Origin of the sequence: Nonomuraea diastatica (assembly GCF_004349015.1) — a bacterium.
In the GTDB taxonomy this organism is placed as follows: Bacteria; Actinomycetota; Actinomycetes; order Streptosporangiales; family Streptosporangiaceae; genus Nonomuraea; species Nonomuraea diastatica.
Genome location: NZ_SMKP01000056.1, coordinates 1 through 53,605, shown reverse-complemented (window position 1 = coordinate 53,605; position 53,605 = coordinate 1). Strand labels below are relative to the sequence as shown.

At 69.1% G+C, this 53,605-nt stretch carries 53 protein-coding genes and 2 riboswitches; of the genes, 15 read left to right on the top strand and 38 right to left on the bottom strand.

All coding sequences use genetic code 11. The annotated features are described in order from the left end of the window. The first annotated feature begins 307 nt into the window (after positions 1-307). Positions 308-469 carry a hypothetical protein gene (locus E1294_RS52830; RefSeq protein ID WP_165959714.1) on the top strand — a complete coding sequence of 54 codons (162 nt, stop codon included), beginning with the start codon at positions 308-310 and terminating at the stop codon, positions 467-469. A gap of 158 nt (positions 470-627) precedes the next feature. Here E1294_RS52830 and E1294_RS20770 read toward each other — a convergent pair whose 3' ends face one another. From E1294_RS20770 to E1294_RS20740, 7 genes are all read right to left on the bottom strand, one after another. Next, a complete protein-coding gene (locus E1294_RS20770) occupies positions 628-909 on the bottom strand; it encodes a metal-sensitive transcriptional regulator (protein WP_132334374.1) in 282 nt (93 codons plus the stop codon). A gap of 48 nt (positions 910-957) precedes the next feature. Then, positions 958-2,025, bottom strand: a complete 1,068-nt coding sequence (locus tag E1294_RS20765; protein WP_132510523.1) for a glycosyltransferase — start codon at positions 2,023-2,025, stop codon at positions 958-960. After that, entirely contained in the window at positions 2,022-2,852 is an 831-nt protein-coding gene (locus E1294_RS20760; protein WP_132510537.1) for a hypothetical protein, read from the bottom strand. The genes E1294_RS20765 and E1294_RS20760 overlap by 4 nt, the downstream gene beginning before the upstream one ends. 149 nt (positions 2,853-3,001) lie before the next feature. Further along, positions 3,002-5,128, bottom strand: coding sequence for a (Fe-S)-binding protein (locus E1294_RS20755; protein ID WP_132510521.1), 2,127 nt, complete (start codon positions 5,126-5,128; stop codon positions 3,002-3,004). Positions 5,129-5,266: 138 nt separating this feature from the next. Further along, positions 5,267-5,875, bottom strand: coding sequence for a TetR/AcrR family transcriptional regulator (locus E1294_RS20750; protein ID WP_132510519.1), 609 nt, complete (start codon positions 5,873-5,875; stop codon positions 5,267-5,269). Next, complete coding sequence (locus E1294_RS20745) at positions 5,872-6,645, bottom strand: class I SAM-dependent methyltransferase (protein ID WP_246083149.1); 774 nt, start codon at positions 6,643-6,645, stop codon at positions 5,872-5,874. The genes E1294_RS20750 and E1294_RS20745 overlap by 4 nt, the downstream gene beginning before the upstream one ends. Next, positions 6,642-7,451 (bottom strand): sugar phosphate isomerase/epimerase family protein, encoded by an 810-nt coding sequence (locus E1294_RS20740; RefSeq protein WP_132510517.1) that lies wholly within the window; start codon positions 7,449-7,451, stop codon positions 6,642-6,644. The genes E1294_RS20745 and E1294_RS20740 overlap by 4 nt, the downstream gene beginning before the upstream one ends. Positions 7,452-7,575: 124 nt before the next feature. Here E1294_RS20740 and E1294_RS20735 point away from each other — a divergent pair, with 124 nt between their 5' ends. The 5 genes from E1294_RS20735 (at position 7,576) to disA (ending at position 11,606) form a co-directional block, all read left to right on the top strand. Continuing rightward, on the top strand, positions 7,576-8,274 hold the full coding sequence (locus E1294_RS20735; protein WP_132510515.1) for a class I SAM-dependent methyltransferase: 699 nt from the start codon (positions 7,576-7,578) through the stop codon (positions 8,272-8,274). 41 nt (positions 8,275-8,315) lie between these two features. Further along, complete coding sequence (locus E1294_RS20730) at positions 8,316-8,684, top strand: MerR family transcriptional regulator (RefSeq protein WP_132510513.1); 369 nt, start codon at positions 8,316-8,318, stop codon at positions 8,682-8,684. Between the two features lie 2 nt (positions 8,685-8,686). After that, positions 8,687-8,992, top strand: a complete 306-nt coding sequence (trxA, locus tag E1294_RS20725; protein ID WP_132510511.1) for a thioredoxin — start codon at positions 8,687-8,689, stop codon at positions 8,990-8,992. 96 nt (positions 8,993-9,088) lie between these two features. Next, complete coding sequence (gene radA, locus E1294_RS20720) at positions 9,089-10,492, top strand: DNA repair protein RadA (RefSeq protein WP_132510509.1); 1,404 nt, start codon at positions 9,089-9,091, stop codon at positions 10,490-10,492. A 16-nt stretch (positions 10,493-10,508) separates the two neighbouring features. Then, positions 10,509-11,606 (top strand): DNA integrity scanning diadenylate cyclase DisA, encoded by a 1,098-nt coding sequence (gene disA / locus E1294_RS20715; RefSeq protein WP_342775064.1) that lies wholly within the window; start codon positions 10,509-10,511, stop codon positions 11,604-11,606. A gap of 55 nt (positions 11,607-11,661) precedes the next feature. Here disA and E1294_RS20710 read toward each other — a convergent pair whose 3' ends face one another. After that, positions 11,662-12,324 (bottom strand): hypothetical protein, encoded by a 663-nt coding sequence (locus tag E1294_RS20710; protein WP_246083147.1) that lies wholly within the window; start codon positions 12,322-12,324, stop codon positions 11,662-11,664. Positions 12,325-12,683: 359 nt separating this feature from the next. Here E1294_RS20710 and E1294_RS20705 point away from each other — a divergent pair, with 359 nt between their 5' ends. After that, positions 12,684-13,559 carry an HhH-GPD family protein gene (locus E1294_RS20705; protein ID WP_281284463.1) on the top strand — a complete coding sequence of 292 codons (876 nt, stop codon included), beginning with the start codon at positions 12,684-12,686 and terminating at the stop codon, positions 13,557-13,559. A 26-nt stretch (positions 13,560-13,585) separates the two neighbouring features. Here the strand turns inward: E1294_RS20705 and E1294_RS20700 are convergent, their stop codons facing one another. Then, complete coding sequence (locus E1294_RS20700; protein WP_132510501.1) at positions 13,586-14,002, bottom strand: cupin domain-containing protein; 417 nt, start codon at positions 14,000-14,002, stop codon at positions 13,586-13,588. Between the two features lie 14 nt (positions 14,003-14,016). Beyond that, the gene (locus tag E1294_RS20695) at positions 14,017-14,394 is read right to left on the bottom strand and encodes a cupin domain-containing protein (RefSeq protein ID WP_132510499.1); all 378 of its coding nucleotides are present in this window, start codon (positions 14,392-14,394) and stop codon (positions 14,017-14,019) included. A gap of 60 nt (positions 14,395-14,454) precedes the next feature. Here E1294_RS20695 and E1294_RS20690 point away from each other — a divergent pair, with 60 nt between their 5' ends. Further along, the gene (locus tag E1294_RS20690; protein ID WP_181958530.1) at positions 14,455-14,925 is read left to right on the top strand and encodes a MarR family winged helix-turn-helix transcriptional regulator; all 471 of its coding nucleotides are present in this window, start codon (positions 14,455-14,457) and stop codon (positions 14,923-14,925) included. Positions 14,926-15,245: 320 nt separating this feature from the next. On the opposite strand, the gene E1294_RS20685 is transcribed toward E1294_RS20690, so the two are convergent. The 6 genes from E1294_RS20685 to E1294_RS20660 form a co-directional block, all read right to left on the bottom strand. Next, positions 15,246-16,187 carry a TIM barrel protein gene (locus E1294_RS20685; protein WP_132510497.1) on the bottom strand — a complete coding sequence of 314 codons (942 nt, stop codon included), beginning with the start codon at positions 16,185-16,187 and terminating at the stop codon, positions 15,246-15,248. 465 nt (positions 16,188-16,652) lie between these two features. Then, positions 16,653-19,154: an ATP-dependent Clp protease ATP-binding subunit gene (locus E1294_RS20680; RefSeq protein ID WP_132510495.1), complete on the bottom strand. Its 2,502-nt coding sequence runs from the start codon at positions 19,152-19,154 to the stop codon at positions 16,653-16,655. Positions 19,155-20,342: 1,188 nt separating this feature from the next. Continuing rightward, a complete protein-coding gene (locus tag E1294_RS20675; protein WP_132332025.1) occupies positions 20,343-20,675 on the bottom strand; it encodes a histone-like nucleoid-structuring protein Lsr2 in 333 nt (110 codons plus the stop codon). Between the two features lie 515 nt (positions 20,676-21,190). Continuing rightward, complete coding sequence (locus tag E1294_RS20670; protein WP_132510493.1) at positions 21,191-21,679, bottom strand: RDD family protein; 489 nt, start codon at positions 21,677-21,679, stop codon at positions 21,191-21,193. A 109-nt stretch (positions 21,680-21,788) separates the two neighbouring features. Continuing rightward, on the bottom strand, positions 21,789-23,303 hold the full coding sequence (locus tag E1294_RS20665; protein ID WP_132510491.1) for an RDD family protein: 1,515 nt from the start codon (positions 23,301-23,303) through the stop codon (positions 21,789-21,791). Between the two features lie 85 nt (positions 23,304-23,388). Next, positions 23,389-23,958 (bottom strand): amino-acid N-acetyltransferase, encoded by a 570-nt coding sequence (locus E1294_RS20660; protein ID WP_181958529.1) that lies wholly within the window; start codon positions 23,956-23,958, stop codon positions 23,389-23,391. Positions 23,959-24,226: 268 nt separating this feature from the next. Then, positions 24,227-24,368, top strand: a riboswitch (cyclic di-AMP (ydaO/yuaA leader). Positions 24,369-24,374: 6 nt separating this feature from the next. Between E1294_RS20660 and E1294_RS57255 the strand changes: the two genes are divergently transcribed. Further along, positions 24,375-25,418: a C40 family peptidase gene (locus tag E1294_RS57255; RefSeq protein ID WP_132510529.1), complete on the top strand. Its 1,044-nt coding sequence runs from the start codon at positions 24,375-24,377 to the stop codon at positions 25,416-25,418. 35 nt (positions 25,419-25,453) lie between these two features. On the opposite strand, the gene E1294_RS20650 is transcribed toward E1294_RS57255, so the two are convergent. The 7 genes from E1294_RS20650 to E1294_RS20620 all read right to left on the bottom strand — a co-directional run bounded on the left by E1294_RS20650 (position 25,454) and on the right by E1294_RS20620 (position 33,698). Next, on the bottom strand, positions 25,454-25,666 hold the full coding sequence (locus E1294_RS20650) for a LuxR C-terminal-related transcriptional regulator (RefSeq protein ID WP_132510489.1): 213 nt from the start codon (positions 25,664-25,666) through the stop codon (positions 25,454-25,456). 595 nt (positions 25,667-26,261) lie between these two features. Beyond that, positions 26,262-27,743, bottom strand: a complete 1,482-nt coding sequence (gene lysX / locus E1294_RS20645) for a bifunctional lysylphosphatidylglycerol synthetase/lysine--tRNA ligase LysX (protein ID WP_132510487.1) — start codon at positions 27,741-27,743, stop codon at positions 26,262-26,264. A gap of 49 nt (positions 27,744-27,792) precedes the next feature. Next, complete coding sequence (locus E1294_RS20640; RefSeq protein WP_132510485.1) at positions 27,793-28,575, bottom strand: type III pantothenate kinase; 783 nt, start codon at positions 28,573-28,575, stop codon at positions 27,793-27,795. A gap of 3 nt (positions 28,576-28,578) precedes the next feature. After that, the gene (locus E1294_RS20635; protein WP_132510483.1) at positions 28,579-31,122 is read right to left on the bottom strand and encodes an L-aspartate oxidase; all 2,544 of its coding nucleotides are present in this window, start codon (positions 31,120-31,122) and stop codon (positions 28,579-28,581) included. Positions 31,123-31,205: 83 nt separating this feature from the next. After that, positions 31,206-32,042 carry a pantoate--beta-alanine ligase gene (gene panC / locus E1294_RS20630; RefSeq protein ID WP_132510481.1) on the bottom strand — a complete coding sequence of 279 codons (837 nt, stop codon included), beginning with the start codon at positions 32,040-32,042 and terminating at the stop codon, positions 31,206-31,208. A 136-nt stretch (positions 32,043-32,178) separates the two neighbouring features. Further along, positions 32,179-33,069, bottom strand: a complete 891-nt coding sequence (locus tag E1294_RS20625) for a Rossmann-like and DUF2520 domain-containing protein (protein ID WP_132510479.1) — start codon at positions 33,067-33,069, stop codon at positions 32,179-32,181. Between the two features lie 401 nt (positions 33,070-33,470). Continuing rightward, positions 33,471-33,698, bottom strand: a complete 228-nt coding sequence (locus tag E1294_RS20620; RefSeq protein ID WP_132510477.1) for a chaplin family protein — start codon at positions 33,696-33,698, stop codon at positions 33,471-33,473. A 179-nt stretch (positions 33,699-33,877) separates the two neighbouring features. On the opposite strand from E1294_RS20620, the gene E1294_RS20615 reads away from it, so the two are divergent. Next, positions 33,878-34,840, top strand: coding sequence for an SAM-dependent methyltransferase (locus tag E1294_RS20615; protein WP_132510475.1), 963 nt, complete (start codon positions 33,878-33,880; stop codon positions 34,838-34,840). Here E1294_RS20615 and E1294_RS20610 read toward each other — a convergent pair. Beyond that, positions 34,824-36,017, bottom strand: a complete 1,194-nt coding sequence (locus E1294_RS20610; RefSeq protein WP_132510473.1) for a cytochrome P450 — start codon at positions 36,015-36,017, stop codon at positions 34,824-34,826. The genes E1294_RS20615 and E1294_RS20610 overlap by 17 nt on opposite strands. Next, positions 36,017-36,802 (bottom strand): TerC family protein, encoded by a 786-nt coding sequence (locus tag E1294_RS20605; RefSeq protein ID WP_132510471.1) that lies wholly within the window; start codon positions 36,800-36,802, stop codon positions 36,017-36,019. The genes E1294_RS20610 and E1294_RS20605 overlap by 1 nt, the downstream gene beginning before the upstream one ends. A 114-nt stretch (positions 36,803-36,916) precedes the next feature. Continuing rightward, positions 36,917-37,032, top strand: a riboswitch (SAM riboswitch). A 44-nt stretch (positions 37,033-37,076) separates the two neighbouring features. Here E1294_RS20605 and E1294_RS20600 point away from each other — a divergent pair. Further along, positions 37,077-38,378 carry an aminotransferase class V-fold PLP-dependent enzyme gene (locus tag E1294_RS20600; RefSeq protein ID WP_132510469.1) on the top strand — a complete coding sequence of 434 codons (1,302 nt, stop codon included), beginning with the start codon at positions 37,077-37,079 and terminating at the stop codon, positions 38,376-38,378. Positions 38,379-38,380: 2 nt separating this feature from the next. On the opposite strand, the gene E1294_RS54140 is transcribed toward E1294_RS20600, so the two are convergent. Next, entirely contained in the window at positions 38,381-39,058 is a 678-nt protein-coding gene (locus E1294_RS54140) for a DoxX family protein (protein WP_181958528.1), read from the bottom strand. 124 nt (positions 39,059-39,182) lie between these two features. Between E1294_RS54140 and E1294_RS20590 the strand changes: the two genes are divergently transcribed. From E1294_RS20590 to E1294_RS20580, 3 genes are read left to right on the top strand one after another with little or no spacing between them, the layout of a single operon-like run. After that, positions 39,183-40,328, top strand: coding sequence for an NADH-quinone oxidoreductase subunit D (locus tag E1294_RS20590; protein ID WP_132510467.1), 1,146 nt, complete (start codon positions 39,183-39,185; stop codon positions 40,326-40,328). After that, positions 40,325-41,452 carry an acyltransferase family protein gene (locus E1294_RS20585; RefSeq protein WP_220447839.1) on the top strand — a complete coding sequence of 376 codons (1,128 nt, stop codon included), beginning with the start codon at positions 40,325-40,327 and terminating at the stop codon, positions 41,450-41,452. The genes E1294_RS20590 and E1294_RS20585 overlap by 4 nt, the downstream gene beginning before the upstream one ends. After that, complete coding sequence (locus E1294_RS20580) at positions 41,445-41,630, top strand: hypothetical protein (protein WP_132510465.1); 186 nt, start codon at positions 41,445-41,447, stop codon at positions 41,628-41,630. The genes E1294_RS20585 and E1294_RS20580 overlap by 8 nt, the downstream gene beginning before the upstream one ends. Here the strand turns inward: E1294_RS20580 and E1294_RS20575 are convergent. The 11 genes from E1294_RS20575 to dacB all read right to left on the bottom strand — a co-directional run bounded on the left by E1294_RS20575 (position 41,627) and on the right by dacB (position 51,617). Next, the gene (locus E1294_RS20575; RefSeq protein ID WP_132510463.1) at positions 41,627-42,082 is read right to left on the bottom strand and encodes a DUF3180 domain-containing protein; all 456 of its coding nucleotides are present in this window, start codon (positions 42,080-42,082) and stop codon (positions 41,627-41,629) included. The two genes, E1294_RS20580 and E1294_RS20575, sit on opposite strands and share 4 nt — an antisense overlap. Beyond that, positions 42,079-42,582 carry a 2-amino-4-hydroxy-6-hydroxymethyldihydropteridine diphosphokinase gene (gene folK / locus E1294_RS20570; RefSeq protein ID WP_132510462.1) on the bottom strand — a complete coding sequence of 168 codons (504 nt, stop codon included), beginning with the start codon at positions 42,580-42,582 and terminating at the stop codon, positions 42,079-42,081. Before folK ends, E1294_RS20575 begins: the two co-directional genes overlap by 4 nt. Beyond that, the gene (gene folB, locus E1294_RS20565; RefSeq protein ID WP_132510460.1) at positions 42,579-42,944 is read right to left on the bottom strand and encodes a dihydroneopterin aldolase; all 366 of its coding nucleotides are present in this window, start codon (positions 42,942-42,944) and stop codon (positions 42,579-42,581) included. The genes folK and folB overlap by 4 nt, the downstream gene beginning before the upstream one ends. Further along, positions 42,934-43,380 (bottom strand): nuclear transport factor 2 family protein, encoded by a 447-nt coding sequence (locus E1294_RS20560; RefSeq protein WP_132510458.1) that lies wholly within the window; start codon positions 43,378-43,380, stop codon positions 42,934-42,936. The genes folB and E1294_RS20560 overlap by 11 nt, the downstream gene beginning before the upstream one ends. Then, positions 43,377-44,234 (bottom strand): dihydropteroate synthase, encoded by an 858-nt coding sequence (gene folP / locus E1294_RS20555; protein ID WP_132510456.1) that lies wholly within the window; start codon positions 44,232-44,234, stop codon positions 43,377-43,379. The genes E1294_RS20560 and folP overlap by 4 nt, the downstream gene beginning before the upstream one ends. Before the next feature lie 58 nt (positions 44,235-44,292). Beyond that, entirely contained in the window at positions 44,293-44,871 is a 579-nt protein-coding gene (folE, locus tag E1294_RS20550) for a GTP cyclohydrolase I FolE (protein ID WP_132510454.1), read from the bottom strand. Continuing rightward, positions 44,868-46,862 (bottom strand): ATP-dependent zinc metalloprotease FtsH, encoded by a 1,995-nt coding sequence (gene ftsH / locus E1294_RS20545; RefSeq protein ID WP_132510452.1) that lies wholly within the window; start codon positions 46,860-46,862, stop codon positions 44,868-44,870. The genes folE and ftsH overlap by 4 nt, the downstream gene beginning before the upstream one ends. A gap of 249 nt (positions 46,863-47,111) precedes the next feature. After that, positions 47,112-47,663, bottom strand: a complete 552-nt coding sequence (gene hpt / locus E1294_RS20540; RefSeq protein WP_132510450.1) for a hypoxanthine phosphoribosyltransferase — start codon at positions 47,661-47,663, stop codon at positions 47,112-47,114. Positions 47,664-47,673: 10 nt separating this feature from the next. Then, complete coding sequence (tilS, locus tag E1294_RS20535) at positions 47,674-48,666, bottom strand: tRNA lysidine(34) synthetase TilS (RefSeq protein ID WP_132510448.1); 993 nt, start codon at positions 48,664-48,666, stop codon at positions 47,674-47,676. Between the two features lie 391 nt (positions 48,667-49,057). Then, positions 49,058-50,134 carry a zinc-dependent metalloprotease gene (locus E1294_RS20530; RefSeq protein WP_181958527.1) on the bottom strand — a complete coding sequence of 359 codons (1,077 nt, stop codon included), beginning with the start codon at positions 50,132-50,134 and terminating at the stop codon, positions 49,058-49,060. Positions 50,135-50,216: 82 nt separating this feature from the next. Continuing rightward, complete coding sequence (gene dacB / locus E1294_RS20525; RefSeq protein ID WP_246083146.1) at positions 50,217-51,617, bottom strand: D-alanyl-D-alanine carboxypeptidase/D-alanyl-D-alanine endopeptidase; 1,401 nt, start codon at positions 51,615-51,617, stop codon at positions 50,217-50,219. A gap of 186 nt (positions 51,618-51,803) precedes the next feature. Between dacB and E1294_RS20520 the strand changes: the two genes are divergently transcribed. Next, positions 51,804-52,301 carry an inorganic diphosphatase gene (locus tag E1294_RS20520; protein ID WP_132510444.1) on the top strand — a complete coding sequence of 166 codons (498 nt, stop codon included), beginning with the start codon at positions 51,804-51,806 and terminating at the stop codon, positions 52,299-52,301. Between the two features lie 3 nt (positions 52,302-52,304). Here the strand turns inward: E1294_RS20520 and E1294_RS20515 are convergent, their stop codons facing one another. Next, complete coding sequence (locus tag E1294_RS20515; RefSeq protein WP_132510442.1) at positions 52,305-53,414, bottom strand: C40 family peptidase; 1,110 nt, start codon at positions 53,412-53,414, stop codon at positions 52,305-52,307. Positions 53,415-53,605 lie beyond the last annotated feature (191 nt).

Below are 53,605 nucleotides of genomic sequence, written 5' to 3'. Positions count from 1 at the left end.
GGGCCAAGGTGCCGGAGCGGGGGCTGGCGGGGCAGGCGGCACTCGTGCGTAAGATCATTCACGAACGCGACGATCGTCACACAGGTCACACGTAAAGCACTAATACCGATATTTCACCCTAACTCCGCCTATATCGTTCTAACACTGGAGTGACAGGAAATTCGCTGAATTGTGATCTCTCCTTGGGGAAATGATCCTCCCGGGGCCCGCGACGCGGAAAGGAATGACCCCGATGGGCCATGTCGCCTGAAGGGTCTTCGCCGTAACCTCGAAGAGGGTGTGGGCTGCGGAAGGAAAGGACGACGCGGTGGGGCACAACGACCTGGACTCTCGGGTCCACGACCGTGTCGCGTTGGACGAGATTGCGCTCTACGCCGAGGTGCTCACCGCCGTGGCAGTCAGTGAACGGCGGCTGACCTTGGACGAACTCGACGACGCGCTCGGATTGCGGACTTCAGCGAGTCACTAGTAAAGATCAGTAAATTCTGGCCCCGGGAACCGGGTTCCTGACTCCAATGAGTCGGGGACGAAGGTTTCCGGGGTTTCACATAACTAGTCATCCCGCCACCCCGGTCTCCTACGTACGGACGATGTCTCATTATGTACGGACTAGCCTCCGTCCGTCCCCTACGAACGGACCAGGCGGGCGATCGCCGCCGAGGCCTCCTTCACCTTCGCCTCGGCCTCAGGGCCACCATTGTTGATCGCGTCGGCCACGCAGTGCGAGATGTGCTCCTCCAGCAGCCCCAGCGCCACCGCCTGCAGCGCCCGGGTGGCCGCGGAGACCTGGGTGAGGACGTCGATGCAGTAGGCATCGTCGTCCACCATGCGCTGCAGGCCCCGGATCTGCCCCTCGATCCGCCTGAGTCGTGTCAGATAGGCCTGCTTGTCTCCGCTGTACCCATGCATGCTTCTACGGTACCCGTAACCCGTATCGGCGGGCCGTGCCGGAAGACCTCACCGAAGGCCGGCGATCAGTTTCTCCCACTGGTCGGCGACCTCGTCGGCCGCATGGCGCACAGCGGTGTCGAGCGCCCCCGCGGCGAGGGAGCGCCGCCTGCGCTCGTCGTCGATCAGCGCCAGCAGCGCCACCGCGAACGGTTGCGGGTCGGCCTCGACGTCGGGCACCAGCACCCCGTTGTAGCCCGTCGCGACGAACTCCTTCGCCCCCCTGGCCCCTTCGAGCGCCACCACGGGCACCCCGCAGCCCATGGCCTCCAGCACCGTCATGCCGAGGTCTTCGCCCCGCGAGGCGCTGGCCACGATCGACGCCTTGGCGAACTCGCCGGCCAGATCGGGCGTCGTGCCCATGAAGTAGACGTGGTTGTGCAGGTCGAGCTCGCTGACGAGCGAGCGCAGCCGCCGCTCCTCGGGGCCGCCGCCGTAGAGCCGCAGCGCCCAGTCGGGCCGCTTGTCCACGATGACGGCGAACGCCCTGATCAGCCGGTCGTACGCCTTGACCGCCACCAGGCGCCCGCCGGCCGCGACGATCCTGTTGTCCATCCGTGAGCGCGGCCACGGCCCCGCGGGCAGCGCGTCCAGCAGGGCGTGCACAGGCGGCCCGCCGGCGAGGAGCCTGGCCCATTCCTCCTGGGCGGAGTCCGTGGCCGTCACGACGGCGTTCAGGCGCGGGTAGAAGCGTTTGACGGGACCCGGCACGGCCGGCCGGCCCCATTCCCTGGCGATCTTGAGGATCTCGCGCGGCGCGTGCCTGGCCGCCTGGACGCTGAGCCCCGGCCTGGTGGTGATCAGCACGTCGGTCTTGAGGTTGCGCAGCACCCGCCAGAGCGCCACCTCGGTGCGCACCTGCCCGTGCGGCAACAGGTGCCTGACCCCCGGCCTGGCGTCGATCACGCTGCGCATGGACACGCCGGGGTCGACGGGGAAGAACGGTTTCTCCTTATGCCGCCTGACGCTGATCACCTCGACGTCGTGGCGCTCGGCGAGGGCGGTGGCGAGATTGAGCGTGGCGCGCACGTCGCCGCGCATGCCGTAGGCGGACGTGAGGACCAGGCTGACCTTCATCCGCCCACCTCGATGCGCAGCTCGTCGTCGGAGGTGTAGCAGGGTCTGATCGGTACGCCGTCGACCGTGGCTGACGGATAGTGCAGCCGGCGTCGTTTGCCGTCGACGTCGTCGAGCCGCGCGCCCAGCTTCATCGGTGTGGCCACACCCTCAACCTGGAGCGCCGGCTCCCAGATGCCGAAGACCGCGGAGCCCGCGAAGCCTGCGGGGGTCGCGTCCTCGTCGAGGTCGGCCGCCAGGACGTCGACGAGCGAGACGGCCGCGTGGAAACGTACGCCCTGCACGGTGGCCGTGGCCGACACCCGGGCGCTCGTCTGCCGGCGATCGAGGGTCAGCATGGCCTCGTGGCGGCAGTCGTCATCCTCCAGCCCGGTGTAGGCCAGCAGGCCCATCACCTCGAAGCGGCCCTCCCTGAACCAGATGGCCCGCACCTCGGCCACGGGCTCCGCTTCGGAGATCTTCAGCGCCAGGTAGCCGTTGCGGGTGCGGTAGGAGCGGTAGGCGAGGGTGCGCCTGCACAGCGCGTACGCGTCGAGGTGGTCGAGTGAGAAGCCGGGATCGACGCTGCGGAGCCTGACCCGCTTGCCGTCGCGGCGCAGATAGGCGTCCCAGCGTCCGGCGCTGAGCTCCAGCGGCGCGAGCGAGACCGCGAGCGTGGCCTCGCGTGCCCGCGCGCCTGGCGTGCCGAGCAGCACGTCGCGTTCGACCCCCGTGGTGCGGTGCCTCAACACCAGTTCGGTGCCGTCTTTCAGTGGTTCGTCGATGGCGAGCCGGAGGGAGAGAACGTCGGCCAGAGTGACTTCGGCGTCCGTCACCACGACGCCCATCACGAGCCCCCTCCCCGTCGAATAGAGCCATGCGACGTTGAGGTTACCGTGATTTTCCCGTTATGTGGATGCCAGATTTGCTGTTCCTCACCCCTATTGACGTGCGAAACTCCTCCACAAGGGCTGTGGAGGAGTCCGACATGGGGTGGTCAGGAAGCACCCTTGACCGATTTGATCAACAGCTGCGCCACGTCCACCACTTCGAGCGACTCCTTGGCCTCACCACTGTTCTTCTTCTCGCTGATGGCGTCGCCGAGCATCACCATGCAGAACGGGCAGGCGGTCGAGACGGTGTCGGGATCGGTGGTCAGAGCCTCGTCGACGCGCTCGGTGTTGATGCGCTTGCCGATGCGCTCCTCCATCCACATGCGGGCGCCGCCGGCTCCGCAGCAGAAGCCGCGGTCCTTGTGGCGGTGCATCTCCTGGGTCTTGACGCCCGGCACCTTCGCCATGATGTCACGGGGCTGGGAATAGACCTTGTTGTGGCGGCCGAGGAAGCAGGGGTCGTGATAGGTGATCTTCTCCTCGATCGGCGTGACCGGGGTGAGCAGGCCCTCGTCCACCAGCTTCGCCAGCAACTGCGTGTGGTGCACGACTTCGTACGTGCCGCCCAGTTGCGGATATTCGTTGGCCAGGGTGTTGAAGCAGTGGGGACAGGTCGCCACGATCTTCTTCACGCCCGCGTCGTTGAGCGTCTCGATGTTCTGCTGGGCGAGCATGTTGAACAGATATTCCATGCCGAGGCGCCGGGCGGGGTCGCCGGTGCACGCCTCCATCGGGCCGAGCACCGCGAACTTCACGCCCGCGATGTGCAGCAGCTCCGCCACGGCCCTGGTGGTCTTCTTAGCCCGGTCTTCGAGCGCGCCCGCGCAGCCCACCCAGAACAGATATTCGGCGTCGGCGGGCATCTTGTCCTCGACCACCTCGATCTCGATGGGTTGCCCGTCCACGGAGGTGAGCTCTTCGATCCAGTCGGCCCGCTTCATCTCGGACATGCCCCACGGGTTGCCCTTGTTCTCCAGGTTCTTCACCATCACTCCCGCCTCGGACGGGAACGACGACTCCACCATCACCTGGTAGCGGCGCATGTCGAGGATGTGGTCGATGTGCTCGATGTCCACGGGGCACTGCTCGACGCAGGCGCCGCAGTTGGTGCACGACCAGAGCACGTCGGGATGGATCACGCCCTCCTCGCCCACCAGCGGCTTCTCCAGCAGCGCGAGCACGTCGGTGTCGCTGTGGTCGGGCTGCCCGGCGGAGGCGGCCATCAGGTAGGGGGCCGCCTTGAAGGCGTGGTCGCGCTGGTCGAGGATCAGCATCTTCGGCGACAGCGGCTTGTCGGTGTTCCAGGCCGGGCACTGCGACTGGCAACGGCCGCACTCCGTGCAGGAGTAGAAGTCGAGGAAACCCTTCCACGTGGTGTCGGCGATCTTGCCGCGGCCGAGCCGCTCGGGGTCGAGGTCCTCGTCCTCGAAGTCGACCGGCTTGCCGTCGACGCGCATCTCGACCGCCGCGCCCATGCCGTCGGGGCGGCGGGAGAAGAGCACGTTGAGCGGCGCGGTGAAGATGTGCAGGTGCTTGGAGTTCACCACGATGACCAGGAACACCAGCATGAAGCCGATGTGCAGGAGCAGCGCGATCTCCTCCAGCAGGGTGCTCCCCGGCAGCACGTCGCCGAGCGCGAGCGAGACGAACGCCCCCGAGGTGTAGGGGAGGTTGCCGTTGGCGGCTGCCGCGCCGCGGGCCAGGAAGAGCGTCCAGATGATGTTGAAGATCATGAACAGGACGAGCCACGCGCCGCCGAGGTGGGAGCCGGAGAAGCGGGAGTCGCGGCCGAGCGCCTTGGGAGAGTTCCTGACCCTGATGACCGCGAAGGCGACCAGGCCGAGCAGGCAGGCCACCGCAATGAAGTCCTGCACGAAGCCGAGCACGCCCCAGGTGCCGATGAGCGGGATGTGGAAGTCGGGCGTGCCGGTGATCGCCCCCTGGATGATCGCGCCATACGCCTCGACGTAGACGGTCAGCAGGATGAAGAACGCCCACATGACGAAGAAGTGCGCGACGCCCGACGCGGTCCACTTGAGCAGCTTCTTCTGCCCGAACACCTCGACGAGCTGCGCCTTGACCTCGTCGGCCACGTGTGTCCTGGCGTATTCGACGCGCTCGGGCGCAGGCGGGCCCACGGTCGCGAGCTTGTACAGGAACAGCACCCGGCGGCCGGCGACGGCCACCGCCAGGACGGTCATGACAAGCCCGATGATGGCTACCCAGAGCACGGGGTCCTCCCACAGACGACGTTGGCTGTCAGCGTACGGTCACCCGCTTCACAGCCCTCCACTGCGATCCTACTGCCGGGTAACTTTGCCGGGGTACGCGACATACCCTATGGTCACCGCCGTCGACAGAACAATGCTCTATTCTGTGAAGTACCTCTGGATCGTCGGCGCGAGCAGCTCGACGAGCTCGTCATGACCGGCGCTCGCCAGCGGCTCCAGCTTGATCACATAGCGCCCCATGATCACGCCGAACATCTGGGCGAACGCCGCCTCGATCCGCAGATGCGGCACCCGCAGCCGGTCGGCCACCTGGAAGAGCAGCGCGTTCGAGATGAACTCACGGAACATCACGACCGCACGGTCGTTGGTCATGGCCGAGCGAATGAGCGCCACCATCGGCTCGCGGGTCTCCGGCTCGGCGGTGACCTCAAGGATCATCCGGACGAGCCGCTCGCCGATCTCCTCGCGCGGGCCGGCGACCAGCACGGGGACGACGATCTCCGGGGTGATCGGCAACTGCATGGCCGCCGCGAACATGCCCTCCTTGGTGTCGAAATAGTGGTGCACCAGAGCGGGGTCGACCTTCGCCTCCCTGGCGATGCCGCGCACGGTCGCCTTGTCGAACCCCTTCTCCGCGAACACCTTCCTCGCCGCCGCCAGGATCTCGCCCCGCGTGTCGGCCGAACCCGGCCTGCGTCCAGGACGGCGTCTGGCCGTCGACTCCTCCGAGGCCTTACCTCGCGTCACCGGCCCACCGCCAGGTAGACCCGCATCGGCACGGACAGCACACCCTCGGGGAACACCTCGCGCAACTCGGCCCGCTGCCTCTCGACCAGCTCATCGGCCCGCCGCGGCGACAGCGCCGCCATATAGGAGTGGGAGCGCAGGCCGAGCAGGAAGTCCTCGATGCCGACCAGCCTCGTCCACGGGATCCACCGCTCCTCGATCACCTCGAAGGCCGAGGCGATGGGCGGCGCCGACCACCGCTCGACCGCCGGCCCCCAATAGGCCGGCACCTCCTCCGCCAGCCGGGCTTCGTACGCGGCCAGCCACTCGGCCTGCGCGGCGTGGGCGAAGTTCCAGCAGCCCGCGATCGTGCCCCCGGGCCGCAGCACCCGTCTCGCCTCGGCGATCGACGCCACCGGGTCGAGCCAGTGCCACGACTGGGCGAACGTGACCAGGTCGGCCACGCCGTCGGCCAGCGGCAGGGTGTTGCCGTCGGCCAGCAGGGCCGTGACAGGCGCACCCTCCTCGCCGCTCGTCCGCGACACCAGCCTGGTCAGCATCCCGGCACCCGGGTCGATCGCGATGACGTGCGCGCCACGCGCTCTGAGCGCCCGCGTCATGATGCCGGTGCCCGCGCCCACGTCGACCGTGGTGGCGCCGTCGAGATCGACGCCGGACACCTCCATGAGCGCGCGGTAGAGCTCGTCGGGGTAGCCAGGCCTGCCCGCGTCGTACGCGTCGGCCACCCGGTCGAACACCCGGCCCAGATCCTTGATCGGCCCTGTGTTCACGTGGAAGCCGCCAGGTGCAGCCGGGCGAAGGCCAGCGCCTCGGCGAGATCGTCGATGCGCTCGGTGCGGCTGGCCGCCTTGCGGGTGTTGATCTCGAGCACGACCAGCCCCGAATAGCCGTTGCCCGCCAGGCGTTCGAGGATCTGCGCGCACGGTTGGTTGCCCCTGCCCGGCACCAGGTGCTCGTCCTTGTTGGTCATCCCGAGGCCGTCGGCCAGGTGCAGGTGGGCGAGCCGGTCGCCGAGCTTGACGGCCATCTCCATGGCGTCGGAGCCCGACACGGCCGTGTGCGACAGGTCGAGCGTGACCTGGGGGAAGGCGTAGTCGATCGGATTCCAGTCGGGAGAGTAGGGGACGACGTCGTTGCCCCTGGCGCGCAGCGGGAACATGTTCTCCACCGCGAAGGTGACGTCGGTCTCCTCGCGCATCCTGGCCAGGCCGTTCTCGAAGTCGCGCGCGTAGTCGCGCTGCCATCGGAACGGCGGATGGACGACGACCGTCGAGGCGCCCAGGCGTTCGGCCGCCTTCTGCGCCTTGACCAGCTTGGCCCAGGGATCGCGCCCCCACACCCGCTGCGTGACCAGCAGGCAGGGGGCGTGGATGGCCAGGACGGGCACCTCGTAGTGCTCGGAGAGCCGCTCGATCACGTCGATGTCCTGGCTCACGGGGTCGGCGCCGACCATGACCTCAACGCCGTCGTAACCCAGGCGCGCGGCCAGCTCGAACGCGTCTGGAGTGCGTTCCGGATATACCGAAGCAGTGGACAATGCGATCTTCGCATTGGGCACGCGGATGACATCAGCCACGTTGCCAGCCTAAGCTGGTCACGCCGATCTGGCGCGTGAGCCCAAGAGGCGAGCCCGCGACGGGCCACGTCCGGCGGTCGCGAAAGCGCCTCTGGCACGTTGCGCATGCGCCTAGCGTTGGACCATGCCACGGATAGCGAAAGGCGCGATCCCGAGCCCGAACATCTGGAACGCGCCGCAGGTCTACGAGCTGGAGAACCGCGCCGTCGACCCCGAGGGCGCGGCCGACGCGGCGATGCGCGAGCTGCGCCCCTGGGACGGCGCGACCGTGCTCGACATCGGCTGCGGCACCGGCTACCACCTGCCGGTCCTGGCCGCGGCGGCGTCCGGCGTCATCGGCGTCGAGCCGCATGGAGACCTGGCCGCGCTGGCCCGCCGCCGCTGCGCCGGCCTCCCCAACGTGGCCGTGCACGCCGCCGCCGCCCAGGACCTGCCACTGCCCGACGCGAGCGTCGACGTGGCGATGGCGCGCTGGGCGTACTTCTTCGGCCCCGGCTGCGAGCCGGGGCTGCGCGAGTTGTCCCGGGTGGTACGCCGCGGCGGCGCGGCCTTCGTGCTCGACCTCGACGCGACGCGCGGGTCGTTCGGCCGCTGGTTCTCGCACACCGTACCCGCCTACTCGCCCCGCGACGTCGAGGCGTTCTGGGTCCGGCACGGCTGGCAACGGCGACCGCTCGACCTCAGGATGGCCTTCGAGCGGCGGGCGGACCTGGAGGCGGTGCTGCGCATCGAGTTCGCACCCGGCGTGGCCGAGCAGGCCATCGCCGAGACCCCGGGCCTGGAGATTCCCTATCCGAACGTGCTGCGCTGGCGCCACTTCTAGGACTTGACCTTGACATCGGCGTCAATGTTTACCGTGGTCGTATGCGCATCGGAGAGCTGGCGGAACGCACAGGAGTGAGCCCGCGCTCGCTCCGCTACTACGAGAAGCACGGCCTGCTCAGCGCCCGTCGCGCGGCCAACGGCTACCGCGACTACGGCGAGGAGGACGTCAGGCTGGTCTCCGAGATCAGGGCACTGCTCAGCGTGGGCTTCACGCTGGAGGACACCCGGCCGTTCCTCGACTGCCTGCGTCGCGGGCACAGCTCGGGCGGCTCGTGCGCCGAGTCGGTCGAGGTCTACGAGCGCAAGCTCAAGGAGATCGACGAGGAGATCCGCGCCCTGCTCGCCCGCCGTGCCGAGGTGGCCGCCCAGCTCGCGCAGTCCTGTCCGGGTTGCTTCGTGAAGGGGTAAAGATGATCACAGTGACCACCGACAATTACGAAGAGCAGGTGCTCAAGAACGACAAGCCGGTCCTGGTGGAGTTCTGGGCCGATTGGTGCGGGCCGTGCCGGATGGTGGGCCCCGTACTGGAGCAGATCGAGGCCGAGCACGGGCTGACGATCGGCAAGCTCGACACCGACGCGCACCCCGAGATCATGGCCCGTTACGGCGTGATGGCGGTGCCGACGATGGTGTTGTTCGAGAACGGCGAGCCGGTCAAGCAGATCGTGGGTGCCAAGCCGAAGCGCATGCTGGTCGCGGAGCTGGGCCTGGCGTGAACCGTACGGCGTCCCGCACCCTTCGTGGTGGGCGCGCGGCAGGACGCCGCCGCCGGGGCTCGAAGATTGTCGGCCCCTGCCGCTAGCCTGCTCCGCATGGCCAAGACTGCCTCGAAACCCGGATACCGCTGTGCCGAGTGCGGCTGGCGCACCACGAAGTGGGTCGGCCGGTGCGGCGAGTGCCAGGCGTGGGGCACGGTCGACGAAGAGGGCGCCCGCGGCGTCAGCGTCGTCCAGGCCGGCGCCACCACCGCGCCCGCCCTGCCGATCGGCCAGGTCAAGGCCGAGGTGGCGGCGGCCCGCACGACCGGCGTCGCCGAGCTCGACCGGGTGCTCGGCGGCGGCCTCGTGCCGGGCGCGGTCGTGCTGCTGGCCGGTGAGCCGGGCATCGGCAAGTCCACGCTCCTGCTGGAGGCCGCGGCCCGCATCGCCGAGCGCGAGACGGTCCTCTACGTGACGGGCGAGGAGTCGGCCGCCCAGGTGCGCCTGCGCGCCGACCGCATCGGCGCCATCCAGGATCGCCTCTACCTCGCCGCGGAGACGGAGCTGTCGGCCCTGGTCGCCCACGTGGACAAGGTCCAGCCCACCATGCTGGTGGTCGACTCGGTGCAGACCGTGGGCTCCGCGCAGGCCACCGGCGTGCCCGGCGGGGTCACGCAGGTCCGCGAGGTGGCGGCCAATCTCGTGCGCCTGGCCAAGGAACGCAACATGGCCACGGTGCTCGTCGGCCACGTCACCAAGGAGGGCTCGATCGCCGGCCCGCGCACGCTGGAGCACCTGGTCGACGTCGTGCTCAACTTCGAGGGCGACCGCCACTCCAGGCTCCGCATGGTGCGTGCGATCAAAAACCGGTTCGGCCCCACCGACGAGGTCGGCTGCTTCGACCTGCACGAGCGGGGCATCGAGGGCATCACCGACCCGAGCGGCCTGTTCGTCTCCAGGCGCAGCGAGCCCGTGCCCGGCACCTGCGTCGCCGTCACGGTCGAGGGCACCCGCCCGCTCCCCGCCGAGGTGCAGGCCCTGGTCGCCCGCACCGACGCCCAGCAGCCCAGGCGCACGTCGTCAGGGCTCGACACCTACCGCGTGCAGATGATCCTCGCCGTGCTCGAGCGCCGGCTCAACGCCCGCCTGGGCGGGTGTGACGTGTTCACGGCCACCGTGGGGGGCATCAAGCTGGCCGACCCCGCCGTCGACCTGTCGATCATGCTCGCCGTCGCCAGCGCCGCGGGAGACAAGCCGCTGCCGGCCGGCCTCGTGGCACTCGGCGAGGTGGGCCTGGCGGGCGAGTTGCGTCCGGTCAAAGACGTCCGCAGGCGGCTGTCCGAGGCGGCCAGGATGGGATTCAAGCGCGCCCTCGTGCCCGCCGGATCCCTCGAAGAGGGCGGCCGCCGGCGTAACGGGCAGCGTGCTCTGGTGCCTGTGGGGCCTGTGGCGTTCGCACCCGGTTTCGAGGTCGTCCAGGCGGAGAACGTCTGGGACGCACTCACACACGTCACATAGCGCGGCTAAGCTGGGCGTGACCGATCGACACGGGGGTCAGGTGGATAGGAGTCTTGACGACCGTCGTCGCGAAGCCCTGGCAGCTGTGGCCCCAGGCACTCCGCTGCGCGACGGCCTGGAGCGGATCCTGCGCGGGCAGACCGGCGGGCTGATCGTGCTCGGCTACAACCGGGTCGTCGAAGAGGTCTGCAGCGGCGGGTTCGAGCTCGACGTCGACTTCTCGGCCACCAGGCTGCGCGAGCTGGCCAAGATGGACGGCGCCATCGTCGTGAGCGACCACAAGATCGTGCGTGCCGCCGTCCACCTCGTGCCCGACCCCGCCATCCCCACCGACGAGTCCGGCACCCGCCACCGCACCGCCCAGCGCGTCGCCCGGCAGACCGGCCTGCCCATCATCGCCATCAGCAAGTCGATGCGCATCATCGCCCTCTACCTCGACGGCATCCGCTACGTCCTGGAGGAGTCGGCGGCCATCCTGTCCAAGGCCAACCAGGCCCTGGCCACCCTCGAACGATACAAACACCGCCTCGACGAGGTCTCCGGCACCTTGTCGGCCCTGGAGATCGAAGACCTGGTCACGGTCCGCGACGTCGCCGCCGTTGCCCAGCGGCTCGAGATGGTCCGGCGCATCTCCGACGAGATCAAGGGCTACGTCGTCGAGCTGGGCACCGACGGCCGGCTGCTGTCCCTGCAGCTCGACGAGCTCGTGGCCGGTGTCGACTCCGAGCGGGAGCTGGTCATCCGCGACTATCTCCCGGCGCCCGCCGGCCGCCGCCAGCGCCGACTGATCGAGGCCCTGCACGACCTCGACAAGCTGTCGGGCAACGAGCTGCTCGACCTCTCGGTGGTCGCCCAGGTGCTCGGTCACAACGGCACCGACATGCTCGAAACCCCGGTGAGCCCCAGGGGTTTCCGCCTGCTCGCCAAGGTGCCCCGCCTGCCGGCCACCGTGGTCGACCGCCTGGTCAACCACTTCGGCGGGTTGCAGAAGCTCCTGGCCGCCAGCATCGACGACCTGCAGGCGGTGGGCGGCGTCGGGGAGTCGAGGGCGCGCAGCGTACGCGAGGGCCTGTCCCGCCTCGCCGAGTCCTCCATCCTCGAACGTTACGTCTGACCGTCGGCCACGCGGGCGTGGGCCGGGAGGGCTCAGCGACGCATGGCAGGCGCTCCTAGCGGAGGTGGAAGATCCCCTTGCTGCTGCGGAGCTTGCCCATGCGCACGGTGGCCACGTACGTGCCCGGCAGCGCGGCCGCCGGTGTGGCCTTGCAGTCGGCGTTGGAGCGGCGGCGGTCCCATTCCAGCGACCGCACGTAAGGCACCCCCCGCTGGAGCTGCTCGACCTCCGTGCCCGCCCCGCTGACACAGTCGGCGTTCGACCAGATCCGGTCCGCTCCCGAGGTGATGCGGATCTCCATGGCGCGCGGCCCCACGTCGGCCGTGCACATCACGGGCCCGGTGTTGACCAGCGTGACCAGGAAGGTGGGCCGGGCGTCGCCCGCGTAGATCTGCTCCTTGCCGCTCTGGAGGCTGAGCACCAGATCTTCCTCGACGCAGGGCTGGCCTGGCTTCCTCTGCCCGGCGGTGGGGCTCGGCGTGGCGGTGGCGGTCGGAGTCGGCGACGGGCTGGCCGTGCCCAGAGCCAGCGTACGCAGCCCGGCGAGCAGCGGATCAGCGCTGGGCGTGGGGCTCGATGACGACTGCGCGCTGGACGTACGGCCCGGTCCGCTGCCACCGCTCGAGCACGCCCACGCCACCACGGCCACCACGACGAGAACCGCCACCAGCACGCTCATCCGACGCCGCCAGTAGACGTCACCGCCGTCGCCGCGCATCGAATCCGGGTCCATCGGGTTCGCGCGGTGCTCCCCACCTGCTTCACCAGGTGGAGGACCCCGCGCTCCCTCCCTTCCGATCTGGTCGGTTCCTGTGGTCGTTGCCTTGCTGGTCGTGAGAGTCGGAGGTGGGTGTGCGCAGGTCGGTCGCTCACTTCCCCGTTGCGCCCCACCAGCGAGCGGGCCGCCGCGCTCGAGCAGTGTGTGAGGGCTCGTCCTTCGCCAGGCCGCGGAAGCGGCTCAGCGAGAGGCCTCTCCCTTCAGGGAGCGGAGGAGCCACAACGCTCAGCATGGTAATTGTCCAGCCACGAAGAGTGACGACACGCCGAAGCCTGCGAACTCGGCATACGCTTGACCGCGTGGTTGAGCCGAACCTCCTGCACGCCCCCGTTCTCGACTGGTACGCCGACAACGCCCGAGACCTCCCCTGGCGTGCCGCCGACGCGACGCCGTGGGGCGTGCTCGTCAGCGAGATCATGCTCCAGCAGACCCCGGTCGCCCGTGTCCTGCCCGTCTGGCACGAGTGGATGGACCGCTGGCCCACCCCCAAGGCACTGGCCGCCGAGCAACCCGGCGAAGCCGTACGCCATTGGGGCCGGCTCGGCTATCCGCGCCGGGCGCTGCGGCTCCACGCGTGCGCCAGGGCCGTCGCCGGGGAACACGGCGGCGAGGTGCCGTCCGACCACACGACCCTGCTGTCCCTGCCCGGCATCGGCGAATACACCGCCGCCGCGGTCGCCAGCTTCGCGTACGGCGGCCGCCATGCCGTCCTCGACACCAACGTCCGCAGGGTGTTCGCGCGTGCGGTGCGCGCCGTGCAATATCCGCCCACGGCCACCTCCGCGGCGGAGCGGCGGCTGGCGGAGTCACTTCTGCCCGAGCTGGACGCGCCCCGCTGGGGCGTGGCGGTGATGGAGCTCGGCGCGCTGGTCTGCACGGCCCGCACCCCGCGCTGCGCCGACTGCCCGATCACCCACCTGTGCGCCTGGCGGCTGGCCGGCAAGCCGCCGCACGACGGTCCCGCGCGCAAGGGCCAGACGTACGCGGGCACCGACCGCCAGTGCCGCGGCCGCCTTCTCGACGTGCTCAGGTCCGCCCACGGGCCGGTCCCCAAGGCGGCCCTCGACGCCGTGTGGGACGACGCGGTCCAGCGCGAACGCGCCCTGGACGGCCTGGTCGCCGACGGCCTCGCCGAACCCCTCGACGACGGCACCTACCGCCTCCCCCACTCCTGACCGCCCCGGGCCACCGGGACGTGTTGTTACCGAGCCCAGGGCGGGACGGTGCGTTCCGTGCCCTTGGGGGCCAGGTCGCAGGCGTCCGGCGCCGACACGCCGCCGGGGTTGTAGACGTGGGCGCCGGAAGGCGCGGCGACGATCGAGACGAACCCGCGCTCGGGGTCGGCGGTCATCTGCCTGCTCGCGCCGGCGGGCAGCACCATGGTGTCCCCTACGCCGACCTCGAACCGCTCGTCTCCGAGCGCGACGACGGCCGAGCCGTCGAGCCACGTCCACACCAGCTCGGCGTCGAACGCGTGCACCGGTCCCACCATTCCGGGGCGGGCGTCCACCCGCCACACGGCCTGCTCCGCCCCTCCCTGCGACGGCGAGGCGAGTGTGGTCATGACGCCGTTGGGCGTCTCGATCCTGCGGGATTCCGCGGACAGGACGATGGTCATGGGAAGCACCCTCCTCAAACGATCCACGGCGGGACGCCGTAGTCGGCGCCGATCTCGGCCAGAGCCCTGGCGCCCGCCGGGGCCGTCACGACGGCGGTGTAGCCGTTGCCGGGGTCGGCGAGCACGCGCCTCACCGTGTGCGCGGGGAAGACGACGGTGTCGCCCGCCGCGGCCTCGAACCGGTCACCGCCCAGTTCGACGACGGCCGCTCCGGCCGTCCAGGTCCACACCTGTTCGCTGTCGAAGTCATGCACGGGCCCGTGCACGCCCGGCTTGGCGTCCACCCGCCACAGGGCTCGCGAGGCCCCTCCCTGCGCCGGCGAGGCGAACGTCGTCATGACCCCGCCAGGGGTCTCCGACCGCCGCGCCTCGGCGCTACGAATGACAGTCACGTCCTGAAGCTCCTAAGATAGGCAACTACGTTGTCCATATAGTCAATCAGGTTGTCTATCATGTCAAGCGACGCCCCCGGCTTCGAACTTCCGCTCCGCCTGCTGCTCGCCTTCAGGATGTTGATCGACGAACTGCACGCCGAGCTGGCCCGCCAAGGCCACCCGGACCTGCGGCCCATGCACGGGTTCGTCATGCAGGCGATCGGCCCGCGCGGCACCACCGCCGTCGAGCTGGGCCGCGTGCTCGGCGTCTCCAAACAGGCCGCGGGCAAGACCATCGACACCCTCGAACGCGTCGGCTACGTCGAACGCACCACGGATCCCCACGACACCCGGCGCAAGATCGCCCGGCTCACGCCGTACGCGATGGACGCGCTGAACCGCTCGGCCCGCATCTTCGACGACCTCCGCGCCCGCTGGGCGCACGAGCTCGGCGAGGACCGGCTGCACGCCCTCGAAGCCGACCTGCGGAAGGTCACCCCGGACGGCCTCTGGCGCCTGGACATCCCCGGCTGGTTCGGCTCCCTCTGACCGGCCACCCCTCCAGGCCGGACGCAATCCACCCCACCTGTCCGGCCCGGGCACGACCCGCCATCCACGGGTGGGTGCGGCGTCAGGGTCTGACCCGACCTCCACCACCCCGGGCCTGCGGCCCGGCTACCCCCTCGAACGCGCCCCGTCCGCCCGAACGCGGGCCGGGCTCGCCCTCAGGCACGGCCCTCGACCAGCTTCGCTCCACGACGCGGGCGCTCGACAAGGTCCACCCCGCGGCGCGGGCCGTCAACCAGGTTCACCCCCGCGGAGCGGGGGGTCGGCCAGGTTCGCTCCGCGGCGCGGGCGCTCGCAGCTCCCTAGGCGGCCAGTTGCAGACCCAGGCTGGTGAGGTTCGTACGGGCCCAGGCCAGCTCGTCGGCGAGCAGCGACACCAGCGCCCCAGGCCCCTTGGCCCGCCCGGGCACCATCAGGTTGTGCGTCTCCACCTCGATGTGCGCGCTCCCGCTGACCGCCCCCGACAACATCGCCGTCAGCGTGTCGTGCAGCACGGCGCCCGTACTGCTCGGCGTCTCCCCCGTGTGGCTGTGCACGTGCCCCAGCTTGACCACCGGCGCACCGGCCTCGGCCAGCCCCTTGAGCGCCACGCCGGGCTCCTCGGCGCCGCCGGCCAGGTGGCAGGCGTCCAGGCACACGCCCAGGTGCTCGGAGTCGATGCCGCACACCCGCTCCAGCGCCTGCTCGGTCGTCTCCAGCACGCACCCGGGCCACGGCTCGAACCCGACCCTGATCGTCTTGCCGGTCACGCTGTAGATGCCGCGCAACTCGCGCGCCAGCCGTTCGAGCCGGCGCGTGGCGATGGAGTGCAGATCGGCGGGCCAGTCGCGGCGCCACCCGATCGGGATCGTCGAGATGCTGCCGAACCGTACGTCCTCGGGGAGCAGGAACGCCAGGATCTTGGCCAGCGCCATCGTGTAGCGGTAGCGCTCGGGCTTGGCCCAGTCGGGACCGGGCACCTCCTGGTTGCGTCCGCCGGCGCCGTTGAGGCTCACGACCTCCAGGCCGCGCTCCTCCAGCGAGCGGCGCAGGCGTACGAGCTCGATGCGGTCGGCCGTGAGGTGGTCGGCGACGGCCGGCGACAACCACAGCCCGATGCCCATCCGTTCGACCCCCAGCCGCTTGCGCACGGGCACGGCGTAGCGAGTCAGGTGGGCGATCAGGTTCTCCAGATCCTCAGCGGGGTGGACGCCTGCGTTGTAGGCGAGGTGAACGAGCGTTCCGTCATCGTGACGCAGGCGCATCGGTTTCCTCCAGGCTTGCGTTGTGTCTTCCCGTCGCCCGCCTTGGACGTGCGAACCCTGTGAGCATGCCTGCCGACGGGTGGCGAGCGCGTCCGCCCTGAGTTGACTTCGTCCTACTCCCGAGGGAGCAGTCACCATCAAGGCGAAGCTCTACACAGTGTAGTACTACTTCGCGTGGCGAAACACCCGGACTCATGAAGATTGGGCAACGACCGCGGATCTTACGGGGCACGTCACGCTAGAGGTGCGGTCTGTCACACCGGGCCGGATGGACGATCTCGAGACCCTTCCCAGGCTCCGGATGGTTCATCGTGCCACTGAGCGGCAACCACCCGGGCCAGGGCAGGGTTGAGCGGCGCCACCCCGGCAAGCCCTTAGACGGCGCCTCAGCGCCGACGACGGGCGCCCACGCGAAAGCCCCCGCGTGGAGCGTCATCCACGCGGGGGCTTTCGGAGAACCGGACGTCAGCGCTGGATCGGCGCTGCGATCGCGGCAGCCGAGTCGGGCACCTTCGATGCGGACTCGCCCTTGAAGACGAACGTGGCGTCGTCGCCCTCGCCTTCGGTGGTCACCTTGACGACCTGCCCCGGACGGAGCTCGCCGTAAAGGATCTTCTCCGACAGGGAGTCTTCCAGCTCGCGCTGGATCGTACGCCGTAGCGGACGGGCGCCCATGACCGGGTCGTAGCCGCGGTCGGCCAGCAGCTGCTTGGCCTCGGGCGAGACGTCGAGCCCCATGTCGCGGTCCTTCAGCCTGGCGTCGACCTGGTTGAGCATCAGATCGACGATCTTGATGATCTCGTTGGGCGTCAGCTGGTGGAAGACCACGATGTCGTCGACGCGGTTGAGGAACTCGGGCCGGAAGTGCTGCTTGAGCTCTTCCTGGACCTTGGACTTCATCCGGTCGTAGTTGGAGTCGGCGTCGTTGGACTTCGCGAACCCGACCCCGATGCCCTTGGAGATGTCACGGGTGCCGAGGTTGGTGGTCATGATGATGACCGTGTTCTTGAAGTCGACCACGCGGCCCTGGGCGTCGGTCAGGCGACCGTCTTCCAGGATCTGCAGCAGCGAGTTGAAGATGTCGGGGTGGGCCTTTTCGATCTCGTCGAACAGGACCACGGAGAACGGCTTGCGCCGCACCTTCTCGGTGAGCTGGCCGCCCTCTTCGTAGCCGACGTAGCCGGGAGGCGAGCCGAAGAGCCTGGAGACGGTGTGCTTCTCCATGAACTCGGACATGTCCAGGCTGATCAGAGCGTCTTCGTCGCCGAAGAGGAACTCCGCCAGAGCCTTGGACAGCTCGGTCTTACCGACGCCCGAGGGGCCGGCGAAGATGAACGAGCCGCCGGGACGCCGCGGGTCCTTCAGGCCGGCACGGGTGCGCCGGATGGAGCGCGACAGGCCCTTGATGGCGTCGTCCTGGCCGATGATCCGCTTGTGGAGCTCGTCCTCCATGCGGAGCAGGCGCTGGGACTCCTCCTCGGTCAGCTTGAAGACCGGGATGCCGGTGGCGGTCGCCAGGACCTCGGCGATGAGCTCCTGGGTGACCTCGGCCACGACATCCATGTCGCCGGCCTTCCACTCCTTCTCCCGCCGCTCGCGCTTGAGCTGGAGCTGCTTCTCCTGGTCGCGGAGGGCAGCGGCCTTCTCGAAGTCCTGCGCGTCGATCGCGGACTCCTTGTCGCGGCGGACGTTGGCGATCTTCTCGTCGTATTCGCGAAGGTCCGGCGGCGCGGTCATCCTGCGGATGCGCATCCTGGAGCCGGCCTCGTCGATGAGGTCGATCGCCTTGTCGGGAAGGTAGCGGTCGCTGATGTAGCGGTCGGCCAGCTGCGCGGCGGCCACCAGCGCGTCGTCGGTGATGGACACGCGGTGGTGCGCCTCGTAGCGGTCGCGCAGACCCTTGAGGATCTCGATCGTGTGGCTGAGCGAGGGCTCGGCCACCTGGATCGGCTGGAACCGGCGCTCCAGCGCTGCGTCCTTCTCGAGGTATTTGCGGTATTCGTCGAGCGTCGTCGCGCCGATCGTCTGCAGCTCGCCGCGGGCCAGCATGGGCTTGAGAATGCTGGCGGCGTCGATCGCGCCCTCGGCGGCGCCCGCACCCACGAGCGTGTGCAGCTCGTCGATGAACAGGATGATGTCGCCGCGGGTGCGGATCTCCTTGAGCACCTTCTTCAGGCGCTCTTCGAAGTCACCGCGGTAGCGGGAGCCGGCGACCAGGGCACCGAGGTCAAGCGTGTAGAGCTGCTTGTCCTTCAGCGTCTCGGGCACCTCGCCCCTGACGATCTTCTGCGACAGGCCTTCGACGACGGCGGTCTTGCCGACGCCGGGCTCGCCGATGAGAACGGGGTTGTTCTTGGTCCTCCTGGAGAGGACCTGCATGACCCGCTCGATCTCCTTCTCGCGGCCGATGACCGGATCCAGCTTGCCCTCGCGGGCCGCCTGGGTCAGGTTGCGGCCGAACTGGTCGAGCACCAGGGAGGTCGACGGGGCCGACTCCTGCGGGCCACCCGCGGCGGCCGGCTCCTTGCCCTGGTAGCCGTGGAGCAACTGGATGACCTGCTGCCTGACACGGTTGAGATCGGCTCCAAGCTTGACCAGCACCTGGGCGGCCACACCCTCACCCTCACGGATGAGTCCGAGCAGGATGTGCTCGGTGCCGATGTAGTTGTGACCCAGTTGCAAAGCCTCACGGAGCGACAGCTCGAGGACCTTCTTGGCCCGCGGGGTGAACGGAATGTGCCCCGACGGAGCCGACTGGCCCTGGCCGATGATCTCCTCGACCTGCTGGCGCACACCCTCAAGGCTGATGCCGAGGCTCTCCAGAGCCTTGGCGGCTACGCCCTCACCTTCGTGGATCAAACCAAGAAGAATGTGCTCAGTGCCGATGTAGTTGTGGTTGAGCATCCTGGCCTCTTCTTGGGCCAGGACGACAACACGCCTCGCTCGGTCGGTGAACCTCTCGAACATCTCGTCGCTCCTCACAGAGCGGTCAGTCAGGCCGGTAAATCCGGTCCCGTCATCCCGCATGCTAGCCCTGGCTCGGCGAACCGTGCCCACTGCCGCTGACACGCTCTATAGCAGACACGTTCCCCGGGAGCAGGGCGTTCACCCTCCATCCAACTACCGTTCGGGGGTGACGTGTTCCCGATACGCCGCAAGCGAACGATGTTTAGGACGCTTCACGGAAGCGGCTCGAATTTGCCGCCGCACCGTATCCGGATCACCACGATCGGCCATCGAACGTCAGGGGCGAAGCCGACCGGGGCGCCACTTCACCTGCGCATCTCAGATGCCGCGTACGTATCTGTTACGCAATCATCCTATGTCCCGACGCAATGCTTGGCCAACCGCCCGTGCTACGCCCTGAGCACAACGGCCACGCGCCGCACTCCGCACACACAGTAATGCGTCATCCGGTCAGCTGGGTTACCGATCTCATCTCGCATCATGAGACACTGCACCGCGGCACTCGCGCCATTCGCGCTCATCCCCGCCGTCGCGGGCCGGCGGCATTCCGCGCGCCCACCACACTTCGTGATGGCCCGGCATTGTGCGCACATGCTCGCGGAAGCGGATTTGTGAGGCGTGCTCATGCTCGCGGGTTATGCCCCGGGCATGAGCACGCCGCGCATCTCCAGGAAGCGGCTTATGGTCAGGGGCCACGCAACGTGTACGGCGGCGTTTTGCGCGGATGTCCACACCTCCGTGCCATACGGGGTTTCCGGCGCCGGCCACGAGTCGAGATCGCGGTTAAGGCTACAGCGCGTGAAGATCGCCGCCGGCCTTTAGGTGCCCGGATTTCCGTCGTGGCGCGTTCCATGAGCGCGACGCTTGTCCGTGACGGTAGGCGAATGACGCGGCCCGCGGGCAATCCGGGCGCCTCGCGTCGAGAAGCGTACGTTGAATGGGGTATGGCCACGCGGCGCATTCGGACACGCCGGGCGTGGCGCCATCACATATGGAGCGTCTCATCGTGGAAACGGCGCCGAGAGCCGGACCGAACACGCGACCAAAACGCCCGCATATGGACGGGTCAGTCGATCATCATCCGGGCCGTCCCGCCATTCAGAACGGCCCGGACACGATCATGCGCTTATGGCGGTCGCCGGGGTCCTAGGCGAACGGCATAAGCGCATGGTCGAGCAGCGGGCTCTCCTAGTGAGCCTGCTCGTACTTCTCGACGACGGTGGAGGCGATGCGGCCTCGCTCGCTGACGGGCAGGCCGTGGGCCTTGGCCCACTGCCGGATCTCCGAGCTCTTCTCGCGGCTCATCGCGCGGTTGCCGCCGCGGCCACGCCGACGCGTGGTGACGGCACCGGCCCTGCGCGCGTGCTGCACGAAAGGCGTGAGCGCGTCCCTCAGCTTCTTCGCGTTAAGGTCGCTGAGGTCAATCTCATAGGAGGAGCCGTCAATAGCGAAGCTGACCGTCTCATTGGCCTCGCCCCCATCGAGGTCATCGATGAGAATCTCCTGGATCTGCTTGGCCATCTACGCAATCCTTTCGCGGAGCATTGTTTCATTCGCCAGCCCAAACATATACCCGGAAAGGCGTGGAGACAATTCAGCGCTACGGGGATTCGGCTGACTAGCCGATCAGTTCTGGCCCTCGGCCTGATCCTCACGGTTTCGCCGGTCGCCAAGGGCCTCCGACCGGACCAACTTCACGACGCCAAAGATGAAGGCGCCGCCCACCACCACCGGGGGGATGAGCGCTGACAATACGTCTGTAAGGGCTTCCATTCGTCCTCGCCTCCACGGCTGACGGGGTTTCGGGGCGCATTAAGCGCGCGGAGCGCCTCCAGGAGGAGCGCTGCGGCCCCTCATGGTGCGCAAGGCGACAACCGCCCGCACCCGACCATAGCGGCACACAGATGCCCTATGTGTCGCAGGGACACCAACATCCAGCAACCCGGACGCCCCATAGCCTAATGCCAGTCTCTCCAGGCTCCTTACCGGATCATGCGAAAATTTTGCGAAAAGACATCCGTGCAGGTGCGGATGCCTCAGCGAAGATCTTTAACCACGCGGGTTCCGGCTAGCCTGTCATGCGGCCCACGCTCCAGCGGCTTGTCGATCAGGATGAGCATACCGACGCCGAACAGCAGCATTCCCGCCACCAGATTGGCCACCGGAATGCCCATGAGCACGACAGGGCCCGGATAGACCAGGGAGCGTTTGAGCAGAGCACGGGCCGGAACACCCCGCGGCTCCAGGCGGATCCGCATGATCGCCTTGCCGAACGTACGCCCGTGCCGCCAATGCGCCCACCAGTCGTAGCCCGTATAACCCAGCCCGGCGGCCGCCCACGCGAACACCCCGGGCAGCCGGCCGTCGAACACGTCCATCATGCCGACAGTCCGGAAGACAGCCCATAGCGCAATGAACAGAATGTAATAAACGATGCCGAAGACGAGCGCTTCAATGAGCCGGGCAGCCAGTCGTTCCCACCATTCCGCGGGCACTGCGTCCGCCCACGGCGACGTCCCGGCCATAACCCTCACCTCGCGTCATCGACGGCTCAGAGCCCTACATTCCGCACCTACCCTCACATACAAAACAGAGGCCGACGGGAAGCCGGCCCCTGTTTCGTGGTTCTGCCGATTACTTGATCTTGACCACCACGGTGTTCGCGAACTTGTCCGCGAACGTCTGCTGCAGCGGCTTGTCCCAGAGCATCGAAGCGCCGTTCAGGCCGCAGATGAGGCCCGCCAGCATCGTGCCGAACGGCAGGAAGTAGAGGATGTAGGCGCCCCAAGTCACGCCGGCCCGCTTGATGGCGGCGTCACCAGGCAGGCCGCCAGGGGGCATCATCTGACCCACCGGCACGACCTTGATCCCCATGATCATCTTGCCGATCGTCTGACCCTTCATCTTGTGCATGAGGAAGTCGTAACCGACGTAGACGGCGGTGAGGACGATGGCCAGCACGATGTTGAGCGCGAACGAGCCGAACATCCCCGAGGTGGCGCCGCTGGTCGAGTCGTAGCTGACCAGGAACAGCGTCGTGAACAGGAGGGACACCACGAACATCACGACGCCGAACAGGACACCGTCGACGAGGCGCGCCACCAGACGCTGCCACCACTCCGCCAGCGGGGCGGGAGCCCCCGGCGGCTGCACGCCGACCGGGCCGTAACCCGGCTGGCCGTAGGGAGCCTGGCCGTAACCGGCCTGCTGTGGCTGCCCGTAGGCCTGGCCGTACTGCTGGTCGCCGTACTGCTGGCCGTAGCCGGGCTGGGCGTAACCGGGCTGGGACTGCTGTGGCTGTCCGTAGCCCTGCTGGCCGTACTGCTGCTGCTGCCCGTAGCCGGGCTGGGACTGCGGCTGCTGACCATATTGCTGGTCATACTGCTGACCCGACTGCGACTGCTGGCCATATTGCTGCTGGTCGTACTGCTGGCCCGACTGCGGCTGCTGGCCATATTGCTGCTGGTCGTACTGCTGGCCCGACTGCGACTGCTGGCCATATTGCTGCTGGTCGTACTGCTGGCCCGACTGGGGTTGCTGACCATAGCCCTGCTGTTGCTGACCATATTGCTGGTCATACTGCTGACCGGACTGCGGCTGCTGGCCATATTGCTGCTGGTCGTATTGCTGGCCCGACTGGGGTTGCTGACCATAGCCCTGCTGCTGACCGTACTGCTGGTCGTACTGTTGCTGCTGGCCGTAGCCCTGCTGCTGGCCGTAACCGGGCTGGGACTGCGGTTGCTGGCCATAGCCCTGCTGCTGCTGACCATATTGCTGGTCATACTGCTGGCCGGACTGTTGCTGCTGCCCGTAGCCCTGCTGCTGACCGTATTGCTGCTGGCCGTAGTCGGGCTGGGACTGGGGCTGCTGACCGTACTGGGGTTGCTGGCCGTAGCCCTGCTGCTGACCGTACTGGGGTTGCTGGCCATAGCCCTGCTGCTGACCGTACTGGGGTTGCTGGCCATAGCCCTGCTGCTGCTGACCATAGGGGGGCTGTTGCCCGTAGGCGTCGTCCGCCCGGTAGCCGACCACAGTGACGTCGGGGTCGGGCTCGCCGGGGTGGCGGCCCGGAGCCTGCTGGCCGGAGTGGGGAGGCGCAGCGTTCTCGCCGGATTCGTCCTGTGGGTACGGCGGCTGTCCGGTGCTCACCGTGTCACCTCGCTTCGAGTGCGCGCGTGGCACGTGTCAGGACACATGCCTGTGCTGCCCAACGTATCGACATAGGTATCAACAATCACCTTTCCATGTGGTCAAGGTCCGCGTCACCCGATGTCAGATGGAGCAGCATGCGGGTGTTGCCCAGGGTGTTCGGCTTGACGTGTTCCAGGTCGAGGAACTCCGCTACACCCTCGTCATACGAGGCCAGCAGCTCGGCGTAGACCTCGGGCGAGACGGGCGTGCCCTGGATGCGGCGAAAACCATGCCTCGCGAAGAAGTCGACCTCAAAAGTAAGACAGAATACACGCTGCAGACCAAGATCTTTGGCCTGCTGGATCAGCGCTGAGACGATCCGGTGGCCGACTCTCATGCCGCGGCATTCGGGATCGACCGCCACCGTGCGGACCTCTGCGAGGTCCTCCCAGAGCACGTGGAGCGCGCCACAGCCGACGACCTGCCCGCCGCGCTCGGCCACCCAGAACTCCTGTACGTCTTCGTACAGCGTCACCGTGGCCTTTTTCAGGAGCCGCGGGCCCGCGCCCGCATAGGCGTCGACCAGGCGCCTGACCCCCCGCACGTCAGGCGTGCGCGCACGCCGGACCACCACCGCGGTCTCGGGCACAGTCAGTTCGGCCACCTGCTCCATGGCTCTCCAGAGTACAGATGTCATTACGGCTCGGACCTAACTCACATGTCTCCGCCCATCCTGTTACATCTCGTGGCCGGGCGAGCACGACGTCGCGCCGGGCGACCGTTCGGGAGGAAGCACCACATTCAGTCACTCCTGCGCGACTGGCACCGAGATCACCTTGTGACCCTTCAGTTGTGAAACCTCTACAGAGTTGGCAGTTCTGGTTGAGCAGGAACCCGGAGTGCATTAGTGTCCAGCGACAATGTTCCCCGCGTGTCGCGCGCGGGGAGGCACGCTCAATTCCCTCAGGGAAGCCGGGGACCCGCCGGTGGCGACCGCCATCACGGGGTGAATCCGAGTTTTTCGGTAGGGCTGCTCCGGCCCGAACCCGTCAGCTAACCCGGTAGGCGTCGATGAGAGGAGCCTGGTTGGTGAAGCGCACGTTCAACCGTGGGAGGAAGTCGGCGGGCAAGCACGCCCGCCCTCCGGAACGCGCCCTGTTGCGCCAGCGAATCGGTGTGGCAAGTCTCACAATCACCGCGCTGCTGCTCTCGGTTCCCACCGGCCCGGCGTACGCCGACCCCAAGCCCTCGCTCAAAGACCTCGCCTCGCGGGTCGAGAAGATGCACACCGAGATCGAGACGCTGACCGAGCAGTACAACGGGCAGCGGGAGAAGCTGAAGACGGCCAAGAAGGCCGCCGAGGCCGCACAGAAGACCCTGGCGGCCAGCGAGACGGACCTGGCGGCCAAGCGCGCCAAGGCCGTCCTGCTCGCCCAGAACGCCTACATCACGGGCGGGCTGAGCCGGGCGCTGGCGTTCACCTCCTCCGACGACCCCTCCGACTTCCTCGACCGCGCCGCGACCACGTTCGCGATCGAGCAGCGGCATGGCGAGGAGCTCGACCAGCTCACCAAGGCCAGGAAGGCCGCCGAGCGCGCCAGGGCGGGCGCCAAGTCGCGCATCAGCGAGGTCGAGAAGATCGTCAAGGACCTCGACGCCAAGCGCGGCAAGATCAGCAAGCTGGTCGCCAAGGTCGAGAGCAACCTGTTCAGGCGGGCGCTGGGCGAGGCCGGTCGGCCCGGCACCCGCGCCACACGCGTCAACCTGCCGATCGCCGGCAGCGGCAAGGCCGCGCAGGCGGCACGATGGGCGCTCACGCAGCAGCTCAAGCCGTACGTCTGGGGGGCCGAAGGCCCCGGCTCCTACGACTGCTCCGGCCTGGTGATGGCGGCCTACCAGCAGGTGGGCATCTCGCTGCCGCACTACACGGGCAACCAGTGGACGGCCGGGCGGCACATCTCACGCGACGAGATGCGTCCAGGCGACCTGGTGTTCTTCTACAGCGACCTGCACCACGTGGGCATCTATCTGGGCGGCGGCATGATGGTGCACGCCCCTCGGACGGGTGATGTGGTGCGGATCGCGTCGATCGAACGGCGGCCGTTCGCGGGCGCGGTGCGCATCGCCGACTGAACTGAACCCGGTGAGGGGCCCCATGATCGGTGCCGCTAGATCAGCTGGCGGCGTGCCGCCCATGCCACGGCCTCGATCGCGGTGGCGACGCCGATGCGGTCGCAGATGCCGCGCAGCCTCCGGCGTACGGTGCGGCTGCTGATGTCCAGTCGCCTGCCTACCCGATCGACCGTGACTCCTCTGGCGAGTTCCGCCAGTAACGCCAAATCCGCATGGCTCAGCTCAACGCCTTCAGTGAGCACATCCATCGGGAGCCCTCCCCCCAACAGCAGGCCTGGACCCTCTTAGCCAGGCCACAGCCGCTCCTCGCAGACGGTAAACGCATTATGGAAAGGTCGTCAAGCACGACAGTCGCCGCACTTGACCAGCAGTATTGACATGATCCGCCGTATGTGACCGAGTCACGTGTGCCAGCGAACTTCGCCGCGCGACGTACGGTCCGCACGCCCTTTCGGCCATGCCCGATCCGGCGCCGATCGGGGCGTCCGGCGTCCCGGGTTTTGATCCCTCCGGCGCACGATTTACTGCATGATCCATACGTACAGCGGCACGCGCAGCCGCTCTTCACCACGGGCGGCGGCCCGCGAGTCACCTTATTTCCGGACCTGGGCGAGCGGCACCGTCATGGTGGACACAACACTGCCGAACGTCCCCCAGGAAACTCCGGACACTCGCGCGCCCCTCGCCCGCGGTCTTGACCCGAAGCTGACAAGCCCGGCCCTGATCCCGGAACAGGACGGCCGATCGTCCGTCACCGTTTCACGGCACAGGCACGAGCCCGCCAGGCTCACCCGCTCGCGCGGGCTCCCGCCGCAACCGGTGCGGCGGGATGCCACGTGGCCCTCAGTGGGTGGGCTTGACCAGGGGGAACAGGATGGTCTCGCGGATGTTCCTGCCGGTGAAAGCCATGATCATCCGGTCGATGCCGGCGCCCATGCCACCCGTCGGCGGCATCGCGTATTCGAGCGCCTGCAGGAAGTCCTCGTCGAGCTGCATGGCCTCCGGGTCGCCGCCCGCGGCCAGCAGGGACTGCTCGACCAGGCGGCGGCGCTGCTCGATGGGGTCGTTGAGCTCGGAGTAGCCCGTGCCCAGCTCGGTGCCGAACCCGATGAGGTCCCACTTCTCCGTCACCAGCGGGTCGTCGCGGTGTTGCCGGGCCAGCGGCGAGGTCTCCAGCGGAAAGTCCATGACGAACGTGGGCTGGATGATCGTGTGCTCGACGATCGCCTCGAAGAGCTCCTGCACGAGCTTGCCCGCGCCCCACTTCGGGTCCCAGGGGATCTCGCGCCGGTCGGCGACCTTACGCAGCTCTTCGAGCGAGGTCGAGGTCGTGATTTGCTCGCCGACGGCCTCGGACACCGCGCCGTAGAGGGTGACGCGCGGCCACTCGGAGATGCCCAGGTCGACCTCGACACCGTCGTGCACGACCACCGAGGTGTCCAGGGCGGCCACGACGGCCTTCTGGTACATCCGCTGCGTCAGATCGGCGATGCCGTTGTAGTCGAGGTAGGTGCCGTAGGCCTCGACCATGGTGAACTCGGGGTTGTGCGTCGAGTCGGCGCCCTCGTTGCGGAAGTTGCGGTTGATCTCGAAGACCTTCTCGATGCCGCCGACCACGAGCCGCTTGAGATAGAGCTCGATCGCGATGCGGAGATAGAGCTCCATGTCGTAGGCGTTGATGTGGGTCTTGAACGGCCGGGCCGTGGCGCCGCCGTGGATCGGCTGCAACATCGGCGTCTCGACCTCGAGATAGCCCTCCTCGTGCCAGAAGTCGCGCACCGCGCGCACCGTGGCGCTGCGGACCCTGGCCATCTTCCTCGACTCGTCGTTGACGATCAGGTCGACGTAGCGCTGGCGGACCCGCGCCTCCGGGTCGGTGAGGCCGACGTGCTTCTCCGGCAGCGGGCGCAGGCACTTGCTGGTGATCTGCCAGCTGCCGGCCAGGACGGACAGCTCGCCCCTGCGCGAGGTGATCACCTCGCCGGTCACGCCCACGTGGTCGCCCAGGTCGACGTCGTGCTTCCAGCGGGCCAGCGACTCCTCGCCCACCTTGTCGAGCGAGATCATGACCTGCAGGTCGGCGCCCCCGTCGCGGAGCGTGGCGAAGCAGAGCTTGCCGCCCACGCGGTTGAGCATGACGCGCCCCGCGACCGAGACCGTGTCACCGGTGGCGATGTCGGGCTCCAGGCCCTGGTATTTCTCCCTGACCTCGGCGTTGGTGGCCGTGCGTGGGAAATTCACCGGGTAAGGGTCGACGCCCTCGTTGCGAAGGCGGTCGAGCTTCTCCCTCCGGATGCGCATCTGCTCGGGTAGTTCGTCGCTCACAACAACAAAGGGTAGGGGATCCGGCGAACCGCAGTGACTCGTCCAGGTCTCACGCCACGTTGCGGTGGTAGATCAGCCGCAACCCGATGAGGGTCAGCCACGGCTCGTGCACGTCGATCGAGCGCGACTCGCCCACGACCAGCCCCGCGTGCCCGCCAGTGGCCACAACCGTCACCTCGTCGGGGTCGTCGGCCAGCTCCGCGGCGATGCGCTCGACGATGCCGTCGACCTGGCCGGCGAAACCGTAGATGATGCCCGCCTGCAGGGCCTCGACCGTGTTCTTCGCGATCACCGAGCGGGGACGCACCAGCTCGACCTTGTGCAGTTGCGCCCCGGCGGCGGCCAGCGCGTCGACCGAGATCTCGATGCCGGGCGCGGTGACCGCGCCGACGTATTCGCCCTTGGACGACACCGCGTCGAACGAGGTCGCGGTGCCGAAGTCGACGATGACGCACGGGCCGCCGTACTGGTCGATGGCCGCCAGCGCGTTGACGATGCGGTCGCTGCCGACCTCCTTGGGGTTGTCCATGCGTACGGGGACGCCGGTGCGGATGCCCGGTTCCACGATCACCGCGGTCACGTCGCCGTAGTAGCGGCGGCACATCTCGCGCATCTCGTTGAGCACGCTCGGCACGGTGGAGCAGATGGCGATGCCGTCGATGTCGGCCCCTTTGAGCAGCGGCGACTGCGTCAGCAGACCCTGCAGCACGACTGCGATCTCGTCGGCGGTGCGGCGGGCGTCGGTGGCCAGCCGCCAGTGCTCGATGACGTCCTCGCCCTCGAACAGCCCCAGCACCGTGTGCGTGTTGCCGACGTCGATCGTGAGCAGCATCAATTACCCCCGCAGATCCAGTGCGATGTCCAGGGCCGGCGCCGAGTGCGTAAGCGCTCCCACCGCAAGGTAGTCCACGCCAGTGTCGGCCACATCACGAGCCGATTCCAAGGTCAATCCCCCGCTGGCTTCAAGGGCAACCCTGTTTCCCACCCGCTTTTTCACGATTTGTACGGCACGCGCGGTGTCCTCGATCGTGAAGTTGTCCAGCAGGATCTCCTCGGCGCCCTCGTCGAGCACGGCCTCCAGCTGGTCCAGCCGGTCGACCTCCACCTCGATCGGCAGGTCGGGATAGCGCTCTCGCACCGCCCTGAACGCCTCGGCCACGCCCCCCGCCGCCACCACGTGGTTGTCCTTGATCAGGGCAGCGTCCGACAACGACATCCGGTGGTTCACGCCGCCGCCGCAGCGCACGGCGTACTTCTCCAGCGCCCGCAGCCCCGGCAGCGTCTTGCGGCTGTCGCGCACGCGCGCCTTGGTGCCGCTGATCTCCTCGACCCACCTGCCGGTCAGCGTGGCCACCCCGGACAGGTGCGTGAGCAGGTTGAGCGCTGTGCGCTCGGCCGTCAGCAGCGCCCTGACCGGCCCTTCGACGGTCATCAGCACATCGCCCGCCCTGACCCGCTCGCCGTCCTTCGTCCTGCGCTCCGAACGGGCCGCCCCCAGCCGCACGAAGACCGCCTCGGCCACGGCCAGCCCGGCGACGATGCCGTCCTTGCGGGCCACCACGTCGGCGACCGCGTACCGGCCGGCCGGGATGGTGGCCAGGCTCGTCACGTCGCCATCCTCCCGCAGGTCCTCGTCCAGCGCCCGGTCGATCAGCGCGTCCACGCCGGCCGGATCGAGCCCGGCCGCGGCCAGCTCCCGCGCCACGGCCTCCTGGTCTTCGAGCCGCCGTGAACTCGCGTCCCCATGAGGTGTGTACGTCATGCGCGGGCCCTCCTCCGTCAGGGTCACGTCCAGGTGACCCAGCCATTCGTTGTCGTCGCGGGTGTCGTGGTCCTCGCGCCAGTGTGAGCCGCGGGTCTCGAGCCTGGCCGTCGCCGCGCCGGTGAGCACGGTGGCGACGGTGAGCAGGTTGGTGGCCTCCCAGGACTCGGTGCACGCGGGCACCGCGACGGGTGTCCAGCGGGCGTCCCGCAGCGCCTTCGCCGTGACGAGCAGCGACTCGCGGCTGCGCAGGACGCTCGCCCCCATGCTCATGTGGCCCTGGATCCTGGGGCGGGTCCGCGGGTCCACCAGCCCGGGCGCCGCCTCTCCGTCCACCGGGTCGCCCGGCTCGTGGCGTACGCGGTGGATGTCCTCGGCGATGCGCTCGGCGAAGACGAGACCTTCGAGCAGGGAGTTGGAGGCGAGCCGGTTCGCGCCGTGCACGCCCGTGCAGGCCACCTCGCCGCACGCGTACAGGCCCCCGATGGAGGTGCGCCCGCGCAGGTCCGTACGGACGCCGCCGCTGGCGTAGTGGGCGGCGGGAGCGACGGGGACCAGCTCGGCGGCCGGGTCGATGCCGTGCTCGCGGCAGACGGCGTAGATCGTGGGGAAGCGGGTCGCCCACGTGTCGCGGCCGAAGTGACGGCCGTCGAGGTAGACGTGTTCGTGCCCGGTCTCGCGCATCCTCCGCATGATCGCCTTGGCCACGACGTCGCGCGGCGCCAGGTCGGCCAGCTCGTGCTCGCCCCGCATGAACCGTTCCCCCTCGTGGTCGACCAGGAACGCGCCCTCGCCCCTGACCGCCTCGGAGATCAGCGGCTGCTGCCCGGTCGATGCGGGGCCGAGCCACAGGACGGTCGGGTGGAACTGCACGAACTCGAGGTCGCGCACCACGGCCCCGGCCCGCAGCGCCAGCGCCACCCCGTCGCCGGTGGATACGGCGGGGTTGGTCGTGGCGGCGTAGACCTGGCCCATGCCGCCGGTGGCCAGCACCACGGCCCTGGCACGCACCGCGCCCACCCCGTCGCGCGCGCCCTCGCCCATGACGTGCAGCGTCACGCCCCTGGCCCGGCCCTCGGCGTCCTTGAGCAGGTCGAGCACCAGGGCGTGCTCGATCACCTCGATCGACCCCGCGCGGACCGCCTCGACGAGCGCCCGCTGGACCTCCGCACCCGTGGCGTCGCCACCCGCGTGCACGATCCGGCGCCGGCGGTGGCCGCCCTCCCTGGTGAGCTGGAGCCCGCCGTCGGCGGTCAGGTCGAACCGCGCGCCCCGGGCCATGAGCCGCCGCAACGCGCCCGGCCCCTCCGTCACCAGCGTGCGCACGGCCGCCACGTCGCACAACCCCACTCCGGCGAGCAACGTGTCGCTCAGGTGCTCGCCGGGAGTGTCCCGAGGGTCGAGCACGGCCGCGATGCCGCCCTGGGCCCACCGGGTCGAGCCGGCCGACAACACGTCCTTGGTCACGACCAGGACCTTGGCCGCCGGTTCCAGCTCGGCGTAGCGCAGGGCCGCGGTCAGGCCCGCGATGCCCGAGCCCACGACGACCACGTCGGCCTCGACGGTCCAGCCTGGCGCGGGGGCGGTCAGACGCAGGGGAATCGCCGGTGCACTCATGGGGGTCTCCTCACTGAGGCGATCTCGTCAACATGACGATAATCCCTCGCTCCCGATGAGCTCGCCCCGGGGTGCCCGGAGGCTCAGGCGCGGGTCAACGTCACGCTGACGTTGTCGATCAGGCGCGTCGTCCCGACTTTGGCGGCCACCGCGAGCACGGCCATGCCCTCGTACGTGTCGTCCACCTCGGCGAAGGTGGCCGGATCCGCGAGGACCAGATAGTCGACGTCGAGTCCGGGCCCCGCCGTGTCGAGCACCTCGCGCGCCGCCACGCGGATCCTGGACGGCGTGAGCTCGGCCGCGCCCGCCCGCAGCGCTCGTGAGAGCGCCAGCGCCACCCGCCGGTCATCGTCGGACAGGAATCGGTTGCGGCTGGACAGGGCCAGGCCGTCGGGCTCGCGCACGGTGGGCACGTCGAGGATCTCGATCGGCAGGTCGAGATCGGCGACCATGCGGCGGATGAGGGCGAGCTGCTGGGCGTCCTTCTGCCCGAACACCGCCCGGTCGGGCTGGACCACGTTGAACAGCTTGAGCACCACGGTGAGCACCCCGTCGAAGTGACCGGGCCGGGCCGCGCCCTCGACGATCGTGCCCATCTGGCCCGCGGAGACGCTCACCTGGCGGTCGGGCGCGTACATGTCCTCGACGGCCGGGTGGAAGACGACGTCGACACCCTCGGTACGGCACGCGTCGAGATCCGCCTCGAATGTGCGGGGATAACGCGAAAAATCCTCATTAGGGGAAAATTGCAGAGGATTGACGAAGATGCTGACCACAACGTGGTCGGCGCGAGCACGGGCCTGCCTGATCAGCGCCTTGTGCCCCTCGTGCAGTGCGCCCATGGTCGGCACCAGGGCCACCTCGCCACCACCACGCGCCTTGACCAGGTCTTCCCGGTTTCTGGCGACGATCAGCTCCATGACGGCCCTTTCGTGCTATTGGCCTCCACTCGGTGGAGGCGGACTCGGTCACCCTTGATGCCGCCGCCTTCCCCCGCTCAGGTCGCTACGCTCCCGCCACTCCTCCAGGCGACGGCAGCTCCCTCGTGGGGAGGCGTTACGTCCATATATTGCCCCCCAGCGCGTCCAGGAGCCGCTCCGCCTCCTCGGGTTTGAGCAGCCCAGCGGCGAGCGCCCGGTCGGCCGTGAGCCTGGCCAGCGCGATGTAGGCGTCGGCCGCCTCGGGAGCGGCCAGGATCAGCGCGTCGACGTGCTTGCGTACGGTGCCGGCGTCGCCGCGCACCACAGGGCCGGTGAGCCCGGCGATGCCGAGCCGCAGCACATTGTCGAGCGCGGCGCCGAGCAGCGGCCCCAGCATCCGGCCCGGATGGTCGACGCCGATGCGTACGAGCAGGTCGGACGACTCGGCGATGAGCGTGACCATGTGGTTGGCCGCTCCCGCCAGCGCCGCGTGGTAGAGCGGGCGATCGGCGTCGGCGATCCAGACCGGCTCGCCACCCATCTCGATCACCAGGGCCTCGGCGATGGGACGCAGCACGTCGGGCGCGGTGACGCCGTAGGAGATGCCGGTGAGCTTGTTGAGGTCTTCGTCGCGGCCGGTGAACGTCATCACCGGATGCAGCGCGAGCGGCAGCGCGCCGGCCTCGGCCGCCGGGTCGAGCACCGACAGCCCGTACGCCCCGCTGGTGTGCACCAGCAGCTTGCCGGGCAGGTCGGCCCCCGTGGACGCCAGCCCGTTGACCAGGTCGGGCAGCGCGTCGTCCGGCACGGTGAGCAGGATCAGCTGGGCCGCCGCCACGACCTCGTCGGGCCGGACCGGCGTGACGCCGAGCCGGTCGGCGGCCCATCGTTGCGAATTGTCGGACACCCCGCTGGCGGACACCACCCGGTGACCCGCCTGCGCCAGCGCGGCCCCGAGGGCAGAGCCGACCTTGCCCGCGCCCAGCACGCCGACGGTCAGCCGTGCCGGGCGATCACCTGCGTCCATGACCTCACCCCTGTCGACTGCGAACGAGAAATCCGCTGCGCGCACTGCCGCTCACGGGTCTCGACCAGGGACGGCACCAGGGCGGCAGCTCGCTGATGCGGGCTTCTTCTTCGTGATGGCGTTGCCGACCAGGGTAACGGCCTATCAGAGCCGAGCATGTGACCGTGCCTTTGCCGCGCGTTGAGTTAACGACAAAAGCGACAAGGGCATACAAAAAGCGCACCCCCTGTCGGAAGAGATGAGGAGAGGGATTCATCGCATGGCAGCGGGCGCCGAGTCCGTCCTCTGGACCCGACGCCCGCGAAAAGGTGAACCCCTTGGAGGTGCACCGGGCCGGCCGACCGCCGACTGACCAGCCCGGACGACCCGGGCCGGCCTGCGCCGGCCCGGGCTCGCCTCGCTCAGTGGTGGCTGGGCACGTGGGCGAAGGCACCGCCCTTGCAGCCGGCGAGGGCGCCGCCGATGACGGCCACCGCGTTGCCGCAGACGTTGACCGGGATGGCGATGGGCAGGTGCAGCTGGTTGCCCGAGGCGATGCCGCCTGCGCCGCTGGTGATGTCGGCGTGCGCGGGGGCGGCGAGGGACAACATCGCGACGGCTCCGGCGACGACCATGGCCTTCTTCAGCATGAGGGCTCCTCTCGGTTGCGCGGCCGCCTGGGCCGCAGGGATGTGCTCGACAGGGGAAAGCGATCGCGACGGAAAGTGATCCCCCGATGACAACAGGTCAACGTTACTCCAAGAAAGGGACTCTCAGTAGTCTTTCGATAACGCACTGTGCCTGGCCGAAGTCGTGAGATAGTCCAGACATGTGGCTCACCTGGCGCGCCGCGACAGAGCGTGCGCTTTACGGCGAGGAGGGCTTCTACCTCCGCGAACGCCCTTCAGGCCACTTCCGCACCTCGGTCAGCGCCTCGGCCGCGTTCGCCGACGCGGTGCTGACGCTGCTCGCCGAGGTGGACGCCGAGCTCGGCTCCCCCGGCGTGCTCGATCTGGTCGACATCGGCGCGGGCGAAGGCCTGCTGGTCACCCAGGTCCTGGCCGCCGCCGAGCCCGGACTGCGCGATCGGCTGCGCGTCACCGCCGTCGACCTCTGCCCCCGCCCCGAGGGCGTGCCCGAGCGGATCCGCTGGCGCCCGGACCTGCCCGCCGCCGTCACCGGTCTGGCCATCGCCAACGAATGGCTCGACAACGTCCCGCTCGACGTGGTGGAGCAGACCCCCCAGGGCTCACGGCTGATCATGGTCGACGTCCACACCGGCGAGGAGCGGCTCGGCGGCCCGCCCCAGCAGGCCGACCGCGAATGGCTCGAGCGATGGTGGCCGTTGTGCCGCGTGGGGACGCGCGCGGAGATCGGCCGGCCCCGTGACGAAGCCTGGGCCTCGGTTCTGGCACGCCTCGTCAAAGGGAGAGCGATCGCCATCGATTATGCACATCCTGTGGATAACCGTCCGCCGTGCGGCACCCTGACCGGATACCGCGACGGCGCCGTCGTGACCCCCGTCCCCGACGGCACCTGCGACATCACGGCGCATGTCGCGCTCGACGCGTGCGCGGAGGCCGGCCGCAGGGCCGGTGCGATATCCACAACCTTGTCCACACAGCGTGACGCCCTCAAGGCCCTCGGCCTCACCGGCGCCAGGCCGCCCGCCGACCTGGCCCACGTCGATCCGCACGGCTACCTGCGTGCCCTGGCCAGAGCCTCCGAGGAGGGCGAGCTGATCGACCCGTCGGGCCTCGGCGGCTTCGGCTGGCTCAGCCAGTCGCGGTGAGCTCCAGGGACCGCAGGCCGCGGATGACGTAGCCGGGCTTCCACTCCGGCTCCCGCCGCAGCTCCAGCGTGACCGCGCGGTCCAGGAGAGCGCCGAACGACTCCATGAGCTCGATCCTGGCCAGCGGCGCCCCCAGGCAGAAGTGGATCCCGGCGCCGAAGGAGATGTGCGGGTTGTCGGCCCGGCCGACATCGAGCCTGTCAGGGTCGTCGAACACCGCCTGGTCCCGATTGGCCGACCCGAACAGCAGCGCCACCTCCGCGCCACGCGGGATCTCCACGCCGTGCACCTCGATGTCCTCCAGCACCCAGCGCTCGAACATCTGCAGCGGCGTGTCCCAGCGCATCAGCTCCTCCACGGCCGTGGGCAGCAGCGAGCGGTCCTCGCGCAGCCGTACGAGCTCGGCGGGGTTCCTGAACAGCGACCACCAGCCGTTGCCCGTCACGTTCACGGTGGCCTCGTGACCGGCGTTGAGCAGCAGGACGCACGTGCCGACCAGCTCGTCCTCGGTCAGCTCGGGGATCTGGCTGAGCGCGCTGATCAGGTCGTCGCCGGGGCGCGGCCGGCGCTCGGCGGCCAGGGCCTTGAGGTAGCCGGCGAACTCCCCCGCCGCGCGGACCGCGGTGTGCTGGGCGTCGGGGGCGGGGTTGAGCTCGTACATGCCGCAGATGTCGGCCGACCACGGGCGCAGCAGGTGGCGGTCCTGGTCGGGGATGCCGAGCATCTCGGCGATCACGGTGACCGGCAGCGGCTCGGCGACCTCGGCGATCAGGTCGCCGCCGCCCTTGGCCACGTACGTGTCCACCAGGTCCTGGGCGATGGCGCGGACCCGTGGGCGCAGCGACTCGACCATGCGCGGCGTGAACGCCTTGGAGACCAGCCGGCGCAGCCTCGTGTGCACCGGCGGCTCCACGTCGAGCATGCCGGCCCTGATCACCCGCCAGAACGGCTCCTGGAACTCCGGCTCCGGCGGCCTGCCGAACTGCTCGTGCGTGGCCACGTGCAGGTAGGACCGGCCCAGGCGGCGGTCTCTGAGCAGCGCGTTGACGTCCGCGTGACGCGAGATCAGCCACTGGTGCGCCGGTTCGAAGTAGCTGATCGGAGCCTCGCGCCGCAGCTCTTCGTAGACGCGGTACGGGTAAGCCACGAAATCCGGATTCCAGGGATCAAAGCGCATCATTTCATCTTAGGAGCGGGATCCGCTGTCGCGGGAGTGGCCTCTTCCGTCTCCTCCTCCATCGCCTGCTGTCCGGCGTGCCTGCCGCGCATGCGGATGTTCAGCAGCTCCACGATCACCGAGAACGCCATCGCGAAGTAGATGTAGCCCTTGGGGATGTGCTGGTCGAGGCCCTCGGCGACGAGCACCACGCCGATCAGCACGAGGAACGCCAGCGCCAGCATCTTGATGCTCGGATGCCGGTCGACGAACCTGCTGATCGGCCCGGAGGCGAACAACATCACCAGCACCGCCACCACGACCGCCGCGACCATCACGCCGAGCTCGTCGACCATGCCGACGGCCGTGATCACCGAGTCGAGCGAGAAGACGATGTCGAGCACCATGATCTGCAGGATCACGGACGTGAAGGAGGCCGCCGCGGCCTTCTTGCCGTCCTTGCCGTGCGGCGCGTCCATGCTGTGGCCGATCTCCGTGACGCTCTTGGCCAGCAGGAACAGGCCGCCGAGCAGCAAGATCAGATCGCGTCCCGAGATGTCGTGGCCGAAGACCGAGAACAGCGGATCGGTGAGCCGCACCACCCACGACAGCCCGAGCAGCAGGAGCAGGCGGGTGATCAGCGCCACGCCCAGGCCGAGCACACGGGCCCGGTCACGCTGCTCCGGGGGCAGCTTCCCCGCCAGGATGGAGATGAAAATGATGTTGTCGATCCCCAGCACGATCTCCAGGGCGACAAGGGTGAAAAAGCCGATCCAGATTTGCGGGTCGGCCACCCAATCAAGCATTTACGCACCTCCAGGGCATGTGACGGCGGGTCTCCCGGTAGCAACGACTCAGATGCCCCATAAGTTCACCCGCTTGCGATCCATGCCCGGGTACGGGTTATAGTCCTTGACGTAGGTCATGAGTGCCAGCGACAAGCCCCGGCTAGCTGGCCGGCAACCCTCGCGTCCGCGGCGGGGTGCCCCGGGTGAAGACCTGGTCCGTCACAAGGTGTGGCGGGCAAGCGCGGGCTCCGATGGCTGCTCCAGGGGTCCGACGACCCCGAGGAGGATTGCCGTGTCCACGCTGACGATCTTCAAGTCCGCTCACGTTCGAGCGGACGAGGCCCCCGCCGCCACCGAGGAACGGCGCGTCCCCGCCGTGCTCGGCGCCGACCTCAAGGTGCCGGTCAAGGGTGGCAGGCTGGTGAGCTACGCCAACCTCGACTACGCCGCCAGCGCCCCCTGTCTCGTGCCGGTCAGCACGGCAGTCGCCGCCGCGCTCCCGGCCTACTCCAGCGTCCACCGCGGCGCGGGCTACGCCTCCCAGCTCACCACCGCCCGCTACGAGCAGGCCCGGCACACGGTCAGCGCGTTCGCCGGCGCCCGCCCGGACGACGCCGTGATCTTCACCCGCAACACCACCGACGCCACCAACCTGCTCGCCCGCTGCCTGCCCGAGGGCACGACCACCGTGGTCTTCGACACCGAGCACCACGCCTCCCTCCTCCCCTGGCCCCGGTCCGTACGGCTGGCGCCGCCCGCCTTCCCCGGCGAGGCCGTGCGCGCCGCCGACGACGCCCTGGCCGCGATCGACGGGCCCAAGCTGCTCGTGGTCACCGCCGCCTCCAACGTCACCGGCGAGCTGTGGCCCATCGCCGCGCTGGCCCACATCGCGCACCGGCACGGGGCCAGGATCCTGGTGGACGCCGCGCAGCTCGTACCGCACCGGCGGCTCAACCTCACCGCGCTCGACCTCGACTACGTGGCCTTCTCCGGGCACAAGCTGTACGCGCCCTTCGGTGCCGGCGTGCTGATCGGGCGGCGTGACTGGCTGGCCGAGGCGGAGCCGTACCTGAAGGGCGGGGGCGCGGTCCGGTCGGTGGCCGGCGCGGTCGAGTGGCACGACGACCCGGAGCCGCGGCACGAGGCGGGCACGCCGAACGTGCTCGGCGCCATCGCGCTGGCCGCCGCCTGCGACGCGCTCGCCGCCACCGGGTGGACCCGGCTGGTGCGCGAGGAGGAGCGGCTGATCGCCCGGCTGCGGGCCGGTCTCGCCTCGATCGAAGGCGTACACGAGTTGTCCCTGTGGGGGGAGGATCACCCGCGCGTGGGCATCGTGTCGTTCACCGTCGACGGGCGCCCGGCCCGCGAGGTGGCCGAGGTGCTGTCCGGCGAGTACGGCATCGGGGTGCGCGACGGCAAGTTCTGCGCGCACCCGTTCGTGCGTCACCTGGTGGAGCGCGGCGGTGACGAGCAGGCCGGCGGCGGGTGCGAGGACGGCGCGGCCTCAGCGGTGCGCGCCTCGATCGGCATCGGCACCACGCAGGAGCATGTGGACCGGCTGATCGGAGCGCTGCGCGACCTCACCTCCCGCTGAGGTCAGCCTTTCGGCGGTTCGCCGTGGTGTGGTGGCGGCTCGTCGCCGACCAGGGCGTCGATGTCCCGCATGTCCTTGTCACTGAGCTTGCTGTCCTTCGGTGCGCTCGACTGACGGGGCACCTGGGGCGGTTCCTCCTGCGTCGGCTCGGGCGTCGTCGGGCCGCCGGCCCTTTCCCCGGCCGCGCCGGTCGTGGCGCCGGTCGTGGTCGTTCCACGCGCGGCAGGAGCGTGAGCGGCGAGATCAGCCTCGGCCGCACGGCGTTCGGCACGCCTGCGCGACATCGAGCGGAAGATGCCGTCCAGGCCGAACCTGCCGCCGCCCAGCACGAGGAACAGCAGGCTCAGCGTGCCCAGCGAGGCCGGCAGCTCCCAGCCGTTGTCGGCGGTCATCGGGGTGAGCCCCCAGTGCATGAAGAAGATCGCGCCGAGCATGTTGACCAGCAGCAGCACCGCCACCGGTCTGACCAGCAGGCCGAGGATCAGGAAGATACCGCCGACGGTCTCCACGACGGTCGCGTAGGCGGCGGCCACCTCGGGCATCGGGATCCCCGACTCCCTGAAGCCCTGCGCGGTGGCGCCCAGGCCGCCCTGCCACTTCTGCCATCCATGTGCCAGGAAGATCACGCCCGTCACCACGCGCGCGATCAAGGCCGCGACGTCGAACAATATTCTTTTCATGGTGATTTCTCCCCCCGTTCCAGATATCCCTCCCCTTGTCCGACTTCGGGATGCATTCTCATACCAAGCTTTGACCGTCCACCCTGCGCTGGATCGACACCCTCGACGGTGGCAGCATGGCCGTATGACGGAACGTGTGGTCGGAATCGGTGCAGGCGCGAAAGAACTGGCCACCGAGGACATGATCCTCAACATCGGCCCGCAACACCCGTCCACCCACGGGGTGCTCAGGCTCCGGCTGACCCTCGACGGCGAGCGCATCGCCACCGCCGAGCCGATCATCGGCTACATGCACCGCGGCGCGGAGAAGCTGTTCGAGGTCCGCGACTACCGCCAGATCATCATGCTCGCCAACCGGCACGACTGGCTGTCGGGGTTCGCCAACGAGTTGGGCGTGGTGCTCGCCGCCGAACGCCTGCTCGGCATGGAGCCGCCGGTCCGGGCCGTGTGGGCGCGTACACTGCTCGCCGAGCTCAACCGGGTGCTCAACCACCTGATGTTCCTCGGCTCCTACCCCCTGGAGCTGGGCGCGATCACCCCGCTGTTCTACGCCTTCGACGAGCGCGAGCGCATCCAGGCCGTCATGGAGGAGATCTCAGGCGGGCGCATGCACTACATGTTCAACCGGGTCGGCGGGCTCAAGGAAGACCTGCCACTCGGCTGGCTCGACCGCGTGTCGGCGGCCGTCGCGGAAACCCGCCGCCGCGTGCCCGACATCGAGAACCTCATCCTGCACAACGACATCTTCCTGGCCCGCACCACGGGCGTCGGCGTGCTGACCCACGACCAGATCATGCAGTACGGCGTCAGCGGCCCCATCGCCCGCGCCTCCGGCGTCGACGTCGACCTGCGCCGCGACGACCCCTACCTCGCCTACCCCGAGCTGCCCGTCAAGGTGGTCACCAGGAGCGCCGGCGACTGCCACGCCCGCTTCGAGGTCCTGCTCGACCAGCTCAAGGTCTCGCTCGACCTGGCCGACGCCTGCGCCGAACGGCTGCGCGCGCTGCCCCCCGGACCGATCAACCAGCGGTTGCCCAAGGTGCTCAAGGTGCCGGAGGGCCACACGTACGCGTGGACGGAGAACCCGCTCGGCATCAACGGCTACTACCTCGTCTCCAAGGGCGACAAGACGCCGTGGCGGCTCAAGCTGCGCTCCGCCTCCTACAACAACATCCAGGCGCTGCGCGAGATGTTGCCCGGTCACCTGGTGGCCGACATGGTCGCCATCCTCGGCTCGATGTTCTTCGTCGTGGGTGACATCGACAAGTGACGACACAAGAACGCGACAAGTACGTCGACTGGCTGCGCGCCCTGAGCCTGATCGTCGTGGTCGTGTGGCACTGGGCATTCACCATTCTCGAATGGAAGCCGCACGGCCCCGAGCCCACCAGCCCGCTGGGCTTCACCTCCGGCCTGTGGATCCTCACCTGGCTGCTGCAGGTGTTGCCGCTGTTCTTCTACGTCGGCGGTCACGTGCACCTGCTGTCCTGGAACCGGGCCAAGACGCGGGGCTTCGGCATCGGCTCGTTCGTCCTGCGGCGCATCCGCGCGCTCGCCTTACCCGCGCTGTTCCTGTCCGGCGTGTGGGTCGTCATCGGAGCCATCGTCACGTGGGCGTTCGACGTCGACTGGATGTGGCGGGTCGTGCTGCTGGTGCTCAGCCCGCTGTGGTTCCTCGGCGTCTACCTGGTGCTGATCGCGCTGTTGCCGGTGGCGCTGTGGCTGCACAACCGCTACGACGTGCTCGCCCTGATCTGGCTCGGCGGCGCGGCCCTGGTGATCGACGTGGTGCGCTTCAGCTACGGCGTCGACCCCGCGGGCTGGCTCAACATGATCATCGTCTGGGGGCTGGCGCACCAGGCCGGGTTCTTCTACGACCGGGTCGTGGCGCTGCCCCGGCGCTATGACAAGGGGCTGCTGTGGACCGGGCTGTTCGCCCTGTTCGGGCTGGTCTACTCGGGCATCTATCCCGGGTCGATGGTGGGCGTGCCCGGCGACAAGTGGTCGAACATGGCACCGCCCACGTTCGTGATCGTGGCCCTGCTGCTCTTCCAGATCGGGCTCGTGGAGGTGCTGCGGCCGTCCATGGAGCGTGTGCTGGTGCGACCGGGCTGGCGCCGGGTGAACGACTTCATCAACCGCTACTCGCTGCCGCTTTTCCTGTTCCACACCACCGGAATGGCCATCGCGCTGGGGCTGTCGTGGTGGTGGTTCGGCACCATGGCCACCCAGATCCCGCCCGACCTGAAATGGTGGCTGGAGCGCCCCATCGCCATCGTCGGCCCGCTGATCTGCACCGCCCCGGTCATCTACCTCTTCGGCCGCCGCCGCACGCCTGTGCGGCAAAGGCAGGGCGAGGACGTCGGCCGCTCCCTAGGCTCAGAGCATGGCTGACATCGGCTTCCACGCCACCGCCGAGGACGAACGGATCATCCGTGCCGCTCTGCGGGAAGGCGAACGGCCGAGCGACGTGATCCGCCGCGCGCTCCGCGTCCTGCACCGGGAGATGTGGCACGACCGTGTCCGCGCGGGCGCCCGGCGCAGCACCGAAGACCTCTCCGGCGAGCACTAGTCGCGCTGCTGCTCCTCAGGCCCCTTGGGGATGCGGCAGGCGTACTCCAGGTAGAGGGCGGCGCAGACGAGCAGGACGCACGACACGAACGACCCCGTGGCGACGAGGAACTCGCCCCTCGGCGTCTCCCGGTCGAGCAGTTGCACCGTGTGCAGCCCGAACCCGGCGAAGATCCCCCCGAACGCCGCCCCCGCGTACGCCGACGCCTTCGCCAGCGCGGCCAGCCGGGCCACCGCCATCGGCTCCACCGGCTTCGTGCCGGGTTTCCTCGCGATCCGGGCCTTGGTCAGCCACGCGGTGTAGCCCTCGCCGATGGCCAGCAACGTCACCGTGGGGATCGCGGTCCACGGCATGAGCGGCAGCCTGGAGTAGACGGGCTGGATCACCACCCAGGTGAGCAGCGCGACGACGACGAGGATGCCGACCAGATGGCCGGGACGTGTGGGCCTCAATCCGGCCTCTGCAGTTTCAGATCCTCGCGCAGGCGTACGCCCTGCCGGTCGAGCCCATCCAGCAGGTCGGCCACCCGGCCGCGCCCGGGCAGCACCGCCTCAGGGTCGGCCTTCGACCAGGGCACCAGCACGAACGCGCGCTCATGAGCGAGCGGATGCGGCAGCGTCAGCTCGGGATCGTCGCTGACGGACTCGCCCACCACGATCAGGTCGACGTCGAGAGTGCGCGGCCCCCACCGCTCCTCGCGGACCCTGCCGAAGGCGTCCTCGACGTTGAGCGCCCGCTCCAGCAGCCGCGCCGGCTCCAGCGTGGTCTCGGCGATCACGATCGCGTTGAGGTAGGGGCGCTGCCCGGGCGGGCCACCGACCGGGTCGGTCTCGTAGACGGGGGACGCCTGGACGAACTCCAGCCCCGGGGCGTCGAACAGGGTGTCGACGGCGCCCTGCAACGTCTGGAAGCGGGCGCCCAGGTTGCTGCCCAGGGCGATGACGGCCTTCATCGGCGGCTCCGCTCGATCGTCACGACCACATCGTCGAACGGCAGCGGGATGGGCGCCGCCGGCTTGTGCACGCTCACCTCGGTCTTGCGCACCAGCTCGCTGGACAGGCACACGTCGGCCAGCCGCTGCGCGAGCGTCTCGATCAGCTCGACCGGCTCGCCCTCCACGACCCTGACGAGGGCCTCGGCCAGCTCGCCATAGTGGACGGTCTTGGTGAGGTCGTCGCCGGCCGCCGCCGGGGCGGTGTCGAGGAACAGCGTCGCGTCGATCACGAACTCCTGCCCGAGCTCCCGCTCGGCAGCGAGCACGCCGTGTCTCCCCCTGGCCCGCAGACCCTTGAGGGCGATGCGATCAGCGCTCAAGCTCGCCGTCCTCCTCCTCGTCGTCGTCGCTCTGGAGCACCGGCGAGCCGTGGTGCATCCACAACCGCCACCCCTGCGGGCTGCGAAGGTAGACGTTGCTGGCCACCACCTTGCCCGCGGCGAAGCTGGACTCACCCTCCTCGCCGGCGGTGAGGATGTTCTCCACGCAGGTGAGCACGGCCACGTCACCCAGCACGGTCGTGCTGACGTCGGTCAGCACGAACTGGATGTAGGTGGTGTTGGCCATGATCAGCGCCCATGACCGCAGCACCTCAGAGCGGCCCGTCAGCAGGGTCCAGCCCGGGTGCACGCAGCTCACCTGCTCGTCACCGGAGTCTTCCGCCCAGATCTCGGTCATCTTGTCGAGATCGGCGTTTTCGATCGCGGTGTAGAACTCCTGGTTCACCGTCTCGATAGCGGCGGTGTCGACGCTCATGTATTGGCTCCGGCTCTCTTCCATGCGGCGGCCACGCGCACGGCATCGGCATTAGGACCTACCTCGTGCACGCGCACGCACCAGGCGCCCGCGTGGGCGGCCAGCGCGGTCACCGCCAGCGTGGCGTCGTCGCTGCGGCTGAACGGCCGGGGCGTGCCGTCGGGGTCGGCCAGCAGCCGGCCGAGGAACCGTTTGCGCGACGCCCCCACCAGTAGCGGGAAACCCAGTGCGGCGAGTTTCGGGATGCCGGCCAGCAGCGCCCAGTTGTGGTCGGCGTTCTTCGCGAAGCCGAGACCGGGGTCGATCACGATCTGCTTCTCCGTGACGCCCTCCGCCAGCACCAGATCGACCCGCTTGCTCAGCTCTTCGCGCACCTCGGTGACCACGTCGGCGTAGACGGCGCGGCTGTCCATGTCGTGGCTGTGGCCGCGCCAGTGCATCACGACGTAGGGGACGCCGGTCGCGGCGACCGCGCGCGGCATGTCGGGGTCGGCCAGCCCGCCGCTCACGTCGTTGACGAGCCGCGCGCCCGCCTCGACCGCGGCCCTCGCGACCTCCGCCCGCATCGTGTCGACGCTGACCCGCACGCCCTCCGCGTCGAGCGCTCTGATCACCGGGAGAACGCGGGTCAGCTCTTCCTGCAGCGACACCCTGGCGGCGCCGGGACGGGTGGACTCGCCGCCAACGTCGACGATGTCGGCGCCCTCGCGGACCAGGTCGAGGCCGTGCTGGATCGCGGCGTCCTCGTCGAACCACCGGCCACCGTCGGAGAACGAATCGGGCGTCACATTGACCACGCCCATGACGAGGCACCGATCCGCGCCTCCCGGCACGTTCATGGGCACGCTAGTCATGGGCCAAGCCTAGGCGCTTGCGGACACCTGATGACATCGTGGGTACCCCGTTCAGTCGTCAGCGGCCCAGGATCAGCGCCATCGCCTCGGATCGGGTCTTGTCGCTGGTGCGGAAGTCACCGCGAACCGCCGAGGTCACGGTCTTGGCGCCGGGCTTGCGCACCCCTCGCATCGTCATGCACAGATGCTCGGCCTCGACCACCACGATGACGCCGCGCGGCTCCAGCACCCGCATGAGCGCGTCGGCGATCTGCGAGGTCATGCGCTCCTGCACCTGGGGGCGGCGGGCGAACACGTCGACCAGGCGGGCCAGCTTGGACAGGCCCGTCACCTCGCCGCGCTGGTTGGGGATGTAGCCCACGTGGGCCACCCCGTGGAACGGGACCAGGTGGTGCTCGCAGGTCGAATAGACCTCGATGTCCCTGACGAGCACCATCTCGTCGTGGTCGACGTCGAAAACCTTGGTCAGCACGTCTTCAGGCGTCTGGCCAAGCCCGGAATATTGCTCGGCCATGGCGCGGGCGACCCGGGCGGGCGTGTCGAGGAGGCCGTTGCGGTCGGGATCTTCGCCGATGGCGTAGAGGATCTCGCGAACGGCCTTCTCGATCCGCGCCTGGTCGATGTCGTGCTGAGTCACGCACTGTCTCCGGACGGAAGGGCGTCCTGGTGGCCCGCGCTGAGCGAGCCGTTGGCCGACTGCTCCTTCGGGGTCAGGATCGGCGGGCGGTCGGAGGGCAGCCGCTTGCCGTAGCCCGCGTAGGACGGGCGGTGCTCCCTGATGACCACCGGGCTGAAGATCTGGAGCACCTGCTCGCGGGAGAGGGTCTCCTTCTCCATGAGCTCGAGCACGAGGTTGTCGAGCACGTCGCGGTATTCGACCAGGATGTCCCAGGCCTGGTCGTGCGCCGTCTCGATCATCCGGCGGACCTCCTCGTCGATCGTGGAGGCGATCTTCTCGGAGTAGTCGCGCTCGTGACCCATCTCACGCCCGAGGAAGACCTCGGCCTGGCCACTGCCGAACTTGCGGGCGCCGAGCTGCTCGCTCATGCCGTATTCGGTCACCATGCGGCGGGCGACGGCCGTGGCCTTCTCGATGTCGTTGGAGGCGCCGGTGGTCGGCTCGTGGAAGACGAGCTCCTCCGCCGCGCGGCCGCCGAGCAACATCGCGAGCTGGTCCATCATCTCCGACCTGGTGGCCAGGAACTTGTCCTCCATCGGCAGCGTCATCGTGTAGCCCAGCGCGCGGCCGCGGGACAGGATCGTGATCTTGTGCACCGGATCGGAATTGGGCAACGCGTGCGCCACCAGCGCGTGACCGCCCTCGTGGTAGGCGATCATCTTCTTTTCCTTGTCGGACATGACCCGCGTCTTGCGCTCGGGCCCTGCCATGACGCGGTCGATCGACTCCTCAAGGAGCTCCATCGTGATCAGCTTCTGGTCGGCCCGCGCGGTGAGCAGGGCCGCCTCGTTGATCACGTTGGCGAGGTCGGCGCCGGTGAACCCGGGGGTGCGGCGCGCGATGACGTCGAGATCGACGTCGGGCGTGAACGGCTTGCCCCGCCCGTGCACCTTGAGGATGCCCTTGCGGCCCTCGAGGTCGGGCCGGTCGACGGTGACCTGCCGGTCGAAACGGCCGGGGCGCAGCAGCGCCGGGTCGAGGATGTCGGGCCGGTTGGTGGCCGCGATGAGGATCACGCCGCCCTTGACGTCGAAGCCGTCCATCTCGACGAGCAACTGGTTGAGCGTCTGCTCGCGCTCGTCGTGACCGCCGCCCAGGCCAGCGCCGCGGTGGCGGCCGACCGCGTCGATCTCGTCGATGAAGATGATCGCCGGGGCGTTGGCCTTGGCCTGCTCGAACAGGTCACGGACACGCGAGGCGCCGACACCGACGAACATCTCGACGAAGTCGGAACCGGAGATCGAGTAGAACGGCACGCCCGCCTCACCCGCGACCGCGCGGGCCAGCAGCGTCTTACCGGTGCCGGGCGGGCCGTAGAGCAGCACACCTTTGGGGATCTTGGCGCCGATCGCCTGGAACTTGGCCGGGGCCTGCAGGAACTCCTTGATCTCCTGGAGCTCCTCGATGGCCTCGTCAGCGCCGGCGACGTCGGAGAAGGTCGTCTTGGGGGTGTCTTTGGTGATCAGCTTGGCCTTCGACTTGCCGAAGTTCATCACCCGGGAGCCGCCGCCCTGCATCTGGTTCATGATGAACAGGAAGATCAGCACGATGATGACGATCGGCAGGAAGCTCACCAGCAGGCTCACCAGGAAGTTTTCCTGCGGCACCTCGGTGGCGAAGCTCTTGGTCTTGCCTGCGTCGACCTGAGCCTGGAGCTCGTCGGTCAGCTTGCTGCCGTAACCGGTGACCCAGTCTGACTGGATCAGCTTCGTCGGGGCGTCGCCGGCCTTCACCACGACAGGGTTGGTCAGCGTCACCTCGATCCGGTTGTCCTTATCGATGATCTTGGCGTTGCTGACGTTTCCGGCGCGAATCTGCTGGAGAACCAAGGACGTGTCGGCCGGCTTGTAATTGCCGCCACCGCTCCAGAGCTGGGTGACGAGCAGGAGCAGCACGACGATGCCCAGGATCCACAGCAGTGGCCCACGTGTAAATCGCTTGAGATCCATCCGATGCGGAACCCCTTGCGGGCCCGTCCCTTCCTGACCATGGCCTTTGAACCCCGGGTCGCCCCGGGGCCGCGGCATCCGACACCGCGACTTCTGACTACCCGAAGGGGACACGGGGTCACCCTTCAGAAGTCCGAAGGTACACCGGCACAGCGCACGGAGGGACCCGCCCGCTACACCGGTCTTGCCCTAACAACGTACGTCACGTTGCGCGGTGTTCCCGGCCCACCGGGAACACCGGCTGGATTGCTAGGTGTAAACGTGCGTAGCGAGCGTGCCGATGAACGGCAGATTGCGGTATCGCTCCGCGTAGTCGAGCCCGTAACCGATGACGAACTCACTGGGAATGTCGAAACCAACGTATTTCACCTCGATAGGCACCTTCACCGCGTCGGGTTTGCGGAGCGCGGCGCAGATCTCCAGCGAGGCCGGATTGCGCGATTTCAGGTTTTCCAGCAGCCAGTGCAAGGTCAGACCGGAGTCGATGATGTCCTCGACGATCAGCACATGGCGGTCGAGGATGTCGGTGTCGAGGTCTTTCAGCACGCGGACGACGCCGGACGACCTGGTGCCGGCACCGTAGGACGACACCGCCATCCAGTCCATCTGCACGGGCACGTGCAGAGCCCTCGCCAGGTCGGCCATCACCATGACCGCGCCTTTGAGCACGCCCACGAGCAGGACTTCCTTGCCCGCATAGTCCTCGTCGATCCGCCCGGCGAGCTCTTTGATCCTGGCCTGGAGGTCGTCCTCGGAGATGAGGACCTTCTCCAGGTCATTGCCCATGTCGGCAGCGTCCACCTGTGGTTCCTTACGGGATGGGACTGATGGCGAGTATCAGGGTGCCATACCGCCGGACGGCCGACAGGCCCCCGGGCAGGTCCACCGCCTTCTGCCCGCGCCACCGCGTGACCAGCCGGTCCACGGCCAGCACGTGAGCGGCCGACAGGGCTCCCGGCGGTGCTCCCGCCGCGATGGCCGCACGGCGCAGGACCCTCCGCCTGACGGCGTCGGGCAGCTTCGCCAACTCCGCTGCGGACAACGTGACCGACTCCCCGATATCGCTAAGAGCGCAATTTCGGTACGCCGACTCCGCCCACTGGTCCAGGGCGTCAGCGTCCTCGCGCGCCATCCGCGCGGTCCTCGCGAGCGCCTCCGCGACCCCCGGGCCGAGCTCCTTCTCCAGCACCGGCAGCACGTGCCTCCTGACGCGGACCCTCGTGTAGCGGGGGTCCACGTTGTGCGGGTCGTCCCACGGGGACAGGCGCAGCGCCTGGCAGGCGGCGACCGTGGTGGCCCGCGGGAGGTGGAGGAACGGGCGGAGACAGCGGCCGCTCCTGGCCGCCATGCCGGACAACGACCGCAGGCCGCTCCCCCTCGCCAGGCCGAGCAGGACCGTCTCCGCCTGGTCGTCCCTCGTGTGGCCGAGCAGGACCGCCGGCGCCTGGAGGCGGTCGGCCGCCGCGGTCAGCGCGGCGTATCGCGCCTCCCTGGCCGCCGCCTCGGGGCCGCCCGCCGTGCCCACCGTCACCGTGAGCACCTCCACCGGATCGAGACCCATCCCCCGGGCCAGCCCTGCCACCGTCTCGGCGCGCTCGGCCGAGCCCGGCTGGAGCCGGTGGTCCACGGTCAGCAAGCCCGCCCGCAGGCCCATCCTGGGGGCCACGAACGCCAGGGCGGCCGACAGGGCAAGGGAGTCGGCTCCGCCGCTGCACGCCGCCAGGACCAGCGCGCCCTCCTCGACGTGGGCCAGCGCTTCGCGCACGGCCCTGCGCACGTCTGCTACTGCTGGATGCGGCCCCACGGGGCCATTCTCCCGGCTCCCGCCACCACTCCGGCAACGCCGACTGACGTCCGGCCGTCCCTACGGCAACCCGATCGAAGCGCGGTCATCCCTATGGCAACCCGCATGGAGTGCGGCCGTCTCTGGCGACCCCGTTGGAGTGCGGCTTTCTCTGTGGCAACCCGGTTGTGCGCCCGTCCTGCCGGAACACCGGGCGCGCAAGTGGCCTGACCGGCGGGCGCGAGACCGGCACGACGCTCGCAGACCCGCGCACCGACAGGTTCCCGCGGTCCCTGCAGACCGACCCGGTTCTCCGCGCGGTCCCGAAGGGCGACGTGGCACGCGCGGTCCCGGAGGGTGACGCGGTGTTCCGTTCGCGGCGGCGCGTTCGGCGGAAGGCGAGTGACGTGGGTCAGGCGGGGAGGGCCGGGGTGCCTATGACGCGGGCGACCCAGGCGTCAGGGTCGGAGATCTCCGGTGTCGTCGGCAGTGTCTCGGGCGAGGTCCAGATCCTGTTGAAGCCGTCCATGCCGACCCGGTCGACCACGGTGCGGACGAAGGCCGAGCCCTCCGCGTACTGCTTCATCTTGACCTCGATCCCCAGCAGGCGCCGGACCGTGCGGTCGAGGCGGGAGCCGCCCTCGCGGCGCTGGGCGAACTTGGCGCGGATGTCGGCCACCGACGGCACCACCGAGGGGCCGACGGCGTCCATCACGTAGTCGCCGTGCCCTTCGACCAGGGTCATCACGGCCGTCAGGCGGTCGAGGATCTCCTTCTGGCCGGGCGACTGGATGGCGTCGATGAGGTTACCCTCGCCGCCGCGCACCACGTCGGCCACCGTGTCGGCGGCGTTGCGCAGGCGTTCGAGCAGGGTGGGCAGGTCGAGGTCGGACGCGAGCAGGAACTCGGTCATCTGCGACCGCACGTATTCGCGCAACCACGTCACGCCCGTGAACTGGACGCGGTGGGTCTCCTCGTGGAGGCAGACCCAGAGGCGGAAGTCGTGCGGATCGACGCCCATCTCGCGCTCGGCGTGGACGATGTTGGGCGCGACCAGGGTCAGGCGGCCCGTCGGCTCCTCGCCCGTCGGGTCGGGCGGGAGGAAGAGTTCGTACTGGCCCAGCACGCGTGAGGCCAGGAACGCCAGAACGGCGCCGACCTCGACGCCCGTGATGCGGGAGCCCACGGCCGTGACGATGGCGGGTGGCGGGTTGTCGCCGCCGCCCATGCGCTGGGTCAAGGGTTCGAGCACCACGCGGAAGCCCTCGACGTTGGCCTTGATCCAGCCCGGCCGGTCGACGATGGTCGCGGCCTGCGGCGCGGTGTCCGTGTGAATTTTCGTGAACTCGCGCACGTGGCCCTCGGCCTCACGTGACAGGGTGCGGAGCTCGGTGACGGCCTGCCTGGCCTCCTCCCGGCTCACCTGAGGACCGGGGCGCACCAGGCGCGTGCCGGTCGTGACGGCCAGATCCCAGTCGATCACCTGCATAACGTCCACCGTACGTGCTTCTCGTCGTGCCCGCGAAGGTACGGGCCGAGCCGCGATCCGGAGGATCGCCATAAGCGCCACTTCAGTTGCGGGCGACGATGGCGGCGAGGCGGTCGAGTACGGGTTCGGCGTTGACGGGTACGCGGTCGGCCATGAAGGCGAACGTGACGAGCCGCCCGTCCTTCGTGGCGGCCAGTCCTGCCAGGGTGTTGACGTTGTTGAGGGTGCCGGTCTTGGCGCGTACGAGGCCGACCTGCCCCTTGCTGTCGGCGGCGGTGAAGCGGCGGCCGTTGCCGAGGGTGCCGGAGAATCCGGCGATCGGCATGCCGGAGGCGATGGCGTGCAGGTCGGGGTGGTTCGCGGAGCCGGCCATGGCGATGATCTTGGCCAGGGCGTGAGGGCTGATGCGGTTGCGGATGGAAAGGCCGCTGCCGTCGGAGAGCGCGGCGACGCCCTGGGCGGCCCCGAGCCGCTGGAGCACGGCGGTCACGCCCTTGGCGCCTCCTTCGAACGACGCCTGTTGACCTTCCTTGAGTCCGACGTGCCTCATCAGCGCCTCGGCCATGTCGTTGTCGCTCTCGGTCAGGGTGTGCTCCACGAGGGCGTAGATGGGGGCGGAGTCGACCCGGCCCAGCTCGGCGGCGCCGGCGGGGGCCTTGGCCTGGCGTAGGGATTTCGACACCGCTATGCCCTCCTTCTTGAGCAGCCCGGCGAAGGCAGCGGCGGCGTAGCGGGGCGGGTCGTCGACTCTGGGGGCGTTGAAGCGGGGGTGCCGGCGGCCTTCGTCGATGGCGAGGGCGTGGACGGTGGCCACGTTGCCGTCGGGGATGTAGCTCGGCTTCCAGCCGTCGGCCTTGGCTGAGCCGACGAAGAGGGATGTGTCGTACGAGAGGGTGACTTTCTTGATGTTCTGTGACTTGAGCGTGGCGGCGGTGCGGGCGGCCAGCGACCGGAGTGAGGCCTGCTTCGGGTAGCCGGGCTTGGCTGAAGGGCCGGCGAGCAGCGGGTCGCCGCCGCCCACGAGGATGGCGGTGCCGGGTTTGGCGCCCTGGACGACCCTGGTGGACAGGCGGGTGTCGGGCCCCAGAGAGGCGAGCGCGGCGGCGCAGACGGCGATCTTCGTCGTCGAGGCGGGCACGAAGGCGGCGTCGGCGTTGGAGGCGAAGATCTGCTGGCCGGTGACCGCGTCGAGCACGACGGCGCCGACCCTGTCACCCAGGGCCCGGTCACCCAGCGCGCGGGTGAGCTGCCGTGTCAAAGTACTCTTGGTCGGGAGAGGTCCGTCTCCGGGCTTCGCCGGAAGCTGGGCCAGCACAGGTCCCGCGGTGACCACGGGGACGGGGGGAGACTCTTCCTGCGGTGACTCCGTCGGCCCGCCCGGTGGAGACTGCCCCGTCAACGCGCTGAGGCTGAAGCCGGTGGTCATCGCGTAAACGCCGATGACGATGGTCAGGGCTTGGAGCACGACGAGGGTGGTCAGCATCACCCACCTGTCGTGCCGCGCCACGTCGCCTGCCCTCTCTCCAGTGTTCGCCTACGAGACATTAACGCCCAGCCGGGGGTGCCCGGGGGCTGAGCGGGGGAGAAGCCCGGACCGGGCCCCGGGGAGCGGATGATCGTGTCCCCAGACGCCTGGCGAGGTGCTCTCGACCCATGAGAGAGGACCGCGGTGGAGTTCGACGTTGTCGTAGAGATTCCCAAGGGGCAACGGAACAAGTACGAGGTGGACCACGAAACCGGGAAGATCAGGCTCGACCGGCTCCTGTTCACCTCCACGCAGTACCCCGCCGACTACGGCTTCATCGAGAACACCCTCGGTGAGGACGGCGACCCGCTGGACGCGCTGGTGTTGCTGCAGGAGCCGACGTTTCCCGGCTGCTACATCACGTGCCGGGCGGTGGGCATGTTCAGGATGACCGACGAGAAGGGCGGCGACGACAAGGTCCTCTGCGTCCCCTCGACTGACCCCCGCATGCACCACATTCAGGACATTCATCACGTGTCGGAGTTCGACCGGCTGGAGATCCAGCACTTCTTCGAGGTCTACAAGGACCTCGAGCCGGGCAAGTCGGTCGAGGGCGCCAACTGGGTGGGCCGCATCGAGGCGGAGGCCGAGATCGAGCGCTCCTTCCGCCGGGCCAAGGACGAGGGACACCACGGTCACTGACCGTCAGCGGGGCCTGGTGGCGCCCACCAGGTCCCCGCGGTAGATCGAGGCGACCCGTACGACGTCGCCGGTCTGCGGCGCGTGCACCATCTGGCCCCGGCCGACGTAGATCCCCACGTGGTGGATGGTGCCGGGGTCGTCGGTGACGCGGCCGAAGAACACCAGGTCGCCGCGGCGCAGCTGGTCGAGCGGCACGTGCGGGCCTGACGTCCACTGGGTGCCGGTCCAGTGGTCGAGCCGCACGCCGACCTTCTCCCAGGCGCGCATGGTGAGCCCTGAGCAGTCGTAGGTGTCGGGGCCGTCGGCCGCCCACACGTACGGCTTGCCGAGCTGGGTGAGCGCCCAGTTGGCCGCGACGTCCCCAAGGGCGGAGCCGCGCGAGACGAGCCCGGCGAGCGACGCGGCTGCGGCCTTGCGTCGGGCCAGCAGCTGGGCGCGGGTGCGGGCCGCGTCGACCTTGCGCTGGAGGTGCTCCTCGCGAGCCCGCAGTGCCTTCGTGTCGCGCCGCTGCCTGGCCACGGCCTCCTTGGCGGCGGTCTTCGCGAGCCTGGCGCGTTCGGTGGCGGCCCTGTGGGCGGCGTAGGCGTTGGCGGCCTGGATGCGCAGGATGGTCGCGACCTCCTGGGCGTCGCGCATCCTGGCGAGGATCGCGGCCCGCTCACTGCTCATGTGTTCGAGCACGCTCGCCCGGTGCAACATGCCGTCCGTTTCGCCCTGGTCGATGAGGATGCCGAGAAACGGCTCCGTCATCGCCGCGCCACCGTAGGTCTCCGCCGCCAGCAGCGCGACGTCGCGCCGGGCCAGCTCGACCTCGGCGTCGGCCGCCGCGAGGCGCGCCTTCGCCTGCTCGTTGGTCTGTTCGGCGCGCCGGAGCTGGACGAGCTCCCCGTTGTACGCCTCCACCAGCCGCTCGACCTCGGCCGCCAGCCGGCCGAGTCGTGACTGGGCGGTGGCCAGCTTGGCGCTGGTCTCCCCTAGCCGCTTCGACCGCTCGCGTACGGTCTGGCGGACCTTCTTGACGTCGCGCGAGGAGGGGACGGGCTCCGCCATGACCGGCGGGCACATGCCGACCAGCAGGCAGCCCGCGAGCAGCCCAGCCCGGAATGCGCGCATAGGTCCCCCTGGAAGCAGATGGTCACTCTATGCACACAGTCCCCGACGGTTGTCGTGCGTAACAGGGGTTTACGCAGGTCAGCCGCTTTCCGTAGGCGTTGGCGAGGGTTCCCCGGTGTGCGGCGGGGTGGCCGTTTGCGTCGGCTTGGTACTGGTCGGGGTGGGCGTCACCGTGACGGTCGGGGTGGCGG

Excerpts from the sequence above, each read along its gene's own strand:
- E1294_RS20770 (WP_132334374.1), bottom strand. The coding sequence starts at position 909 with ATGCATGGGTACAGCGGAGACAAGCAGGCCTATCTGACACGACTCAGG.
- E1294_RS20765 (WP_132510523.1), bottom strand. The coding sequence starts at position 2,025 with ATGAAGGTCAGCCTGGTCCTCACGTCCGCCTACGGCATGCGCGGCGAC.
- E1294_RS20760 (WP_132510537.1), bottom strand. The coding sequence starts at position 2,852 with ATGGGCGTCGTGGTGACGGACGCCGAAGTCACTCTGGCCGACGTTCTC.
- E1294_RS20735 (WP_132510515.1), top strand. The coding sequence starts at position 7,576 with ATGCCACGGATAGCGAAAGGCGCGATCCCGAGCCCGAACATCTGGAAC.
- E1294_RS20730 (WP_132510513.1), top strand. The coding sequence starts at position 8,316 with ATGCGCATCGGAGAGCTGGCGGAACGCACAGGAGTGAGCCCGCGCTCG.
- trxA (WP_132510511.1), top strand. The coding sequence starts at position 8,687 with ATGATCACAGTGACCACCGACAATTACGAAGAGCAGGTGCTCAAGAAC.
- radA (WP_132510509.1), top strand. The coding sequence starts at position 9,089 with ATGGCCAAGACTGCCTCGAAACCCGGATACCGCTGTGCCGAGTGCGGC.
- E1294_RS20710 (WP_246083147.1), bottom strand. The coding sequence starts at position 12,324 with ATGCGCGGCGACGGCGGTGACGTCTACTGGCGGCGTCGGATGAGCGTG.
- E1294_RS20700 (WP_132510501.1), bottom strand. The coding sequence starts at position 14,002 with ATGACCATCGTCCTGTCCGCGGAATCCCGCAGGATCGAGACGCCCAAC.
- E1294_RS20690 (WP_181958530.1), top strand. The coding sequence starts at position 14,455 with ATGTCAAGCGACGCCCCCGGCTTCGAACTTCCGCTCCGCCTGCTGCTC.
- E1294_RS20685 (WP_132510497.1), bottom strand. The coding sequence starts at position 16,187 with ATGCGCCTGCGTCACGATGACGGAACGCTCGTTCACCTCGCCTACAAC.
- E1294_RS20680 (WP_132510495.1), bottom strand. The coding sequence starts at position 19,154 with ATGTTCGAGAGGTTCACCGACCGAGCGAGGCGTGTTGTCGTCCTGGCC.
- E1294_RS20675 (WP_132332025.1), bottom strand. The coding sequence starts at position 20,675 with ATGGCCAAGCAGATCCAGGAGATTCTCATCGATGACCTCGATGGGGGC.
- E1294_RS20670 (WP_132510493.1), bottom strand. The coding sequence starts at position 21,679 with ATGGCCGGGACGTCGCCGTGGGCGGACGCAGTGCCCGCGGAATGGTGG.
- E1294_RS20660 (WP_181958529.1), bottom strand. The coding sequence starts at position 23,958 with ATGGAGCAGGTGGCCGAACTGACTGTGCCCGAGACCGCGGTGGTGGTC.
- E1294_RS20650 (WP_132510489.1), bottom strand. The coding sequence starts at position 25,666 with ATGGATGTGCTCACTGAAGGCGTTGAGCTGAGCCATGCGGATTTGGCG.
- E1294_RS20640 (WP_132510485.1), bottom strand. The coding sequence starts at position 28,575 with ATGCTGCTCACGATCGACGTCGGCAACACGCACACGGTGCTGGGGCTG.
- E1294_RS20635 (WP_132510483.1), bottom strand. The coding sequence starts at position 31,122 with ATGAGTGCACCGGCGATTCCCCTGCGTCTGACCGCCCCCGCGCCAGGC.
- panC (WP_132510481.1), bottom strand. The coding sequence starts at position 32,042 with ATGGAGCTGATCGTCGCCAGAAACCGGGAAGACCTGGTCAAGGCGCGT.
- E1294_RS20625 (WP_132510479.1), bottom strand. The coding sequence starts at position 33,069 with ATGGACGCAGGTGATCGCCCGGCACGGCTGACCGTCGGCGTGCTGGGC.
- E1294_RS20620 (WP_132510477.1), bottom strand. The coding sequence starts at position 33,698 with ATGCTGAAGAAGGCCATGGTCGTCGCCGGAGCCGTCGCGATGTTGTCC.
- E1294_RS20615 (WP_132510475.1), top strand. The coding sequence starts at position 33,878 with ATGTGGCTCACCTGGCGCGCCGCGACAGAGCGTGCGCTTTACGGCGAG.
- E1294_RS20610 (WP_132510473.1), bottom strand. The coding sequence starts at position 36,017 with ATGCGCTTTGATCCCTGGAATCCGGATTTCGTGGCTTACCCGTACCGC.
- E1294_RS20605 (WP_132510471.1), bottom strand. The coding sequence starts at position 36,802 with ATGCTTGATTGGGTGGCCGACCCGCAAATCTGGATCGGCTTTTTCACC.
- E1294_RS54140 (WP_181958528.1), bottom strand. The coding sequence starts at position 39,058 with ATGAAAAGAATATTGTTCGACGTCGCGGCCTTGATCGCGCGCGTGGTG.
- E1294_RS20590 (WP_132510467.1), top strand. The coding sequence starts at position 39,183 with ATGACGGAACGTGTGGTCGGAATCGGTGCAGGCGCGAAAGAACTGGCC.
- E1294_RS20580 (WP_132510465.1), top strand. The coding sequence starts at position 41,445 with ATGGCTGACATCGGCTTCCACGCCACCGCCGAGGACGAACGGATCATC.
- folK (WP_132510462.1), bottom strand. The coding sequence starts at position 42,582 with ATGAAGGCCGTCATCGCCCTGGGCAGCAACCTGGGCGCCCGCTTCCAG.
- E1294_RS20560 (WP_132510458.1), bottom strand. The coding sequence starts at position 43,380 with ATGAGCGTCGACACCGCCGCTATCGAGACGGTGAACCAGGAGTTCTAC.
- folP (WP_132510456.1), bottom strand. The coding sequence starts at position 44,234 with ATGACTAGCGTGCCCATGAACGTGCCGGGAGGCGCGGATCGGTGCCTC.
- ftsH (WP_132510452.1), bottom strand. The coding sequence starts at position 46,862 with ATGGATCTCAAGCGATTTACACGTGGGCCACTGCTGTGGATCCTGGGC.
- E1294_RS20530 (WP_181958527.1), bottom strand. The coding sequence starts at position 50,134 with ATGCAGGTGATCGACTGGGATCTGGCCGTCACGACCGGCACGCGCCTG.
- dacB (WP_246083146.1), bottom strand. The coding sequence starts at position 51,617 with ATGCTGACCACCCTCGTCGTGCTCCAAGCCCTGACCATCGTCATCGGC.
- E1294_RS20515 (WP_132510442.1), bottom strand. The coding sequence starts at position 53,414 with ATGCGCGCATTCCGGGCTGGGCTGCTCGCGGGCTGCCTGCTGGTCGGC.